Source organism: Wolbachia endosymbiont (group B) of Pilophorus perplexus (genome assembly GCF_964028155.1).
Classification (GTDB): Bacteria; Pseudomonadota; Alphaproteobacteria; order Rickettsiales; family Anaplasmataceae; genus Wolbachia.
This window is the reverse complement of record NZ_OZ034754.1, coordinates 57,672-115,342: the sequence shown is the minus strand read 5'-3', so window position 1 is coordinate 115,342 and position 57,671 is coordinate 57,672. Positions and strand designations below refer to the sequence as shown.

61 protein-coding genes and 2 tRNA genes (1 of these 63 only partly in view) are annotated in these 57,671 nt (G+C 35.3%); 43 read left to right on the top strand and 20 right to left on the bottom strand.

Translation table 11 applies throughout. The annotated features are described in order from the left end of the window. The 7 genes from ABWU28_RS00610 to lpdA form a co-directional block, all read left to right on the top strand. Positions 1-422, top strand: partial view of a disulfide bond formation protein B gene (locus ABWU28_RS00610; RefSeq protein WP_012481943.1) — the 3' portion only. Its footprint begins 70 nt before the window's first position; 422 of the gene's 492 nt are visible here — the last part of the coding sequence; its start codon lies beyond the left edge, outside the window; it ends in the stop codon at positions 420-422. A gap of 125 nt (positions 423-547) precedes the next feature. Further along, positions 548-724 (top strand): phosphotransferase, encoded by a 177-nt coding sequence (locus ABWU28_RS00605; protein ID WP_353275742.1) that lies wholly within the window; start codon positions 548-550, stop codon positions 722-724. Between the two features lie 47 nt (positions 725-771). Continuing rightward, positions 772-1,158, top strand: coding sequence for a hypothetical protein (locus ABWU28_RS00600; protein WP_353274937.1), 387 nt, complete (start codon positions 772-774; stop codon positions 1,156-1,158). 26 nt (positions 1,159-1,184) lie between these two features. Continuing rightward, positions 1,185-2,486 (top strand): group II intron reverse transcriptase/maturase, encoded by a 1,302-nt coding sequence (ltrA, locus tag ABWU28_RS00595; RefSeq protein ID WP_353274935.1) that lies wholly within the window; start codon positions 1,185-1,187, stop codon positions 2,484-2,486. Positions 2,487-2,497: 11 nt separating this feature from the next. Next, positions 2,498-2,638, top strand: a complete 141-nt coding sequence (locus ABWU28_RS00590; RefSeq protein ID WP_353275325.1) for a hypothetical protein — start codon at positions 2,498-2,500, stop codon at positions 2,636-2,638. A 19-nt stretch (positions 2,639-2,657) separates the two neighbouring features. After that, positions 2,658-3,209: a phosphotransferase gene (locus ABWU28_RS00585; RefSeq protein WP_353275323.1), complete on the top strand. Its 552-nt coding sequence runs from the start codon at positions 2,658-2,660 to the stop codon at positions 3,207-3,209. A gap of 639 nt (positions 3,210-3,848) precedes the next feature. After that, positions 3,849-5,234, top strand: a complete 1,386-nt coding sequence (lpdA, locus tag ABWU28_RS00580) for a dihydrolipoyl dehydrogenase (protein ID WP_353275321.1) — start codon at positions 3,849-3,851, stop codon at positions 5,232-5,234. A gap of 1 nt (position 5,235) precedes the next feature. On the opposite strand, the gene ABWU28_RS00575 is transcribed toward lpdA, so the two are convergent. Continuing rightward, a complete protein-coding gene (locus ABWU28_RS00575) occupies positions 5,236-5,595 on the bottom strand; it encodes a hypothetical protein (protein ID WP_012481944.1) in 360 nt (119 codons plus the stop codon). 73 nt (positions 5,596-5,668) lie between these two features. Between ABWU28_RS00575 and ABWU28_RS00570 the strand changes: the two genes are divergently transcribed. Continuing rightward, positions 5,669-6,691, top strand: coding sequence for a UDP-N-acetylglucosamine--N-acetylmuramyl-(pentapeptide) pyrophosphoryl-undecaprenol N-acetylglucosamine transferase (locus ABWU28_RS00570; RefSeq protein ID WP_214303141.1), 1,023 nt, complete (start codon positions 5,669-5,671; stop codon positions 6,689-6,691). Here ABWU28_RS00570 and gshB read toward each other — a convergent pair. Then, positions 6,676-7,602, bottom strand: a complete 927-nt coding sequence (gshB, locus tag ABWU28_RS00565) for a glutathione synthase (RefSeq protein ID WP_052264879.1) — start codon at positions 7,600-7,602, stop codon at positions 6,676-6,678. The two genes, ABWU28_RS00570 and gshB, sit on opposite strands and share 16 nt — an antisense overlap. A gap of 63 nt (positions 7,603-7,665) precedes the next feature. On the opposite strand from gshB, the gene bcp reads away from it, so the two are divergent. Both bcp and recF read left to right on the top strand, forming a co-directional pair. Continuing rightward, entirely contained in the window at positions 7,666-8,133 is a 468-nt protein-coding gene (gene bcp / locus ABWU28_RS00560) for a thioredoxin-dependent thiol peroxidase (protein ID WP_052264884.1), read from the top strand. 8 nt (positions 8,134-8,141) lie between these two features. Then, a complete protein-coding gene (recF, locus tag ABWU28_RS00555; RefSeq protein ID WP_007302298.1) occupies positions 8,142-9,221 on the top strand; it encodes a DNA replication/repair protein RecF in 1,080 nt (359 codons plus the stop codon). Positions 9,222-9,236: 15 nt separating this feature from the next. Here recF and ABWU28_RS00550 read toward each other — a convergent pair whose 3' ends face one another. The 3 genes from ABWU28_RS00550 to ABWU28_RS00540 form a co-directional block, all read right to left on the bottom strand. Further along, on the bottom strand, positions 9,237-10,397 hold the full coding sequence (locus ABWU28_RS00550; RefSeq protein ID WP_353275317.1) for an aspartate kinase: 1,161 nt from the start codon (positions 10,395-10,397) through the stop codon (positions 9,237-9,239). Positions 10,398-10,486: 89 nt separating this feature from the next. Next, complete coding sequence (locus ABWU28_RS00545; RefSeq protein WP_007302300.1) at positions 10,487-12,205, bottom strand: monovalent cation:proton antiporter-2 (CPA2) family protein; 1,719 nt, start codon at positions 12,203-12,205, stop codon at positions 10,487-10,489. A 5-nt stretch (positions 12,206-12,210) separates the two neighbouring features. Beyond that, positions 12,211-12,783: a thioredoxin family protein gene (locus tag ABWU28_RS00540; protein ID WP_052264880.1), complete on the bottom strand. Its 573-nt coding sequence runs from the start codon at positions 12,781-12,783 to the stop codon at positions 12,211-12,213. A gap of 106 nt (positions 12,784-12,889) precedes the next feature. On the opposite strand from ABWU28_RS00540, the gene tmk reads away from it, so the two are divergent. Then, complete coding sequence (gene tmk, locus ABWU28_RS00535) at positions 12,890-13,507, top strand: dTMP kinase (RefSeq protein ID WP_007302302.1); 618 nt, start codon at positions 12,890-12,892, stop codon at positions 13,505-13,507. Positions 13,508-13,638: 131 nt separating this feature from the next. On the opposite strand, the gene ABWU28_RS00530 is transcribed toward tmk, so the two are convergent. Next, positions 13,639-13,715: transfer RNA gene (locus ABWU28_RS00530), tRNA-Met, on the bottom strand. 96 nt (positions 13,716-13,811) lie between these two features. On the opposite strand from ABWU28_RS00530, the gene ABWU28_RS00525 reads away from it, so the two are divergent. From ABWU28_RS00525 to ABWU28_RS00510, 4 genes are read left to right on the top strand one after another with little or no spacing between them, the layout of a single operon-like run. Continuing rightward, positions 13,812-15,836 (top strand): ComEC/Rec2 family competence protein, encoded by a 2,025-nt coding sequence (locus tag ABWU28_RS00525; RefSeq protein WP_026097260.1) that lies wholly within the window; start codon positions 13,812-13,814, stop codon positions 15,834-15,836. A gap of 41 nt (positions 15,837-15,877) precedes the next feature. Next, positions 15,878-16,921 (top strand): hypothetical protein, encoded by a 1,044-nt coding sequence (locus tag ABWU28_RS00520; RefSeq protein ID WP_353275315.1) that lies wholly within the window; start codon positions 15,878-15,880, stop codon positions 16,919-16,921. Then, on the top strand, positions 16,851-17,684 hold the full coding sequence (locus ABWU28_RS00515) for a hypothetical protein (protein ID WP_353275313.1): 834 nt from the start codon (positions 16,851-16,853) through the stop codon (positions 17,682-17,684). The genes ABWU28_RS00520 and ABWU28_RS00515 overlap by 71 nt, the downstream gene beginning before the upstream one ends. 21 nt (positions 17,685-17,705) lie before the next feature. Continuing rightward, on the top strand, positions 17,706-18,638 hold the full coding sequence (locus ABWU28_RS00510) for an RluA family pseudouridine synthase (protein WP_353275311.1): 933 nt from the start codon (positions 17,706-17,708) through the stop codon (positions 18,636-18,638). A gap of 6 nt (positions 18,639-18,644) precedes the next feature. On the opposite strand, the gene ABWU28_RS00505 is transcribed toward ABWU28_RS00510, so the two are convergent. From ABWU28_RS00505 to ABWU28_RS00490, 4 genes are all read right to left on the bottom strand, one after another. Further along, complete coding sequence (locus ABWU28_RS00505) at positions 18,645-18,992, bottom strand: diacylglycerol kinase (RefSeq protein ID WP_353275309.1); 348 nt, start codon at positions 18,990-18,992, stop codon at positions 18,645-18,647. Between the two features lie 271 nt (positions 18,993-19,263). Then, positions 19,264-22,539 (bottom strand): carbamoyl-phosphate synthase large subunit, encoded by a 3,276-nt coding sequence (gene carB, locus ABWU28_RS00500; RefSeq protein ID WP_264684878.1) that lies wholly within the window; start codon positions 22,537-22,539, stop codon positions 19,264-19,266. A gap of 116 nt (positions 22,540-22,655) precedes the next feature. Further along, the gene (locus tag ABWU28_RS00495) at positions 22,656-23,420 is read right to left on the bottom strand and encodes an SDR family oxidoreductase (RefSeq protein ID WP_006013430.1); all 765 of its coding nucleotides are present in this window, start codon (positions 23,418-23,420) and stop codon (positions 22,656-22,658) included. Next, positions 23,407-24,222, bottom strand: coding sequence for a YihY/virulence factor BrkB family protein (locus tag ABWU28_RS00490; protein WP_254229992.1), 816 nt, complete (start codon positions 24,220-24,222; stop codon positions 23,407-23,409). Before ABWU28_RS00490 ends, ABWU28_RS00495 begins: the two co-directional genes overlap by 14 nt. 128 nt (positions 24,223-24,350) lie before the next feature. Here ABWU28_RS00490 and ABWU28_RS00485 point away from each other — a divergent pair, with 128 nt between their 5' ends. The 3 genes from ABWU28_RS00485 (at position 24,351) to ABWU28_RS00475 (ending at position 26,239) form a co-directional block, all read left to right on the top strand. Then, positions 24,351-24,671, top strand: a complete 321-nt coding sequence (locus tag ABWU28_RS00485) for a TrbC/VirB2 family protein (protein ID WP_264684879.1) — start codon at positions 24,351-24,353, stop codon at positions 24,669-24,671. Positions 24,672-24,691: 20 nt separating this feature from the next. Then, positions 24,692-25,045 (top strand): TrbC/VirB2 family protein, encoded by a 354-nt coding sequence (locus ABWU28_RS00480; protein ID WP_230608996.1) that lies wholly within the window; start codon positions 24,692-24,694, stop codon positions 25,043-25,045. A gap of 237 nt (positions 25,046-25,282) precedes the next feature. Further along, on the top strand, positions 25,283-26,239 hold the full coding sequence (locus tag ABWU28_RS00475; protein ID WP_213863789.1) for an IS5 family transposase: 957 nt from the start codon (positions 25,283-25,285) through the stop codon (positions 26,237-26,239). Positions 26,240-26,933: 694 nt separating this feature from the next. On the opposite strand, the gene ABWU28_RS00470 is transcribed toward ABWU28_RS00475, so the two are convergent. Then, positions 26,934-27,194: a hypothetical protein gene (locus ABWU28_RS00470; protein WP_353275305.1), complete on the bottom strand. Its 261-nt coding sequence runs from the start codon at positions 27,192-27,194 to the stop codon at positions 26,934-26,936. 265 nt (positions 27,195-27,459) lie between these two features. Here ABWU28_RS00470 and ABWU28_RS00465 point away from each other — a divergent pair, with 265 nt between their 5' ends. Both ABWU28_RS00465 and ABWU28_RS00460 read left to right on the top strand, forming a co-directional pair. After that, positions 27,460-28,494 carry an efflux RND transporter periplasmic adaptor subunit gene (locus tag ABWU28_RS00465; RefSeq protein ID WP_353275303.1) on the top strand — a complete coding sequence of 345 codons (1,035 nt, stop codon included), beginning with the start codon at positions 27,460-27,462 and terminating at the stop codon, positions 28,492-28,494. 148 nt (positions 28,495-28,642) lie between these two features. After that, positions 28,643-29,554 carry a hypothetical protein gene (locus tag ABWU28_RS00460; RefSeq protein WP_231834404.1) on the top strand — a complete coding sequence of 304 codons (912 nt, stop codon included), beginning with the start codon at positions 28,643-28,645 and terminating at the stop codon, positions 29,552-29,554. 57 nt (positions 29,555-29,611) lie between these two features. Here ABWU28_RS00460 and grxD read toward each other — a convergent pair whose 3' ends face one another. Both grxD and ABWU28_RS00450 read right to left on the bottom strand, forming a co-directional pair. After that, positions 29,612-29,929 (bottom strand): Grx4 family monothiol glutaredoxin, encoded by a 318-nt coding sequence (gene grxD, locus ABWU28_RS00455; protein WP_007302570.1) that lies wholly within the window; start codon positions 29,927-29,929, stop codon positions 29,612-29,614. 16 nt (positions 29,930-29,945) lie between these two features. Continuing rightward, positions 29,946-30,164 (bottom strand): BolA/IbaG family iron-sulfur metabolism protein, encoded by a 219-nt coding sequence (locus ABWU28_RS00450; protein ID WP_007302571.1) that lies wholly within the window; start codon positions 30,162-30,164, stop codon positions 29,946-29,948. Positions 30,165-30,283: 119 nt separating this feature from the next. On the opposite strand from ABWU28_RS00450, the gene ABWU28_RS00445 reads away from it, so the two are divergent. The 17 genes from ABWU28_RS00445 (at position 30,284) to ltrA (ABWU28_RS00365) (ending at position 41,332) form a co-directional block, all read left to right on the top strand. Beyond that, the gene (locus tag ABWU28_RS00445) at positions 30,284-30,688 is read left to right on the top strand and encodes a P44/Msp2 family outer membrane protein (protein ID WP_353275300.1); all 405 of its coding nucleotides are present in this window, start codon (positions 30,284-30,286) and stop codon (positions 30,686-30,688) included. Further along, positions 30,678-30,875, top strand: coding sequence for a hypothetical protein (locus ABWU28_RS00440; protein WP_230609272.1), 198 nt, complete (start codon positions 30,678-30,680; stop codon positions 30,873-30,875). Before ABWU28_RS00445 ends, ABWU28_RS00440 begins: the two co-directional genes overlap by 11 nt. A gap of 254 nt (positions 30,876-31,129) precedes the next feature. After that, entirely contained in the window at positions 31,130-31,273 is a 144-nt protein-coding gene (locus ABWU28_RS00435; protein ID WP_019236827.1) for a hypothetical protein, read from the top strand. Between the two features lie 37 nt (positions 31,274-31,310). Continuing rightward, positions 31,311-32,858: a group II intron reverse transcriptase/maturase gene (gene ltrA, locus ABWU28_RS00430; RefSeq protein WP_019236826.1), complete on the top strand. Its 1,548-nt coding sequence runs from the start codon at positions 31,311-31,313 to the stop codon at positions 32,856-32,858. Continuing rightward, positions 32,855-33,010, top strand: coding sequence for a hypothetical protein (locus tag ABWU28_RS00425; protein WP_353275745.1), 156 nt, complete (start codon positions 32,855-32,857; stop codon positions 33,008-33,010). Before ltrA (ABWU28_RS00430) ends, ABWU28_RS00425 begins: the two co-directional genes overlap by 4 nt. Beyond that, positions 32,958-33,419, top strand: coding sequence for a P44/Msp2 family outer membrane protein (locus ABWU28_RS00420; RefSeq protein ID WP_353275740.1), 462 nt, complete (start codon positions 32,958-32,960; stop codon positions 33,417-33,419). The genes ABWU28_RS00425 and ABWU28_RS00420 overlap by 53 nt, the downstream gene beginning before the upstream one ends. Positions 33,420-33,653: 234 nt before the next feature. Further along, entirely contained in the window at positions 33,654-34,133 is a 480-nt protein-coding gene (locus ABWU28_RS00415; protein ID WP_353275298.1) for an outer membrane protein, read from the top strand. Positions 34,134-34,351: 218 nt separating this feature from the next. Continuing rightward, positions 34,352-34,654, top strand: a complete 303-nt coding sequence (gene rplU, locus ABWU28_RS00410; protein ID WP_353275296.1) for a 50S ribosomal protein L21 — start codon at positions 34,352-34,354, stop codon at positions 34,652-34,654. 10 nt (positions 34,655-34,664) lie between these two features. Then, on the top strand, positions 34,665-34,934 hold the full coding sequence (gene rpmA / locus ABWU28_RS00405) for a 50S ribosomal protein L27 (RefSeq protein WP_006012184.1): 270 nt from the start codon (positions 34,665-34,667) through the stop codon (positions 34,932-34,934). An 8-nt stretch (positions 34,935-34,942) separates the two neighbouring features. Further along, positions 34,943-35,019, top strand: a tRNA-Ile gene (locus ABWU28_RS00400). 31 nt (positions 35,020-35,050) lie between these two features. After that, positions 35,051-36,241 (top strand): methionine adenosyltransferase, encoded by a 1,191-nt coding sequence (gene metK / locus ABWU28_RS00395; RefSeq protein ID WP_353275294.1) that lies wholly within the window; start codon positions 35,051-35,053, stop codon positions 36,239-36,241. A gap of 86 nt (positions 36,242-36,327) precedes the next feature. Continuing rightward, complete coding sequence (locus tag ABWU28_RS00390; RefSeq protein ID WP_353275292.1) at positions 36,328-36,879, top strand: hypothetical protein; 552 nt, start codon at positions 36,328-36,330, stop codon at positions 36,877-36,879. Beyond that, positions 36,869-37,255: a hypothetical protein gene (locus ABWU28_RS00385; protein ID WP_353274937.1), complete on the top strand. Its 387-nt coding sequence runs from the start codon at positions 36,869-36,871 to the stop codon at positions 37,253-37,255. The genes ABWU28_RS00390 and ABWU28_RS00385 overlap by 11 nt, the downstream gene beginning before the upstream one ends. 26 nt (positions 37,256-37,281) lie before the next feature. Then, complete coding sequence (gene ltrA / locus ABWU28_RS00380; protein ID WP_353274935.1) at positions 37,282-38,583, top strand: group II intron reverse transcriptase/maturase; 1,302 nt, start codon at positions 37,282-37,284, stop codon at positions 38,581-38,583. A gap of 164 nt (positions 38,584-38,747) precedes the next feature. Next, positions 38,748-39,401, top strand: coding sequence for an ankyrin repeat domain-containing protein (locus tag ABWU28_RS00375; protein ID WP_353275738.1), 654 nt, complete (start codon positions 38,748-38,750; stop codon positions 39,399-39,401). Positions 39,402-39,426: 25 nt separating this feature from the next. After that, positions 39,427-39,549 (top strand): hypothetical protein, encoded by a 123-nt coding sequence (locus ABWU28_RS00370; RefSeq protein WP_353275290.1) that lies wholly within the window; start codon positions 39,427-39,429, stop codon positions 39,547-39,549. A gap of 532 nt (positions 39,550-40,081) precedes the next feature. Then, positions 40,082-41,332, top strand: a complete 1,251-nt coding sequence (gene ltrA, locus ABWU28_RS00365) for a group II intron reverse transcriptase/maturase (RefSeq protein WP_353275288.1) — start codon at positions 40,082-40,084, stop codon at positions 41,330-41,332. 95 nt (positions 41,333-41,427) lie between these two features. On the opposite strand, the gene ABWU28_RS00360 is transcribed toward ltrA (ABWU28_RS00365), so the two are convergent. Beyond that, complete coding sequence (locus ABWU28_RS00360; RefSeq protein ID WP_353275143.1) at positions 41,428-42,885, bottom strand: IS4 family transposase; 1,458 nt, start codon at positions 42,883-42,885, stop codon at positions 41,428-41,430. A gap of 68 nt (positions 42,886-42,953) precedes the next feature. On the opposite strand from ABWU28_RS00360, the gene ABWU28_RS00355 reads away from it, so the two are divergent. Next, on the top strand, positions 42,954-44,669 hold the full coding sequence (locus tag ABWU28_RS00355; protein ID WP_353275286.1) for a hypothetical protein: 1,716 nt from the start codon (positions 42,954-42,956) through the stop codon (positions 44,667-44,669). A gap of 24 nt (positions 44,670-44,693) precedes the next feature. Here ABWU28_RS00355 and ABWU28_RS00350 read toward each other — a convergent pair whose 3' ends face one another. The 5 genes from ABWU28_RS00350 to ABWU28_RS00330 are packed head-to-tail and all read right to left on the bottom strand — an operon-like array spanning position 44,694 to position 47,865. After that, on the bottom strand, positions 44,694-45,251 hold the full coding sequence (locus ABWU28_RS00350; RefSeq protein ID WP_353275284.1) for a group II intron maturase-specific domain-containing protein: 558 nt from the start codon (positions 45,249-45,251) through the stop codon (positions 44,694-44,696). Then, complete coding sequence (locus tag ABWU28_RS00345; RefSeq protein ID WP_353275282.1) at positions 45,251-45,373, bottom strand: hypothetical protein; 123 nt, start codon at positions 45,371-45,373, stop codon at positions 45,251-45,253. Before ABWU28_RS00345 ends, ABWU28_RS00350 begins: the two co-directional genes overlap by 1 nt. A gap of 11 nt (positions 45,374-45,384) precedes the next feature. Continuing rightward, on the bottom strand, positions 45,385-46,686 hold the full coding sequence (gene ltrA, locus ABWU28_RS00340; RefSeq protein WP_353274935.1) for a group II intron reverse transcriptase/maturase: 1,302 nt from the start codon (positions 46,684-46,686) through the stop codon (positions 45,385-45,387). Positions 46,687-46,712: 26 nt separating this feature from the next. Further along, on the bottom strand, positions 46,713-47,099 hold the full coding sequence (locus tag ABWU28_RS00335; protein WP_353274937.1) for a hypothetical protein: 387 nt from the start codon (positions 47,097-47,099) through the stop codon (positions 46,713-46,715). After that, the gene (locus tag ABWU28_RS00330; protein ID WP_353275280.1) at positions 47,089-47,865 is read right to left on the bottom strand and encodes a reverse transcriptase domain-containing protein; all 777 of its coding nucleotides are present in this window, start codon (positions 47,863-47,865) and stop codon (positions 47,089-47,091) included. Before ABWU28_RS00330 ends, ABWU28_RS00335 begins: the two co-directional genes overlap by 11 nt. Before the next feature lie 464 nt (positions 47,866-48,329). Between ABWU28_RS00330 and ABWU28_RS00325 the strand changes: the two genes are divergently transcribed. After that, positions 48,330-49,007: a hypothetical protein gene (locus ABWU28_RS00325; RefSeq protein ID WP_353275278.1), complete on the top strand. Its 678-nt coding sequence runs from the start codon at positions 48,330-48,332 to the stop codon at positions 49,005-49,007. Here ABWU28_RS00325 and ABWU28_RS00320 read toward each other — a convergent pair. Further along, entirely contained in the window at positions 49,004-50,173 is a 1,170-nt protein-coding gene (locus tag ABWU28_RS00320; RefSeq protein ID WP_353275276.1) for an aspartate aminotransferase family protein, read from the bottom strand. The genes ABWU28_RS00325 and ABWU28_RS00320 overlap by 4 nt on opposite strands. Positions 50,174-50,237: 64 nt before the next feature. Here ABWU28_RS00320 and ABWU28_RS00315 point away from each other — a divergent pair, with 64 nt between their 5' ends. From ABWU28_RS00315 to ABWU28_RS00300, 4 genes are all read left to right on the top strand, one after another. Continuing rightward, positions 50,238-51,665 (top strand): sensor histidine kinase, encoded by a 1,428-nt coding sequence (locus ABWU28_RS00315; protein ID WP_010403276.1) that lies wholly within the window; start codon positions 50,238-50,240, stop codon positions 51,663-51,665. Positions 51,666-51,841: 176 nt separating this feature from the next. After that, positions 51,842-52,579, top strand: a complete 738-nt coding sequence (locus ABWU28_RS00310; RefSeq protein ID WP_353275274.1) for a hypothetical protein — start codon at positions 51,842-51,844, stop codon at positions 52,577-52,579. A gap of 72 nt (positions 52,580-52,651) precedes the next feature. Then, complete coding sequence (tsaD, locus tag ABWU28_RS00305) at positions 52,652-53,662, top strand: tRNA (adenosine(37)-N6)-threonylcarbamoyltransferase complex transferase subunit TsaD (protein WP_007302199.1); 1,011 nt, start codon at positions 52,652-52,654, stop codon at positions 53,660-53,662. Between the two features lie 111 nt (positions 53,663-53,773). Then, positions 53,774-57,400, top strand: a complete 3,627-nt coding sequence (locus tag ABWU28_RS00300) for an ankyrin repeat domain-containing protein (RefSeq protein WP_264376655.1) — start codon at positions 53,774-53,776, stop codon at positions 57,398-57,400. Positions 57,401-57,671 lie beyond the last annotated feature (271 nt).

Sequence of the window (57,671 nt, the reverse complement as noted above, 5' to 3'; positions counted from 1 at the left end):
TGCTAGAGTATTTCTTCAATATGCTACCATGCAAGTTATGCATATACGAGCGAGTAGTTTACTATGTTACAGGGCTACTTGCAGTTGCGTACATGTTCAAAGACAACAAAATCCTAATCTATGCGATGTTTTGCAGCTATCTCATTGGTGCAATAATATCTTTTTATCATGTAGGTCTTGAACTCCACTTATTTCATGATGTTTTAGGCTGTACAGAGCAAGCAAGTGGTAACGTTAGCATAGAAGAGTTGAGAAATAATCTATTAAACCCCAATTACTCTCCGTCTTGTGACAGGCCTCATTATATTTTTGGTGTTTCATTAGCAACATGGAATCTTATTTATCTTATAGTAGCCCTGTTTGTATCAGGTAGGATATATTGTAAAGAAAGAAATTTAAGGCACAATTGGTGCAAAAAGTAGCAAGAGTAGATGCTGCATTTGTACACCGCTTAGTTGTCACCCAGTTTCCGCAATTTAAAGATCTGTCTATCTGCCAAATCGTGCCCGGTGGATGGGACAATAGAACATTTCGTCTGGGTGATCACATGCTTGTGCGTATGCCAAGCGCTGCAAAGTATGCAATGCAGGTGGAAAAGGAACAAAAGTGGTTACCCAGGTTGGCACCTTTACTGCCACTTTCAATTCCAAAGCCTTTGGCAATGGGAGAGTCGTGTGAGGGTTACCCATGGTGCGCCAAGAAGTGCTTGGAGAACAGTTGGTGAAAATCCAACACAAACAAAGTCTAGCCAACAGTTTGGAACAGACCACTATGTTGCATGAGGTAACGAGTGTAATAGAGCTAGTGGGATGGACAATGCAGGGTACAACGAAAGTGAAGGGATTGAGTTCCGAAATACCTGAAGACATAGAGGTCGACATTTTCATGGCCATGGAAGACAGCATGAAGGATAGCGTAAAGGCAAGTTATCACTCACTCTATCGGGATCTGAGACCGTGCCATGTATTGAAATGGACTTCAAGTGAACTTGGGAGATCCTATGCATTCCTACAAAGGTACGCTGGAACAAGTCAACAAAGGCAAGAACTAGCGGAAGATGCAGGGGAAGTCGGACTGATTGATAGTACTCAGAATGTGGGAAAGCCACGTACAAGGGGAAGCGATCAGCAATATAGTAACTGGAATAGGGATTGCTAGGCCAATACAACGGAGGTTGGAATAACATGCAAAATAAACTAAACCAGATAGCAGTAAGAGCAAAGCAAGATAAGCGACTAAAATTCACATCGTTAGTCCATCTGATAAATACAGAGAATCTTGCGAGATGTTATAAAGAACTGAAGCGTAACAAGGCTTGTGGAGTAGACCAGATAACAGTGGAATCATACGGAGAAAATCTGAATGAGAAACTCGAAGTGCTAGTAGAAAGTATGAAGAGGAAGCAATATCAACCACAACCAGTAAAGAGGGTATATATACCGAAAGCTGGAAGTAAAGAGAAACGCGGACTCGGAATACCATCGACCGAGGATAAATTAGTACAGATTATGCTGAAGAAGATACTAGAAAATATTTACGAGGCAAACTTTCTGGACAGCTCATATGGATTTCGACCTGGAAGAAACTGTCATCAAGCGGTAAATGCACTAGATAAAGCAGTTATGTACAAGCCAATAAACTACATTGTAGAAGTGGATATCAAGAAGTTCTACGATAATATACAGCATAAATGGCTAATGAGATGTCTAAGGGAACGAATAACTGACCCAAATTTGCGGTGGTTAGTAAAGCGGTTTCTCAAGGCAGGGATAGTCGAAGCTGGAAATTATGAAGCAACAAAACAAGGTACACCCCAAGGTGGTATAGTAAGTCCTGTATTAGCAAATATATACTTACATTATGTGTTGGATTTATGGATAGAAAAGAAATTTAAACCAAGATCCAGAGGATATATACAACTAATAAGGTTTTGCGACGATTTTGTGGTTTGTTGCGAAAGTAAGGTAGACGCGGAAGAATTTCTGGAATTACTGAAACAAAGGCTAAATAAATTTGGGTTGGAAGTATCTGAAAACAAGACCAGAGTAGTAAAGTTTGGCAAGAGGGAGTGGCAACAAGCGATAAGAGAGAAACGAAGGACGGAAAGTTTCAATTTTCTGGGGTTTACGCACTATGGTGCAAAAAGTCGTCGTGGTAGATTAATAATGGGACATAAAACCTCAAAGTTAAATCTAGCCAGAAAACTAAAAGAAATCAAGGAGTGGTTGAAAATAGTCCGCGGAAGTATTCGACTTAAAGCTTGGTGGCAAGTACTGAAGGCTAAATTAACAGGACACTATAACTACTTTGGTATTAGCGGAAATTATTGGTGTTTGAAACAATTTTACACATCAGTAAGAAAGCTAGCATTTAAATGGATAAATCGGCGTAGTCAGAAAAAGAGTATGACCTGGGAACAGTTTGTACACTACGTAGAAGTAAATCCATTACCAAAGCCAAAAATACATTTTTCTTTATATGCATAAGAGGGACGACTGTGAAAACTAATATTGATGAGCCGTGTGCGGGAAATCTGCAAGCACGGTTCTTTAGGGGGAGTTGTAGTAATAAAACTCAAACGAGAGGAGTAAAGCTACAGCTTCTACCGAACGCAATGGTCTATTTACCAATGGATTGATGGCAACACCGCTGCATCTGTGCACATAGCAGATCTGAATAACTTTGCAACCAGCCTTGCTCAATTTCTCGCTGCTTTACAACGCATAGATACTACAGATGGGCCTCTTCCCGGACCACATAATTTCTATCGTGGAGGGGTACTAACAACCTATAATGCTGAGACAAAGCAAGCAATTGCCGTTCTAAAAGATAGAATAGATGCCAATGCTGCAATCGAGCTCTGGGAAGCAGCGCTAGCAAGCGCTTGGAAAGGTTTGCCAGTGTGGGTCCATGGTGACGTTAGCGCTGGCAACCTATTGGTGCAAGAAGGAAAATTGAGTGCCGTCATTGATTTTGGAGGATTGGGGATCGGCGATCCCGCTTGCGATCTAATGATTGCTTGGACGCTGCTTAGAGGAGAAAGCCGAAAAATCTTCCGTGCAATGCTTCCGTTGGATGCTAGCACTTGGACTCGTGGCCGTGCCTGGGCTTTATGGAAGGCTCTTGCTGATATTACCACAAACACGAACGCTGTCGAAGCTTGGCACACTATTAATGAAGTGTTTAGAGATTATAAACGCAATTCATAAAGTATATTTGTATGAACATTGTGATTTGAGAGCAATCTCCACTAGAAAGGATGTAATCTCAGTATTGAAATCCAGTTTTTTTATCAAAAAATTTTTTGTATAAGGAAGGTGTCATACTAGTCACAGCTGTACGAACATTGTGATTTGGGCTAAAAAGATGCGAGTAGCCCCTTCGGTGTCATCTTATGTTTTTGTCATCCCAGTGCCCAGATACTGGGATCCAGAACAGGTAATAAGAAGTGCTGGAATGACATCCTGAAATTTTAGCTACAAATATTAAGAAATTTACCAAATAGAAAAAAGGCAAAAGAATCCCCCAGTAGTGAGTTTTGACCCTATAATAATGTAAATTGGCGTTGTAATAATGTGCTAACGCTTATTTAAAGCGCGTTTTGGCTGAATGTAGAAAAAATAAAAAAAGACATGCAGCCGCTATAATTTTTTGTAATTTGCCAATAAATATCTGAGTTTTTTACTGAATTTTGTTGTTAAATCTGCAGAGATTAAAAACAAGGATAAATACTCTTATTGATATGATAAGGAACGTGGGAAGGTTTGTCAAGTCGCTTCTATACACCTGAGCATTGATCATACGGGTTCCATCTGTTATATATAGTCTTTTGCACACGAAAAAAACTGATGAATGAGTATGATATTACAGTTATAGGCAGCGGTCCTGGTGGTTATATAGCAGCAATTAGAGCGGCGCAGCTTGGACTTAAAACTGCAATTGTTGAAAAGGAGGAAAATTTGGGTGGTATATGCTTAAATTGGGGATGTATACCAACAAAATCGCTACTTAGAGCATCTGAAATTTATAGATTAATAAGAAGATCAGAAGAATTTGGCATAAAAGTAAAGGATGCAAGTTTTAATATACAATCAATGGTGAAATATTCAAGGAACGTTGTTGGCAAGCTATCAAGTGGTGTTGAGTATTTGATGAAAAAAAATAACATCAAAGTCCATCAAGGCTTCGGTAAACTTGCAGGTAATCGTACTATAAAAATTCTTAATGACAAAAAGGAGGAGGAAATTTCTTCCAAGCATATCATTTTAGCAACAGGTGTAAGGGCAAGAAATCTTCCTGGAATCGAAGTAGATGGAGATTTAATATGGAATGCGCAGCACGCTATGACTCCAAAGAAGTTACCAAAATCTCTACTAATCATAGGTTCTGGTGCGATAGGAATAGAGTTTGCAAGTTTTTATAGTACTTTGGGAGTTGATGTAACAATTATAGAAGTAAAAGACACTATTTTGCCGCTGGAAGATAAAGATATTTCAAATTTAGCACAAGAAATATTCACAAAACAAAGGATAAAAATATATACAAACAGTAGCGTAAAAGCTTTGACTAAAAATAAAGACTTTGCTCAAGTGTTACTAAGTAGTGGTGAGAGCAAAGAATTTGATAGGGTGATTGTTGCAGTTGGCGTGCAAGCAAACACTGAAAATATAGGTTTAGAAAATACAAAAATTAAGTTGAGTCCTTCTGGTTTCATTGAAACGAATGAGTGGTATGAAACAAGTGAATCAAGTGTGTATGCAATAGGTGATGTAGCTGGTCCCCCATGTTTAGCGCATAAAGCAAGTCATGAAGCTGTAATCTGTGTTGAGAAAATTGCCGGTAAAAATGCTCATAAGTTAAAAAAAGAGTGCATACCAAATTGCACTTACTCTCATCCGCAAGTAGCAAGCGTTGGCCTTACTGAGGAACAGGCAATAAAAAGTGGATACGATATAAAAGTAGGAAAATTTCACTCCAACTTTAATGGTAAATCTATTGCACTAAGTGAAACTGAAGGTTTAGTGAAAACAATTATAGACAAAAAAACAGGCGAACTTCTGGGTAGCCACATGATAGGTGCGGAAGTAACAGAGTTAATTAGCAATTTTGCTCTTGCAAAGCAACTAGAAGGAACAGACTTCGACATAAAATCTACGATTTTTCCTCATCCAACCATTTCAGAGATGATACATGAGTCAGTACTTGCTGCAGATGGTGAATCGCTGAATAGTTGAACTAACGTTCTATCGTTTTGGAGCTACAAGTATCCTGATTAGGCGATTCAATTCTAATAGATTGATTACCAATATCAGATTTTTCTAACTTTTCTTTTAACCCTTCAGCTGCTTCTTTCACTTCAAGCTTTTTTTCCCGATTAAGATCCTCTGGGCTTTTTCTTTTACTGTCTAAACCTTGTTGTCTATCAATATTTTTATTGAGTTGTTCTTGCTGAGGTAGATCAACAACTGAGTTAAAAAGAGCTTTTATTATGTTTTTTAATAAACCTCCGCTTCTGCTTTGCTCTTGAGGCTTATTTTTTACGTTAGATTCTTTTTTACTGTCACTACTTTTAGGCATTTTTAACTCAACTATCATAAAGCTTGATAAAATTTTACATGCAAAGTATTAAAAAATAATTAACAATCTATTATCAAATTACTACTTACAGATGACTATTATTCTAGCAACAGGCGGTACAGGTGGGCATGTTTTTCCAGCTATAACCTTAGCAAAAGCACTAAAGGTACAAGGGCACAATTGTATATTATTCACTGATCAAAAAACCATCAATATAGAAAGTTATATTTTACCATTGTGCAAGCCAAGTGGCAACAAATTGAAGTTTCTCTTTTTGTTAATGTATAGTTGTGTATTAGCACTGTATCAAACAAGAAAATTAAAACCAAAGCTAATCATTGGTTTTGGTAGCTACGCCTCTTTTCCAACTCTTTTTGCAGCAAAGATTTTTTCTATACCTATAATTTTACATGAACAAAATATAGTTTTAGGGAGAGTAAATAGATTCTTTTTCAAGAGTGCAAAATTAATTGCAACTAGCTTTCCAGAGACTAAGTATGCAGAAGGTAGTAAATGCGTTTTTACAGGAAATTTTGTCGATATAGAAGCACAAGGCTATTCTAGAGCTGAAACAGTTTTAAACGTGTTAATAATAGCAGGCAGTCAGGGTGCAAATTTTTTTGATGATGTAGTGAGCAGCGTAATTTGTGATCTACCTGTTGAAGTAAAAGAGAGGATTAGAGTAACGCAGCAATGTACGAAGAAAAATATAAACAAGGTCAAGAGTCTATACAAAAGTGAAGGAATTGATTGTGAGTTAAGTGAGTTTTTCGATGATATGGAAAATAAGCTGGCCAATGCTCATTTGGTAATTAGCAGAGCGGGGGCAACTTCAATAGCAGAGATTACTCTTGCTGAGCGTCCTGCTGTATATATTCCTTATCCTCACTCAAAAGATAACCATCAATTTTATAATGCAAAACATATTGAAGATTCGGGAGCAGCTGTAATAGTTGAGCAAAATAGTAACGCGAAAAAGAATCTAGGAGAGTTGCTAGTTGATTTATTGCAAAATTGTCAAAAATTGCGTGATATGGCTAATAATACTAAGAAAACAAGAATAAGGAATGGAGTTACTGAATTTATTAAGGCAATAGCTCAAGAACTTAGTTGACGAATTGCTTTTTCTTCAAATGCATCCCATAGTTCTTTTTCTAGTGATTTACTATACAACTTATTGATATAAACTACTCCCGTAGGCGAAGTTGTGTTAATTTCAAGAAGGAAGTCATCTATAATATCAATACCAACAAATATTAGCCCTCTTTTCTTTAGCTCAGGACCGATTTTATTACATATTTCAGTGTCTCTATCATTCATTTCAATAGATTCAAAACTTGCTCCAAGCCTCATATTTGTTCTGATTTCTCCGCTAGACTTTGGAACTCGCTTCATTACTCCTATTGGCTTTCCATCCAGTAGCAGTATTCTTTTATCTGTATTTATCTTTTTACAAAATGCTTGTGCAATTACAGGACATTCATATTTTGCAATCATGAGATCGACTACCACTTGAATGCTATTTTGGTCTTGTATTCTTATTACGTCATTTCCTCCATAGCTATATAGTGGTTTCAAGATGATATCTTGATAGTCGTGACAAAAATTTCTAATCATCGATATATTTTCAGTGATCAAAGTTGGAGGAATTAGCTCTAGAAATAGTGAAGTAATTAATTTTTCAGGACAGTTTCTTATTTCTGTTGGATTATTTATTACTAACGCAGTAGTCTTTTCTAAGATATAGGTTGTTGTAATGTACCGCATATCAAATGGTGGATTCTGTCTGATAAATATGATATCCATTTCATTTAGGTTGATTACTACATCCTCTTTTGAAATGAAGCTACAATCATCAACGCTGACTTTCTGAGCAAGGGCAATTGGCTGATTTAACTTGAGTGCTAAATTATTAGGTACATAAACAAAAATTTCGTACCTTCTTCTTTGCGCTTCTTTTATTAATGAAAATGTAGTATCAGCTTCAAAATTTATACTTTCATCCATCTGAAAAGCTACTTTCATTTATCCTCCCTTCCTATTACAATATAATATAGTACCATAAAAGTGTTAATAATGGAGCAAAGTATGGAATTAACAATAAGAAATAATGCACCTGATTTTAGCTTGCCAACAGATTCTGGTGAGATTTTATCACTGAGTGAATTTTTTGATAAAAAAAATGTAGTTCTTTATTTTTATCCTAAAGACGATACTCCGGGCTGCACAATGGAGGCAAAAGGCTTTAGAGACAATATAGAAAATTTCTCTTCTTTTGACACAGTGATAATTGGTGTATCAAAAGATAGCGTTAAGTGCCACGCTAACTTCAAAGCAAAATATTCTCTGCCATTTTCTTTAGTTTCTGATGAAAATGCTGAAATGTTGGAAAAGTATGGTGTTTGGGTAGAGAAAAGTATGTTTGGCAAAAAGTATATGGGAATAGAGCGCACTACTTTTTTAATAGATAAAAAAGGTAAAGTAGTGAAGATCTGGAAAAACGTAAAAGTTAGTGGACATGTTGATGAGGTTCTAGAAGAAGTAAGGAGAATATAAATTAAAGAATGACTACCCATTGCTATATAAAAAAACTGAAATTATATAACTTTCGTAGTCATTCAAACTTTGAACTGGATTTAGATGATAGACCAGTTGTAGTAACTGGCAAAAATGGTATTGGAAAAACTAATATACTTGAAGCAATCTCATTGCTTGCTAAAAGCAACGGAATGAAAAAAGCAAAAATCAATGAGATGCAAAATAGGCGCAGTAATGAAAGTTGGGTAGTGTATTATGATTTTTTCAATGGAGCAGAGCTTAACTCAATTGGTATAGGAAAGAATCTTAATAAGAAATTAATACAAATTGATGGGAAAACGCAGTCAAGCTACTCATCTTTGTATAGAATATCTAATGTAATATGGCTAATTCCACAAATGGACTATATTCTTCTTAATTCTCCAAGTGACAGGTTAAAATTTTTAGACCGTATAGTTTCACTATTTGAAGAAAATTACACCTATTGCTACATGAAATATAGAAAAGCTAAGCATGAGCGAAGTAAATTGCTTAGAGAGAATATTTTGGACGAAAGTTGGCTCTCTAGTCTTGAAAACGTCATGGCTACCAATGCAATTGATATTTTACGTATGCGATCATCTGTTTTAAAGATATTACAAGACACAATTGATAACCATTCTTGTGAGTTTTTTCCAAAGGCAAGTTTGAAATTTAGCAGTCAGCTAACTTTGAACGATACTGCAGAATATTTTCAGAATCGTCTAAAGGAAAACAGAGAAAAAGACTCATTAACTGGTAGAGTAACCTTTTCTGTACATAATGATAATTTTTGGGTTTTTTGCCAAAAAGGGGACATGCCAATAAATCTTTGTTCTACTGGAGAGCAAAAGCTATTACTGCTTTCTATCATCTTATCTAGTGTAAAAGCAAGGTGTATTCATTACAATAAAGCACCTCTTCTTCTGCTTGACGATATAATGTCGCATCTGGATAAAGATTACAGAAAGGTGTTAATGGAGGAGGTGTTAAGCATTCAATGTCAAACTTGGATAACCGATGTAAATCAAGATAATTTCAATAACTATCTTTGCTCTTTCAAGTTTTTTGAATTATCAAGTAAATAAATTTCAAGCGTGCTGTCATACATCAAGCTCATATTCGGTATGTAAATCTCTAATTAAAGCCTCAGCGTGTTTTTTTTGAACAACTATACTGATCTTGATTTCGGACATTGTGACAGCAAGTATTTCTATCTTTTTTTCGCTTAAAACCTTGAGTGTGCGATACATCACTTCAGTGTTAGACATAACACCAATACCAATTATTGAAATTTTAGCTATATTATTGTTTACGACATAATTTTCATTTTTGTTCAATAACTTTGTCATTAAATCAACATCAAATTTAGAAATCAAAAAGCTTGACCCATGTATCATGTCAACTTTAACGTTTGCTCCTGCTATATCTCTTAAAGTATCCAGAGTATTTGCAAAGTTAGTAAAAGTTACAAAAGCTTCGTGAGTGCTATAAGTTATTCCAGTAATTAAGTATCTTTCCAGTACATCTTTTTCGTGTAGTACTGTAGTGCCTTCTACTTCCTCAAAAGTGGATAACACTTGCACCTTAATATTATGCTTCATTGCAAGTTGTACTGAACGATTATGCAATATTTTAGCACCAGATGACGACATCTCCAATATTTCATTGTAAGAGATAGATTTAAGCTTGCGTGCCCTTGGAACAATTTTTGGGTCTGCTGTATATATTCCGTCAATATCAGTAAAAATTTCACAAGTCCTAATACCAAAGACTACAGCAAAGGCAATTGCTGAGATATCAGATCCTCCTCTACCAAAAGTAGTGATTCTATCATCGTGTATACCCTGAAAACCAGCAATGATTGCAGCAGTATAACCCTCAGCAAAAGATCTTTTTACATGGTCAATTTTTATCTTTTTTATTTTAGACTCAGAATAAAAATTATCCGTTACAATTGGTAACTGCCAGGCGAGCCATGATTTAGCATTAACTCCAACAGACAGAAGAGTGATAGCTAATAACCCGCAAGAGATTTGTTCTCCTGCTGAAAGCAGGACATCATACTCTGATAACTCTTGTCTACAATTTAAATTTGAAATTTGCCTGGCTTGAAAAGCCATTTGGTCAGTGAATCCTGCAGCAGCAGATACAACAGCAATTACATTATAACCTTTTTCAATATCGTTTTTTATTAGATTTGCAACTCGATTTAAGTCAGTTAGCGAAGTACCACCAAATTTTTTTATTATTATTTTGTTCATAGTTACAATAAGGTCAATTTCACCTTTCTAGAGAGTATAGTTGCTTAATTAAATGTGTTTTTCTGATCACTAATTAAAGTGATAGAGGATTATTCATCTTTATCACTACCAAGGTCTTTTAACATACTGTAGTTGCCTTTTCTAAATTTACCTTTTAAAGATGTAACTCCGCTTTCGCTAATTCCACTTAAGCTTAATGCTGCTCCACCTAGCTGCAATCCAATCTCAGACGTCTCGGGAATAATTTTACTAGCCCCTAGATCTTTATAAACCTCCACATTATTCAAATCTGGTAAACGTATTATAATATTTACATGTGGGAAGTTTGTTGCAACTAGAGAAACTATTTTCTTTATAGTGACTTCGTTCTTTATTGAAACCACAAGAGCTTGAGCTCTTTCTATTCCTACTGATTTTAAAATTTCATATCTTGTAGCATCTCCAAGATATATAGGGAAACTGTCATTTTTTCCTTCTTTCACTATTTTTGATTGAATATCTACAACAACATAACTTAAATGCTCTGCAGTAAGCATTTTCGTTACCATATATCCCACTCTACCAAACCCGGCAACTATTACGTGGTTATAAAGATCTTGTGTGTCTGTTTCGATTGCTTCATCGTCTAGTATTATTTTTTCAGTGCTAAATGAATTTGCTATCCAGTCTCCAATTCCCGATAAAAGAGGAGTAAAAGCCATAGTTACTGTAGTTACCATCATAAGCACTTGAGCGATTTCACTTGATAGTACATCTAATTCATCTGCTAAACGGAATAAAATAAATGCAAATTCACCGCCTTGTGCAAGCAGTAATCCAGCTTGTATTGCAGGTGCACTTCTAAATCCAAAAAATCTACACAATGTATATATAATGGACGTCTTTAAAACGATAAGGATAATTGATAATAAAGTAACGAGTGGTAACTTATTGAGTAAAAGGTCAATATCAATAGACATGCCAACAGTCATAAAGAATAAACCAAGAAATAAGTCTTTAAATGGCAATACTGCATGTTCTACCGAATTCCTGTGTTCTGTTTCTGCAACTAGTAACCCAGCAACAAATGCGCCTAATGCCATTGATAAATGAAATTGTTCAGTAATAAATGCTGATCCTAATATTATCAGAAGTGTTGTTGATATAAAGATTTCATTACTCTCCATTTTGGCAATAACCGAAAACAATGGCCTCAGTAATAACCTACCAGTTACAAATATCAACACCAATGCAATAGCTGCTTGCACTAATGAGCCTGCCAACGAGCTTATTAAGCTGTGTTCAGAATTGCCAGTAAGCAGGGGCACTAGTACTATTAGAGGTACCACTGCAAAGTCCTGCATTAGTAGCACTGCTATTGACAATCTACCAACTTGGCTTGCTTGAGAACCCTTTTCTTGCAGAACCTGCAACACTATTGCTGTTGAGGATAGTGCAAGTCCACCACCAATAACTGCTGCCATGTTTGTATTTACTCCAAAGGCAAGAGCAATGCACCATATTGCTATCATGGTAACTATAACTTGAAGGGAACCAAACCCAAACACATGCCTACGCATAGCGATAAGGCGTTCAAATGTCAATTCAAGACCTATAATGAACAATAGGAAAACTACGCCAAACTCTGCAAAGTTATCCATTACTTCAACTGAATGTATCAGATTAAATCCATGAGAACCAATCAATGCACCTGCAACAAAGTAACCAAGCACTGGACTAATATTCATTTTCCAAAACGCTATGACTATAAACACAGCAGCGGAAAGTAAGATTATAATATCAAACAAATGCTGAGAGCCGCTGTGCATAATATTTAACCTGTAGAATTAGACCATTTTATTGAACAACCAATACTTGATTTTTGGTCAATTGGAGGATTGCTAGTTTTTGCAATAAATTTCATCGCTTGAAATAAATCACTACTTCCTATTTCATAATTTTGAACTTTCTCTTTTTTTGCATTGTTAAAACGTCCACGATAACGAAGTTTTAAATCAGCGTTAAACCCAAAGAAATCAGGGGTACAAACAGCACCATACTCTTTAGCTACTTCTTGGTTACTGTCAATTAAATATGGAAATGTAAACTTATTTTTCTCTGCAAAATTAATCATGTTTTCAAAGGAGTCTTCTGGGTACTTATTCACATCATTTGGCATGATTGCAACGGTGTTTACCTGATAATCTTTTTTCAACAAATTAACATCGCTTACTAGATTGCTAATAATTGATTGAACGTAAGGACAGTGATTGCATATAAACATTACAATAAGACCATTTTCCCCATAGCAGTCACTTAATGTATAATATTTGTTATCCACTCCCAAGAGATTGAAATTCTTTGCAGTAAAGTCTAAATCTATCTTAGGAGTGTCTAGCGTAACCATAGCTCATAGAGAATTGTATACCGTATATAATTTATGATCTTATTGCTTAAATGTCAAATGGTTTCTATGTACACTATTTGCATTTAGCATTGTAATTATAAAATTTATGTTCATAACCTTCGAAGGAATAGATGGTTCTGGTAAAACAACACAGTCTGAGTTACTTGCAAATTATTTCAAGCAAATTCACGGTGAAAATAATGTCGTATTGACTAGAGAACCAGGTGGTACTGATTTTGCAGAAAAAATAAGAGGATCACTACTTAAGGATAATATTGATCCCATCTCTGAACTTTTATTATTTACCTCAATGAGATATGAACATATGAAAGAATTAATACTACCAGCTCTTAAAGAGGGAAAGACAGTTATTTGTGATCGATTTATCGATTCAACTATTGCGTATCAAGGGTATGGACTAGGTGTTGACTTGAGTCTAATAAGAGACTTACACAAATTAGTGGAAATTAAATATCCAGATATCACATTTATTTTAGATATTGATGTTCAAGTTGGACTCAGCAGAGCAAAGGATAAAAATAAGTATGAAGAAATGAGCATTGATTTCTATCATAAAATTCGAAAAGGATTTCAAGAAATAGCTATAAAAGAATCTAATAGATGTAATGTTATTACTGGAATTGCAGATAAAGACAACAATAAAGTGTATAGTGAAATTATTGATGTAATAAGAAAAAAGAAAAAAGGCATGCAGCCGCTATAATTTTGTCAATAAATACCCTGAGTTTTTTACTGAATGTTACGATTGAGCCTACAGGTCAAAAACAAGCTTTGAGTTAGAAATAACATTGCTATTATAATAAAAGAAATCGCAATATTTGTACAATTGAAAGATGGTTGCGGGAGTAGGATTTGAACCTACGACCTTCAGGTTATGAGCCTGACGAGCTACCGAGCTGCTCCATCCCGCGTCGTTGCTTATTTATTATTATATGCGTAATAATAATAAATAAAAGAATAAAATCACACTATTACATATATTTATATATCTATTAACCTTTCTTAACATGATAGTAAATTATATACATAACAATCTGTGCAATGAAAAATATAACTTGATATTGTGGTTCCCTATTTTTCAGTGTGCAGGAATTTTAACCTATTTCTCATTAAATTTTGAACCAAGCTGTGCTTTCACTATATCTATTTTTCTCTTGCTTTCACCTATACTAATTCTGATTGCAATATTATACAGGAAATACGCAATATTATGCATTTCTTTAATTGCAGTGCTCATAGGATTTACAGCCAGCAAATTCAGAACAGATTCAGTTAATACTCATATTCTTGATAAGGAAAGGTATGTGAAAGATATTGTTGCTACAGTGAAGGATATTAACGATAGGGGCTCATATAAACAATTTTTGCTTTATGAAATAAAAAACACGAAGTTCAAGCTGGATAACATCAGAATATCAGTTAAAACAAAAGCGGAAGAAGGCATTAAAATAGGGGATCAAGTAAAATTATCAGCAAAACTCTTTCCTCCAAAAATTGCGCCTTCGGAATATGCATATGATTTTGCAAGAATAGCATATTATCAGAAAATAAGTGCAACAGGCTTTGCAACAAGCAAAATAGTCCTGTACAAAAAGGCTGAAGCAAGAAAATTTCAAGAGTATATAGAATCTTTCCGTCAATATATCTATGAAAACCTACAGCAAAATACCAAAAAGCCACACGCGGACATAATCTCTGCATTATTAATTGGCAAAAAAGACGGGATAGATCAAAAAACTATGAATGCGATACGAGATTCAGGTATAGCACATTTATTCGCTATATCTGGTTTACATTTATCGTTTGTTGCTGGTCTATTTTTTATAGTATTCCGTAATTTATTTGCAATATCTGAAACTTTGACTCTTAAATATAACACTAAAAAAATATCTGCATTCTTTACTATCTTGCCAACTACCTTTTATTTGTTGATTACCGGTATGCAAATTTCTGCTCAGCGTGCCTACATCATGGTGATCTTGGTACTTGTTGCAATAATCATAGAAAGGAAATATCGAGGATTAATAGCAATTGCGTTTGCTGCTTCGGTGATACTCATAGTGGAGCCAGAAGCAATCTTAAAGCCAGGTTTTCAAATGTCATTTTCTGCTGTTTTGGCACTAGTTGCCAGCTATCAGATCAATGCTAATAAGTTATTCAAAATAAAAATAATAAAATATTTTGTGTCGATAATGATCAGCTCAGTCATAGCAAGTTTAGCAACTGTTCCGTACACAATATACAATTTTAACTATTTTTCAATCAGTGGCATTATCACAAATTTGATTGCTATACCAATAGTTACACTCATTATTATTCCACTTGGAATAATTTATGTTTTATTGATTCCTTTAGGTATTGAATGGATTATAGCGCCATTTATAGAGCGCCCAATTGACAGTATCTTGTGTATAACAAATGCAATCGCTAGTCTTCAGTATTTGGTTATTCCCACTCGCACTTTTCCTGGCTCATCAATTATTATAATAACACTTGGGTTATTGTGGCTATGCTTGTGGGAAAGGAATTGGCGTTTTTTTGGAATTTTCTTTATTGTGCTGGGTATTTTCTCTAGCGCTATGTATAGAACCCCTGACATCCTGGTCAGTATTGATAATCTTGCTGTAAAAGAAGATGACAGTTTACTATATTCTCTTACTAGGAAAAATAGGAACTTTGTTGTCAAAACATGGGCTAAACAAAACGGGCAGAATCAAATTTTGAATCACACTAAATTCAGTAATTCAAACAAAAGGCTAAAATGTAATGATTATGACTGTACATATAATAAAGGAAATAATAAGTCAGTGTTGCTAGCTCATAAAAGAGAAGATATTTTAGAAAATTGTAACAATGTCGATCTAGTAATTCAGTTAAGCAAGTTTAACTATCCAGCTTGCAATACTAAAATCATCAAATACTCTGACTTAGAGGCATATGGCACACACTCTGTTTGGCTAGCAAATAGTGGCATAAAGGTTAGCAAAGTCCGTTCTAATCGTCCTTGGCATAAGCCAAAAAACTTGTTTTAAAAGTGTTATTAGTATATAATTAATTAGGTGCTAGGAAGTTTATGCCTTTAGATATAATAAATCCTTTAAGTGTTAAAGTAGATCATAATTTTGCCAAAATAGATGATGCTATTGGTTTTTTCCCTAGATTATGGCATGCAGCAAAGAAATATTCCGTAAGTAACACTCTACCTATAGCAGCTGTAAATACTTGGCTTCAATTTTCTTTGGCTTATGTAGCTGCAATAATAATAACTAGTAATAATTTAAGCTTTATTACAGATATTTTTAACCCAACATTCATGCCAATTTACACTTTGGTTTCTATTATTCTTTTAACAACTTTTGCAGCCTCTTCTGCTATGAGATATATGCATAAGCAGAAGATAAAAGAAGGAAAAAAGCCGATAGAGGAATTAATAAATGATAAAATTAGAGGTGGCAAAGACAACGAGATAAGTGAACTTGCTGAAAATGCTCTAAAAATAGAGATAAAACCAAATTTAAGTCTTATAGGTCGCAAAAAAGCAAACTTTTCAATAATTTTGCCAATTTCTGAAAATCAAAGAAAAACATTAGATGATCAAAGACAAGAGAATAAAAATAAGGCCATTTTTCTTACCATAACATATATAATTAGCACTGTAATTATAGTTGGCGCATTAATACAAAATAGATTTAGCTTTGCCAATGTTCAGGATTTGGAATGGGCCATAGTTGCACTGGCTAGTATCATTGCTATTGTTGGGATATGTATAACATTCAGCAAGCTAAAAAACAATGAGATAAACAATAATCATAATATTGTTAAAAAGTTTAACAATTTGGATATTCTCTTTCCATTCAGAAGAGGTGGGGTTGTATCGGTAATAGAAAAAAAGACAAAAGATGAGGAAGAAAATGATTCTATATCTCAATTGATAAAATTACTTGATAAGCACTTGACTGATTTTACAGATAAAATTGTTGCTTCATTTGATAAGCAGCTAGATGAAGTTAAAGATCTACTTGATAATAGCCTTCTAAAGCCTGCAAATGATGAAATTCAAGAAACACTTGTTCATCTACAAGGAATTAGAGGAGACATCAAAAAAAGATTTAGATAAGTTGCGTAAGGAAATGATGGTCATTTTAAGCGAAGCTAAAGGGTTGGCAAAAAGAACAAATTCACTAAACATTGAAAGCATTTTTTCTAGTTTAGAGAATACTATTAAAATCGCTGAAGATAAGGTTGAGCGATTTGAACCAAGCAGATTTGTTGGCTTTTTTCAATCTAGAGAAGAAATAATTAGCAACGACAACGATTTTTTTTGTATGTTGAAAAAGCAAGAAGAAGCGGAAAAGATAAAGAAGGAATTAGAAGAAGAACTAAAAAAAGTAAAAGATGAACTAGAGGAATTAAAGAATAAACAGACTCAATCAAATGAACCTAATAGCAGTGAAGGCAGTATTACTGCTACTCCTTTTGACAAACAACGGGATGAAGAGAAAAAAGCAAAAGAAAAAAATAGACTATTAAAATCAAAAAAAAGGATGAAAGAGCTGGAGCAAGAAAATGCAAAATTGGAAAAAGAATTATCTGAACAAGAAAAAATGGATGAATGGAGAAAAAAAGTTAACGGTAAAGCAAGTGACTTTCTATATTATTTATTAGAGTCTATTAAGCTAGAAGAAAAAGATAAAAAAGAAGAAAAGAGGGAGTTAACGCTACGGGATTTTGATAATAAAATAATAATTTACTGGAAAGATGGCTCTCAAATAATTTGCCATATTAAAAAACAAGACGGCCTTCAAATTCAACCTAGTACAAAAGTTGATTTTGTGAATCCAGATGTTCATGCAGCATTCAAAGTAGCTTGCGCAGGGTAGTGACCATAGATATAACCTTAAATGTTAATAGTGACGAAAAAAAAATTAAGGCTAGATACTTACATAGCTAAAAAGTGCAACATATCACGCAGTAAAGCGCAAAGATTGATACAAGATAAGCGGGTAACATTATTTGGCACGCCGATAATTAATAATGACCACATAGTAAAACCAGGTGAAGAGTATATAGTACATCTCGTTCAACCTGACATATCCACATCAATTGAACCTAACTATAATATAAAGCTTGATATCATCTACGAAGATGGGGACATTATAGTTCTGAGTAAACAAAGTAGATTAACAGTACACCCAGGTGCTGGAACAAACAATGATACACTCCTGAATGCGGTGATCGCTCACCTTGGCAAAATTCCATATACAAATACAAGACCAGGAATTGTTCACAGGCTTGATAAAGATACTAGTGGACTCATGGTAATTGCAAAAAATGAACAATCCCACAGCTTCTTGTCTGAACTGCTATCAAATCGTAAAATAAAAAGGGAATACTTAGCAGTAATTTGGGGAGCATTACCTAATCTGCAAGGAACAGTAAAAACCCATATTGCTCCAAAACGCAGTAATAAAGAAATGATGTGTGTCACAAAAACAGCAGGTAAATTAGCAATCACTCATTATTCAGTGAAGAAAATTATAGGGCAAGCAAGCCTGGTTAAATGTACTTTAGAGACAGGCAGAACACACCAAATTCGAGTACACATGAGCCACATAGGACATTCTGTAGTTGGTGATCAAGTTTACGGAAAAAATAGTAGTAAAAGTGAAAAACATGCTAAAAACTCTGACTTTATCCGTAATTTCAATAGACAGGCACTACATGCTCACACGCTAGGCTTATATCATCCAAAAAGTAAAGAATATATAGAATTTGTTTCTGATTTACCACAAGACATGCAAGTCTTAATCGGTGAATTTGAAAATATATCTTAACAACATTCATATCAATATTATCATCCATGTTATCAAGAGGTTAATTAATGAGAGAAAAACTGCTGCACTACCTAGATCTTTCACTTTTTTTGAAAGTATATGTTGTTCACTGGAAATACGCTCAATTGTTGTTTCAAAAGCAGTGTTAATAATTTCTACAATTAACACCAAAAATAGGCTACTTACCATTACTGCACGTTCTAAATTACTTACATCTAAAACAAACAAAGTTGAAACACATATTATAAAAAGCAGTAACTCCTGTCTAAACGCAACTTCTGATACAAAAGCTGATTTTATTCCTTCACAGGAGTATTGAATTGCTTTTATTAGACGAGTAATGCTTTTCTTCATTATCAATTTTGGAAACTCAATGAACTACACTTATTGCACTCAGGTAAAAAATGCATGAAAACACCTTTCAGTCGTGATCACTTACAAAGATTTTTAAGTTAAAGTCTAGCATATTGTTTGAATCAAGAAAATTAGTACAAAGCCTTTCAACAAACGCTCAAGGCAGTTATATATTGATACTGACACAAAAATCCTTTAATTAAATTTCTCTCGCCTTAGCTTACACGATCCTCATTTTGAAATAAGTAATAATTTATTATAGTCTTGATATTTAAACATTTTGTATCTGCTGTAATGATTTCACTTCCAATTTGCTATTCTTTACATATTGAATTGCAAGCGCTAACGCTTTACTCCCAGAAGCTGTGGTGCTATAAGCTATATTTTGCAAAATAGCAGTTCTCCTGATATCTTTGCTATCTGAAACTGATTTCACACCTTTTGAGGTATTGATTACTAGATTTATTTTTCCATCTTTGAGCATATCAACTATGTGGGGTCTGCCTTCTCTCACTTTATTTACAGCTTTTGCAGCAATGCCGTTATTGTTCAGATACGAAGCTGTGCCTTTGGTGGCATATATTTCAAAACTCAGTTCTTTCAACATTCGTGCAACAGTCAATATATACTCTTTATCATCATCTTTTACTGAAATCAGAGCTGTTCCTTCTGTTGGTAACTTGTATCCTGCAGCCATGTGCACTTTTGCAAGTGCAGCTTCGAAAGATGAGTCAATTCCCATCACTTCTCCTGTTGATTTCATTTCAGGACCAAGTAAAGTATCAACTCCTGCAAAGCGGGTAAATGGAAAAACAGCAGCTTTAACTGCAAAATGATTGAAAGGCTTGTTTTCCTGATTCAAAATTTTACCCAAAATAACCTGAGTGGCAAGCTTTGCAATAGGAATATTGATTACCTTGGAAATAAAAGGAACGGTTCGACTAGCTCGTAAATTTACTTCAAGTATGCATACATCACTCTCTTGAACAGCAAACTGAATGTTTATCAGACCTTTCGCTTCTAGTGCAAGAGCTATTCTTTCAGTTTGGAGCTCGATCTCTTTTATTACTTCGTCACTCAATGTGTTTGTCGGTATTGAGCATGTTGAATCGCCAGAGTGGATACCAGCTTCTTCAATATGCTCCATGACCGCTGCAATGAAAACTTTTTCCCCATCACACACAGCATCAACGTCAACCTCAACTGCATTGACTAAAAATTTATCAAGAAGAAGCGATCCGTGTTCAAAAATTTTGGTTTGATTCAAGACATACTCTTTAAAGCTCTGAGTATCATGTCTAATCGACATAGACTGACCGCCGAGGACATATGATGGCCTAACTACTAGTGGAAACCCCACCTTTTCTGCGTTGGTTAACGCTTCTTCTACTGAATGGCAGATAGAACTTTCAGGTTGTTTTAAATTAAGTTGCAAAGCAAGGTTTTTAAACCTCATGCGATCTTCTGCAAGGTCAATAGAATCAAACGAAGTTCCCAGAATTTTGAAACCTCTCTCGTTAAGCACTTTGGCTAACTTTAAAGGTGTTTGACCACCTATTTGAACTATTACACCAACCAGTGTGCCATTTTCTTGCTCTTTGCTTAGTATTTCAAGCACATCCTCTGCAATCAGTGGGGCGAAATATAAACGATCAGCGGTATCATAATCAGTTGAAACGGTTTCTGGATTACAGTTAATCATTATTGTTTCATACCCCATTTCTTTGGCGGCAGAAGCTGCATGTACGCATGCATAATCAAACTCAATACCTTGACCAATGCGATTTGGACCACTTCCTAAAATGACAACCTTTTCTCGGTCAGAAACATCTGCTTCGCACTCCATTCCCTCTGTCATCCGAGTAGCTGACACTGGGATCCATTCTTCCTTATCTCTAGTCACACGCTGGATTGTGTTACTCTCATAACAGCCATACATATAAGCAGTGCTCGATTCAAATTCAGCTGCACAGGTGTCTACACGCTTATAAACTGGATTAACATCAAATTTTTTCCTTATTGCTTCAATTTGTTCTACTTTCTTATTGCTTAATTTTGCCAATCTTGCATCTGAAAACCCCATTTTTTTCAGCTCTAACATTTCATATGCAGTTCCAGGAAGGCCGTTTTCCTTGATTTTTTGTTCAGCCAAGATGATTTGCTGTATATTTTGCAGAAACCATAAGTCATATCCTGTAATCGAATTTATTTCTTCTATGCTAATTCCGTGACGCATTGCGTCAGCAGCAATCAGTAATCTGTTTGGCAGCAATTTTGCTAATTGAGATTTAACATCTGTGTCTTCAGAAAACACTTCATCAAGTCCCGTGAGCCCTGTTTCAAGTGAGCGAAAAGCTTTCTGTAGTGACTCATTAAAAGTGCGGCCTATAGACATTACTTCTCCCACTGATTTCATGGAGGTTGATAGTTCACAATTCGTCCCCTTAAATTTCTCAAACTCAAATCGAGGAATTTTAGTGACGATATAATCAATCACTGGTTCGAATGCAGCAGGTATAACTGGAGCACAGTCGTTACATATTTCATCGAGCGAATAGCCAATAGCAAGTTTAGTTACAACTTTTGCAATAGGATAGCCTGTTGCTTTCGAAGCAAGTGCAGAGGAGCGAGAAACCCTTGGATTCATTTCAATTACAACGAGGCTTCCATCTTCTTTAGGATTCACTGCAAACTGAACATTTGCACCACCGGCGCTAACATCAATTTCTCTCAACACTGCTATAGATGCATTTCTCATTTGTTGATATTCAGCATCACGCAGAGTCAAAGCAGGAGCAACTGTGATACTATCTCCGGTGTGCACTCCCATTGGATCAATATTTTCTATTGAACACACTATTATACAGTTATCCTTGCAGTCACGGATAACTTCCATTTCATATTCCTTCCAGCCCATAATTGATTCATCTATCTGAACTTCATTTATTGGTGAAATTTTTAGAGCACTTTCTGCAATATTGAAAAACTCCTCTTTATTGTATGCTATGCCGCTACCTGCGCCACCAAGAGTGAATGATGAACGGATGATTGCTGGTAATCCAATGTAATCCAAAGCCTTTTTTATTTGTTCTTGATTTTTTATAATGATACTTTTGGGGTATTTTAGACCTATTTTATCCATGGATTGGCGAAATAATTCTCTATCTTCCGCTTTTTTTATTGCTTCTCTATTTACTCCTATTAATTCTACGTTGTATTTGTCTAACACTCCATCATCTGCAAGTTTTATTGCGCAATTGAGTGCTGTTTGCCCGCCCATTGTTGGCAATATTGCATCTGGCATCTCCTTAATTATAATTTTCTCTATGATTTCAGGTAGCACCGGCTCAATATAAGTTGCATCAGAGAATTCAGGATCTGTCATTATAGTTGCGGGGTTGGAGTTAACTAAAATGACTTTATAACCTTCACTTTTTAATACTTTACAGCTTTGCGTTCCAGAATAATCAAACTCGCATGCCTGACCTATAACTATTGGGCCTGCTCCTATTACTAATATAGATTCTATATCTGTGCGTTTTGGCATAATTACAATAATAGTCTCGACTCAAATAATGTTACCAATCTTTCCTGTGTATGTGAATTTTTATTAAACCTAACTACCTTTAGGCTTAACAGTATCTTTGCAGATACTATGGTAATTTACTCGGGAGATTTGCTAAGTGGTAAGATTTGTCCTGATATGCTACAATCTTCAGAAGCAAGTTCTACAAATTTGTCTGTCAGTTTATCAGGTGGCACCAATTCAGATATATCTTTTCCCGAAAATGCTTGCTTATACATTTCACTATCGATAGGCCCTTCCGAATACACGGCATTTATGCATAAGTTCGTATGTTTTGTCTCAGATGCATATATCTTCACCATTGCTTCTAGTGCAGCCTTACTTGCAGCATATGGTACCCAATATGGATAAGAGGAAGGAGAAAGTGTTATCTCTGAGGTCATGAATATCGCTCTTCCAGCATTAGACTTTTTTAGTATTGGACCCAAATTTTTTAGCAAGTACCAACTGGCAGTAAAATTTGTATTCATTACGTTCTGTAGATCTTCAAGCTCACAATCATGAACAGAGCTCAACTTACCTAAAATTTCAGTGCATGCAATCAGTATATCAAGTGTTCCAGATTCTGATAATTTTGGGCTTTCTATCATATTTGCCAGTTTTTCTACGTTTTCAAAGTCTAAAAGGTCAAGCTGAATTAGTTTCACAGAGCCTTCTTTCAGCTCTTCAATTTCGTTATACAATGGCTTGAGATTATCAAGAGATCTGGAAATCAGAATTACACATGCACCTTCTTTTACAAATCTTTTTGCAACAGAAGAGCCTATTCCACCTGAAGCTCCGGTAATTAAAGCTATTTTACCTTCTAAGTCACCCATTTCTTTCTCCTTAGCAAGATCCATTGAAATATTTTAGCTGAAAATTAAATTTTGCTCCATATATAAAAATCAAACTTAGCACATAAAAAAATAGTAACGATACTATCACACCACCTAAACTTCCATATATCAAATTCAGTTGGTCAAAGGAAGCTTTTAAGTATTGCTTGAAAGCTGAAGCAGAGATCGTCCAAAGAATAACAGCTACACAAGATCCGGGAAATACGTCTGATAAGTTTTGTTTTATGTTTGGCAATGTAAAATATAGCCAAGATACTATAGTAAAAAGCAAAAACTCAATAAGTAAATATCTAGTATAACTTAGCCCTTGGTAAGAAAAATCAATTAACATTGGCACTAATGTAAAAAATACTATAGTCAGAGTTGTAACAAGCGTAATTGCTAAAAATTGTAATATACTGAGCACCCTTCTCCATATATAAGGCGATGAAACCGGGACTTTATAGGCCTTATTCAATATCGTTCTGAATCCTTCAATTGTCGATGAGGCAGTCCAAACAGCGCCTACAATTGCCAAGGTTAATAAGCTTTGCGGAGGGCCTGATATTATCTCCCTAATACGTGGCATCAAAGATGATAAAATATCCTGTGGCATGTTATCAATAATAAATGCCCAGCCGACATTGTATTGATCTAAGAAATTTGCGAACGTTGATGCCATGGCTATTAAAACAATAAGAAAAGGAAATATTGATAACAGGATTAAAAATGATAGATACCCTGCGTGCTCCACTCCATCATTATAAATTGTGTCAATTAAAGCACGATAAAGGCAATAAACGATACTATAAAATTTCTGTAGCACTTGTAATATAAATAAACTAAGAAAAGTATTCTAAATGAAATAAAGCATACTTTTAAGCAAAAAATCCTCACCGTTTACTTAAATTTAATCAAAATGATAGATAATCCAGCGTTAAATACGGAGGCATAATGAAAAATTTTCTTCTACTTGTAGCTTTAATTCTTTCCTTTGCATTTGATGCAAATGCTAAAAATACTTTTGTTGATAAAAATGATACAACATCATCAGTGATATGCAAGATAATAGGCTATACTCACGGCATAGGTGGACCGATGATCACAATAGTGATAATTGGTGCAGCTTTGCTTGCGATATTCGGCAGAATGCCATGGCCAGCGCTTTTTGCACTCGGTGCGTTCACTGCTGTGTTTTTTGGCGCTCCTGTAGTCGTTTCAAAAATAACACCAGAAGGTGTGATTTGTAAAAACGGTGCAGTAGCGGATAAGTAATAGAAATTACTGGAGGCATAATGAAAAATTTTCTTCTACTTGTAGCTTTAATTCTTTCCTTTGCATTTGATAATGCTTTTGCTGCTGCTGTTACTGATGATGCAACAACCAATACAATATGCAAAATAGTAGGCTATACTCACGGTATAGGCGGGCCTATGATTACAATAGTGATAATAGGTGCAGCATTGCTGGCAATATTTGGCAGAATGCCATGGCCAGCGCTTTTTGCACTTGGTGCATTTACTGCTGTGTTTTTTGGTGCACCTGTAGTTGTTTCAAAAATAGTACCAGGTGGTGTGATTTGTAAAGATGGTGCAACTGCTTGCCCTGATGGTAAAACATGGAATGCAACAACAAATACATGCGCATAATAAGCATTAAAGCTTCAAAACATTAGCAAATGGTGCTTCTTAAAGAAGCACCATCATTGCACGAACTTGTGATTTAAGAGCAATTTTTGCCAGTTCATCCAAGTACTGGTTTACTTTATGACGGTGTCATCCCAGTGCTTGACACTGGGATGGCTTTGTTGCACCACTCAAGGAAAGAACAGGCAGTTACTGATGGAATTTGTTATAAAATAGATATTTAGCCGACAAAGGAAAAATATGCCAATAAGAATGAAAGTCAGTAACTGCAATGAATATAACAAATTTCTTCAAGAAAGGGGAAATGTTTTTCATTATATCAACGATGCCATTGAAAATTGGTACGAAAATAGTCCAAAAGTAGCAGGTGGCAACAATGTCTACAGCGACAAAGTAGTGATTCTAATTCACATAATAACCTATCTATTCAGGATTGGTCTTAGGCAAACAGTGGGATTTATAGAGAAATATCTTGAGCAAATAGGGAAAATTTTGCAAATTATCAGCTATTCGCAGGCTTCAAGAAGGTTTAAAAAGCTTAATATCAAAATCAACGACTGCAGAGTTGATAAGAACGATATGGAAGATATTGAAATTGCTATAGATAGTACAGGTATCAGCATCTACAATAATATTCCAGGCCATAGTAAGGCAAATGGTACAGATAGAAAGTATCGCCGCTATGAGCAAACAAGAAAGCTACATGTAATGCTAGAGATAGGTAGTAAAAAAGTTATAGCTGCAAAATACAGTAGTGGAGTTTATTCCGACCACTATGGAGCCTGTGATCTTATTGAAAGAGTGGATACCAAGTATAACATAAGCACGATATATGCAGATAGGGCATATAATCGAAAGAAGTTATACAAACTGTGCGATGAGCTTGACATAAAGACAAGGATTCCTCCGCAAAATAATGCAGTAGAGCATCCAAAGTTGGATTATATGAATGAGAGAAATTCTACAATCAAGCTCATAAAGTCATATGATGAAGATGGTATGAAGAGGTGGAAAAAAGAGATAAATTATTGGAAGAGATCTTATATAGAAAGTTTTTTCTCGCGACTGAAGCAAATATTTGGATTTAGTTTTAGGAATAAATCTGAGATTAATCGTGAGAAGGAACTGCTACTCAAGTGTTATTTGCTTAACAAATTTACTGAAATAGGCATGGCTAAGTTTGATATAGCTTCATGAATTTATTATACATTACCCACTATCCGAAGAGCTGTGCAACAAAGCCATTCCAGTTTCACGCACTGGAATGACAAGAAAGGGAGCACCGAAAAAATAGGTGTCATCCCAGGTGGGATCCAGGAATTCTGAGTTTTTGAAAAGATTATGGATTCCAGCGGGCTTTGTTGCATCGCTACCTATGAAAGGCTAACTATACAAGCAACTTATTGAAAATCTTATTTTTTTGCAGTCAATCTGATCAAATTTAAGAATAGTAATTTATTGTTTGTATTAGTAAATTTAATTCTACTTAAAATAGCTAAAGCATTGAAATTCTTGAATTTTAGCTAGATTAGTGAATGGTAGTAAAATTTCTTTTACTCAAATTTAGATATTCACTGACCGTCCTTACTATAAATGCTAGAATAATAAGCTACTGATATTCTTCATCTTTTTTATCTTTAATCCGCCGTAGATAGCGATGCAACAAAGCCATTCCAGCGTCACGCGCTGGAATGACACCCTTTTAGTTGCTGTACGAACATTGTGGTACAACAGACCAAGATAGAGTTAATAGGATCTCCTCTTCCTGAAAATACGGGAAGTCAGTAAAAAAAATCAGGCATTAGCACTTCAGCTCTGCAGTTGAGTCAATATGAGAGAGTAACTCTACAAAAGTAGACTTACTAATTGAACTTTGATCCTTTATTTTACTTCATAATAGCACTGAATCTGCGAGATCATAGAATTTATTTCCAATCTCTCTGAATGTACTACTTATATCAATAGGTGTCGACTCTTCTTGTGAATCAGATTTAAATAAGCCATGAGTATCTTTCAGACGACAGTACCACTTGCAATTATTTCGCTCTGCTGTTACCCACCAACTATTACCTGGGGACTTTTCTTCACATTCTCTATAGCAATCATGAAGTGCCTTCCATTGAAATGGAGGGTTTAGTATAGGGTTTGTCATAATATACTCCTTAATTATCAAACTAATAGCACGTTAGTACTTATATGCTAATATAATGTTAATTCTTATATTGACATAATAACTTTTCGGATAAGGTTTCTTAATTAAAAATTTCATTTTGGCAAACTTACTTATTGTAGGAAAATTTGCTTACGTAAAACTGTTTATAGAGTGACAATAGATGTATTATACTTATACTTCTGATATTTGAAAATTTATGCAGTTATTTCTAACAAGATTGGTCAATAAATTTTACTGTTTAAGGATGAGAAACAAAGTAATCATCGTTTCCGGTATGGCTCTTATTCTACTGTTTTTTATCAATAGTACATTTTTAAAAAAAGATCAGGCGGTTCATAGTGATAATCCAATTAGTAGTTTTTCAGTAAAAACTCAGGATTATACTCCACAAAATCGCGCTGTATATTTAAATTTTTCTGGTACGGTAAATCCCTTGCATAGGTTCAGCCTTGTCTCAAGAACAAGTGGTCAAGTTATTGCTATTTATTTGTCTGATGGTGAAAAAGTAAAAAGAGGCGATGTAATTTTAAAGATAGAAGATTATGACAGAGTTGAGCAAGTTGAAAAAGCCAAAGCTTTATTAAATCAGCGTGAAATTGAGTATGATTCCTCTCGAAAATTGAATACAAAGGGGTATGGAGCACAGATAAGAGTGGAATCAGCTTTTACTGCATTGCAGAGTGCAAAAGCTGACCTAAAAAGGCTAGAGTTGGATTTAGAAAATACTGCGATTAAATCCCCTATTGATGGTTATGTAGATAAGATCAACGTAAATGAAGGGGATTTTGTTAATCTTGGACATAAGATAACTGACATAGTTAATTTTGATCAGGTTCTTGTGGTGTTATATGTTTCAGAAAATGAAGTAAATAAAATAAAGCTAGGTAGCACAGCGCAAATTAATTTGCTAGACGGAAGGGAATTAGTAGGTGAAGTGAGTTTTATTAGTAAAATTGCTGAGCCTAAAACTGGATCTTATAGAGTGGAGGTAAAGGTAACTGATAATGAGATTATATCTTTGCAAGGACTGACTGCTAGTGTAAGCCTCCCTTCAGGTGAAAGATTTGCATATAAAATTCCTTCTTCGGCCTTAAGCTTAAATGACGATGGTATTCTTGGAATAAAGATTGTTGATGATAATAATTATGTAGTATTTACAGCAATAGAAATTGTTGATTATGAAGACGATGGAGTTTGGGTAGTCGCAAATAATGAAAGTAAGCCTATAAAGTTAATAACATTGGGTCATCTATTTGTTAAGCCTGGTGATAAGGTTTAGCTTGTATATACACTTTTAGTAAAAATCAGATAAAATTCCGTGTTAGCAATAATTATAAAAATACTTACTAATATACTTATCTAAGTATTGACAATTATTAACAAGAAAGCTAGTTATATAAATGTTTTATAAAAAAAGAGTGTATTATATGCCACGTATTAGTGAAGAAAAGTATAAGCGTTATCGTGAGTTGAATAACCTTGACTTAAATAAAAAGTTAAAAGAAGCTATAAATGAGCTAGATTATAATAAGATAAGGAGTATTATTTTTGACAATGAATTGGAGTCAATTGACGATGAAATATATGGTGCATTATTTTTGAATAAATATCCTAGATTTCCCGAGTTTTTACTTATGCTAGGAGACAGTAGTTCAAGTGATGTAGTTAACTTTTTTATACAACATGTTCCAAGTAAATTTTTGTGTGGAGAAGGCCCTAGAAATAGTTTGGGTAATATTCCATGCATAGAATTTATCTTTAGTTACAGACAAGACGCAATACCTACTCTATTAGAGGCTGTTTCAAAATCAGACAGAGACGATACTATCGTATTTGGAAAAGGTTTAGTTTCTAGTGTAAAGAAGAGAATAGAAAACATTGAGAGTAATGGGAGTCCTTATTATAGAAATGAATCTTGTGCAGCATATTCTTGTTCTGATAATCCACAAGATTACTACGATGCAAAAGAGGCTATTGAAGAATATTGCACACAAAATGTTAATGGTGATTACGAAATCGTTCCAGACTATCTTTTTACTATAAAAGATCAACCTCGAGAGCTAAAGCGATTGTTTATAGATATTGCTGCTGCCATAAGAAGTGATAGCCTTGATAAAGTGCAAAGTGGTCTGAAAGCAATTGAAGCAAGTGTTCCTAAAGCTGATCTGCGCATTATTGATAAAATCAGTACGTCATTAAGTTCTCTAATAAAAAAGGCTAAACAAAATGTAAATATGGCACGCGCTATTAGTGATGTACAGGCAAATATTACTTGGCCTGGTACATTTCTTAAAGAGAATGTCTTATGTACAAATAGTGTACAAAAGTCAAAAAACTAAAGTTTTTAATCAGGCTAGGTGTGAGGCACGCCTATTTTTTTCTTGCTTATTTCCTTACTAAACAATCTGTTTTTCTTTCAATAAACTCTGTAATTCACCTTTTTCATACATCTCGCGGATTATGTCACAGCCACCAATAAACTCTCCCTTTATATATATTTGTGGAATTGTTGGCCAATCAGAAAAACTTTTTATGGACTGACGTATTTCATCATTCTCAAGTACGTTGATGCATTTAAACTTTACATTCAAATTTTTGAGAATTGATACGACGAGCCCAGAGAATCCGCATTGAGGAAAGTCAGAGGTGCCTTTCATATACAGCACTACATCGTTTTCTGCTATGTCTTTTTTTATTTGTTCAAAGTTGTTCATAAATATCACCTTAATTTTAAGCTCCAGTTTCTAGTTGCAATGCATGTATAGATTGACCTTCAAGAGCCTTATATACCATTCTATGTTGTTCTATTTTTGTCCTTCCAGAAAAACACTGGGAAGTTATTTTTAAATGGTAGTGATCATCATCTCCAGCAAGATCCTTAATCTTTATATCGGCACCAGGGAATGACTGTTTGATAATTTTCTCTAATTCATGAACTGCAACAACCATTGATTCACTTTAAATTACAATACTCTTATTCTAAATCTAAAACAACTGAGCGCAATAAAAAATTGCTACATAAAAAATAGAAGTATGTTAGCATAAAAGTGAAATTATGTGAGGTTTATATGGCGAATAAAAGATTTAAATTTACATACCTACTAACTTTGCTCACTTTTTCATTTAGGTGCTTATCTTATGATAGTGAAATAAATAATTTAAAGAATTTTTATATTCAAGCTAACTATTTTGGAGCATTTTTCAATGCAATAGGTTCTCTAAAAGGAAAAGAAGATGCAGGTGAAAATGTAACGGAAGGTGTTTTTAGCTTTAATGAGGAGGAGAGGATTGAGGCTGGATATAGTCCTAAATACGTTCCAGGACTTGCAGGTGGTGCTTCAATAGGATATGTATTCAAAAATATGAGAGTTGATCTTGAAGTTCTATATTCTCAGACTAACTTAGATGATGAAGATTACTCAGATAAAGGAAAAGCAAGATATATTGAACTTCGTCGTAATGGTGCGACCTGAAAGTCTTCGGTCATATTGTTTAAAAGGAGAGGAATTCATTCAGAAAGAAACTGAAAGGATTCTAAAACTTATTAAACCAGATGTTTTGCCGTCTGAGTCTACGCATCAGTGCGAATCGGGCAACCGGTTGGTGCCAAGCGATGCGGACAATGAACCTCCTCTTGAAAAAGAAGATGCTCAATCGTGAGAGGGGCATAAACTGCAAGCATCATGTGGTTGGAGGGCTAGGCTAGTGGTATGGTGAACGTAAGTGAAGCTTTATAAGTACCGATACGATGAAAGAGCTAAAGATGCTGATAAGCTCTGACCAAAAGGTAATGTGGATAAGTTACATTTTTCATTTCTAGATGTACGCAAATAATAACTCCACCGGTATAGAGAAGCCACCTAACCCACTGTTGTATGACTGGAGAAACAGGGTAAGCCTGTATTTTCGCCTACATGGCAAGCAAACCGCAAGGAATGCTGATGGAAGTGCAGGTAAAGGAGAATGGAGAAAGCGAATGCCATTTTGTAACGAAATGGATAGAATTTGTAACATTAATTCGCGTGAAAACGAGCAGACTTCCATTTGGTCCCTCGTGACAAGAAACTTTGTTAACCACTTAAGGTAGGAAAGCAGATGATTACAAGTAAACCTGTAAGTGCATCTACCGAAAGCTTTGAAGCATGGAAGCAATTGCCATGGAAGAAATGCCAGAAAGTTATTGTGAGGCTACAAAGACGTATTGTTAAGGCTGTCCAAGAAGGAAGATGGGGTAAGGTAAAAGCTTTACAACATCTTCTCACACGCTCTTTTAGCGGAAAAGCTTTGGCTGTTAAGAGAGTAACTGAAAACCAAGGAAAAACCACAGCAGGTGTAGATCGTCAACTATGGTCAACTTGCAATGCTAAATTTCAAGGAATAAAGCTGTTAAAACAAAGAGGATATAAACCTTCTCCGCTCAAACGAATTTATATCAGTAAATCTAATGGCAAAAGAAGGCCTCTCGGTATACCCACGATAAAAGATAGAGCGATGCAAGCATTATATCTGTTTGCTCTGGAACCGATAGCTGAAACGATCAGTGATCGTCACTCCTATGGCTTTAGACCTAAAAGATCCTGCGCGGATGCTATTGCTGCTTGTCACTTATTACTGGCAAGACGCAATCGACCACAATGGATACTAGAAGGTGATATCAAAGGGTGCTTTGACAACATTAACCATGAATGGCTTATGAAGCATATTCCTATGGAAAAGAAAATTCTTCATAGATGGTTAAAAGCTGGTTTCCTAGAATCGAAAACTCTGTATCCCACAACTGCTGGCACTCCGCAAGGAAGTATAATTTCTCCAATACTAGCTAACTTTACCTTAGATGGTCTTGAACAGTTATTAGAAAGTCGCTTTGGTAAATTAGGTAGCAAAAGAAGAGGAAAAATCAGAAGTGGAGTGAATGTAATCAGGTACGCAGACGACTTTATTATTTCAGGTTTCACACATGAAGTACTGGAAAAGGAAGTTAAGCCTTTAGTATCATCTTTTCTTCATGAGCGAGGTTTAATTCTGTCAGAAGAGAAGACAAAGATTACATCTATTACAACAGGGTTTGACTTTCTTGGTTGTAATGTACGTAGATATAATAAGAAGTTAATTATTAAACCTTCGAAAGAAAGTATTAAAAGACTTCTTAATAAAGCACGTACATTGATAAAAGCAAATATAGCGAACACTCAGGCTATAGTAATTAAGTCACTCAACTCTCTACTGAGAGGATGGGGAAATTACTATCACCATGTGTGTGCTAAAAAAGCGTTTAGAAAGATCGACAATGAAATTTGGCATAGTTTATGGAAATGGGCAAAGAAAAGACATCCTCGTAAAGGATTACGTTGGATAAAGAATCGTTACTTCAAAGTAATGGGTCAACGCCAATGGGTTTTTGCTGCACCCATATGCAAGAACAAACCAAAAGAGATACGGTATTTAAGACTGCTTAAGCTGATTGATATACCTATCAGACGACATGTTAAAATCAGAGCGGATGCAAATCCCCTTGACTTAAAATGGAAAAAGTATTTTGATGAGAGAGTGAAACGAACAAGAATGTTAGCAAGCTCCTTTTCAAGAGAAGGTTCTCTACTGTTGGTGTCACCATTAAGAATGATGTTTCCTGAGGAATCATGAAGGACAAGCCGGTTCTAGAAAAGAAGAACTTAGATAAGGGGCTCAAGCGTAGTGTGGGGAAACCTGCATGCTGCGTTTCTAAGGGAGGGGGTAGTAGTAATACTGCTTCCTTACCTGACCTGTTCTTTGTCAGCACCGTCTTTTGGAGTTGATTGGGTTAAAGATAGAACCTACACCTCTTCGTCATATGGCATGCTTGGTGTTAATTATGATCTTGGCTATCATTGTACAGATAGCATTAAAATTTCATTTGGTCCTGCAGTTAAACTTGTTATGAGTGAAGGGATTTTAGACGCGGGACTTATGACAAAGCTTCATTATCATTATAAATTTGAAAATACAGATATTACTCCTTATGTTACTTTTGGTATAGGAGGAGTTGCTAAAATTCCTCTTTCAGAAAATCAAGGGCCAGACGTAGAAGAATTTTTTTCTTATCAAATAGGTTCTGGTATTAATCTTCCACTTTCTGAGAGAACAAGTGTTTTTGCTGGCTACAAGCTGCAGAAGTTTCATGAACTTTCGCATGGGGTTGAATTTGGAATGAGTTTTAATTTGTAAGCTCCGATTGAATGTTTTTAGTGAAGTCTGGTTTGAATTTTTGTTGAAAAAAAGCAAGTGATATAGGCTAAAATGATGATTGCAGTAGGTAATAAAATGTGACAAAGAGAAGTTTGGCAATTGCAAGAGAAAGGCAAGTAGCTAAGAAAGTGATTCCGATTTTATTATGTAAGTTATGTAATTTTTAACTTTTCTGTGAGTATATATGCGTATATTCATGGTTAGAGGGTAAAAATGAAAAAATTACTTACTTTAGTAGTCTGCTGTTCTCTGTCAGCACCGTCTTTTGGAGTTGATTGGATTAGAGATAGAATCTATACTTCGTCGTCATATGACAATCTTGGTATTAATTATGAGCTTGGCTATCATTATACAGATAGCATAAAAATTTCAGCTGGTTCTGTATTGAAATCTGTTTTGTTTGGAGGATCTTTGGCAGAGTTAGGATTCATGGCAAAGCTTCATTATCATCATCAATTTGAAAGTACGGATATTACCCCTTATGTTACTTTTGGTGTAGTAGGTGGAGCTAAAGTATCTCAACCAGCACAGCAAGGTCAACAGCCAGACGTAAAAAAGTTTTTTTCCTACCAGATAGGTGCTGGTATTAATCTTCCACTTTCTGAGAGAACGAATGTTTTCGCTGGCTATAAACTTCACAAGTTCAGTAATTTTTCTCATGGGTTTGAACTTGGAATGAGTTTTAATTTATAAGCTCCGATTGAATGTTTTTAGTGAAAGCTTGAGTTTTTGTTAACGTCGTAAAGTTTTCATGAGACTAAGAGAATTTGAGAGTAGTCAAGTTTTAAAACTTGACTACTCTCCACGAGGAAAAGCAGATAAAGGTAGAAGTATTTCATGTTTTTATTTATATTGACAGTATGTGTAACATCATTTACGATTAGTGTTAATAACAATAATTGATATTTGTCATGTTTGCAGTAATCGAAACTGGTGGAAAGCAGTATTTAGTAAAAAAAGGCAGCATAATTAAAGTAGAAAGATTACAAGCTGAAGAAAAAGAGGAAGTGGAAATCAATAAAGTGATTTGTGTTTCAAACAATGGCTTATCTTGTTCATCTAATGCTGTTGTTAAAGCTGAAGTACTGGAGCAGTGTAGAGATAAAAAAATTATAATCTTTAAGAAAAAGAGAAGAAAAAATTACCGTAGGAAAAATGGTCATAGGAAGTATATTACTGTTCTTCGTATCAATGAAATTAGTCTTCAAAAGTAAGAGGTAAGATATGGCAACTAAAAAATCAGGTGGTAGTTCCTGTAATGGTAGAGATTCGGCAGGGCGTCGGCTCGGGATAAAGAAGAATGGTGAGGTTATTCCAGGTAACATAATTGTACGTCAAAGAGGTACAAAATTTCATCCTGGAAAGAATGTTGGTATGGGTAAAGATCATACGATTTTTGCTAAAACGAAAGGCTGGGTGAGTTTTAGAAAATCAGCAAATAAAAAGACGTTTATTGATGTTGTGCCTACAGATGATATGCAAGCCTTGGCTTGAATAGATACGGGTCTGTAGCTCAGGTGGTTAGAGCGCACGCCTGATAAGCGTGAGGTCGGAGGTTCAACTCTTCCCAGACCCACCATTTAAATTTGCAATAGTTTTGTAACTAAACGATGGTTTTACATAAGAATTCAGTAACCAGTGAATCAGTAGCAGCCGGTCATCCAGACAAAGTAGCAGACCAGATTTCAGATGCAATACTTGACGAATACCTTTTTAATGACTCTTCCTCTCGTACTGCAATAGAGACTTTAGTTACTAAAGATAATGTTATTATAGCTGGGGAAGTATTTGGGCCGAACATTGAAAATAGCAAGATTGAAAGTATTGTACGGAATACAATAAAAGATATTGGTTATGAGCATGATGGTTTCCACTGGGAAACAGTGAAAGTAAATATATTACTACATGAACAATCAAATGACATTGCAATAGGTGTGGATCAAGGTGCTGGGGATCAGGGCATAATGTATGGCTATGCAACAATAGAGACGGAAAGCCTCATGCCAGCACCCATTTTTTATGCACACTCGATTCTGAGAAATATCATGAGTATGGTCAAAGGGGTAAAGCTTGGTCCGGATGCAAAATCGCAAATCACTTTGGCGTATGAGAATAACCTTCCAGTGCGTGCTGAAAGTATTGTTGTTTCAATACAGCATCTTGAGGATCTGAGTCAATCGAAAGTGAAGGAAATAATTTATCCTTACATAGCTTCATCTTTACCTGAAGGGTGGATGTGCCCTAAAGAAAATCTCTTAGTCAATCCAACAGGTAGATTTGTTATTGGTGGACCAGTTGGTGATTGTGGATTAACCGGACGAAAAGTTATGGTTGATACTTATGGAGGCTATATTCCACACGGTGGAGGAGCGTTTTCTGGAAAAGATGCAACAAAAGTTGATAGATCCGCAGCTTATATGGCGAGATACCTTGCTAAAAATATTGTCTTTGCAGGTTTAGCTGAACGTTGTCTTGTGCAGCTTTCTTATGCAATTGGTGTCTCAAAACCTACTTCATTTTACATTGATACATTTGGCACGAATACAATAGATGAAGAGAGGATTAAAGGGTTTATTGAAGGTAACATAGATTTATCAACTAAAGGCATAATAAGACATTTATCACTTAACCATCCTATATATAAACGTACAGCCTGCTATGGGCATTTTGGTAAAGAATCGGAAAGTGATGGTGGATTTTCTTGGGAAGGTGTGGACTTATCTACTGATTTTTGTAAAGAATTTAATATAGAAGAAAAAAAGAGAGAATTTCTTAAAACTATTAAACTCTTTTATTTCTAGCTTGATACTGATATAATAACTTATTATTAAATTGTAAGTAACTTTTTAGTAATTATACCAGTTTTAATATTTATGAGGCTTACAAGATGTCCGACAAACCAAAAGAAGAATTTTACGATATTGCTGTAAGAGAGTCATCTGGCCTTATTGAAAAAATAATAAAACATCCTTTCAATGTTGAATTGATGAACAATACGCTAGATTATGAAAAGTTTAAATTTTATCTTCAGCAGGATTTTTTATATTTAGTGGACTGTACTCGTGCTTTATTGATTATTGCAGCTAAAGTTCATGACATTGAAATAATGAGCAGCTTAATAAATGTGGCAAGAGGAACATTTGATGTTCGGAGGCAATATAAAGAACATTTTGGAGATTGTGATTTATCTGATAATCACAAAAAATCAAGAGCCTGTTCTGCCTTTACTGACTTTTTCATGCGCGCTGCATATCACAGTTCTGTTGCTGAAGCTTTATCAGCATCTTACCCTTGCTTTAACATATACCAAATCATTCTACATAATATGATGAGTGAGGTAACACCTGGTGCGCCAAGAAGTGCTTGGAGAACAGTTGGTGAAAATCCAACACAAACAAAGTCTAGCCAACAGTTTGGAACAGACCACTATGTTGCATGAGGTAACGAGTGTAATAGAGCTAGTGGGATGGACAATGCAGGGTACAACGAAAGTGAAGGGATTGAGTTCCGAAATACCTGAAGACATAGAGGTCGACATTTTCATGGCCATGGAAGACAGCATGAAGGATAGCGTAAAGGCAAGTTATCACTCACTCTATCGGGATCTGAGACCGTGCCATGTATTGAAATGGACTTCAAGTGAACTTGGGAGATCCTATGCATTCCTACAAAGGTACGCTGGAACAAGTCAACAAAGGCAAGAACTAGCGGAAGATGCAGGGGAAGTCGGACTGATTGATAGTACTCAGAATGTGGGAAAGCCACGTACAAGGGGAAGCGATCAGCAATATAGTAACTGGAATAGGGATTGCTAGGCCAATACAACGGAGGTTGGAATAACATGCAAAATAAACTAAACCAGATAGCAGTAAGAGCAAAGCAAGATAAGCGACTAAAATTCACATCGTTAGTCCATCTGATAAATACAGAGAATCTTGCGAGATGTTATAAAGAACTGAAGCGTAACAAGGCTTGTGGAGTAGACCAGATAACAGTGGAATCATACGGAGAAAATCTGAATGAGAAACTCGAAGTGCTAGTAGAAAGTATGAAGAGGAAGCAATATCAACCACAACCAGTAAAGAGGGTATATATACCGAAAGCTGGAAGTAAAGAGAAACGCGGACTCGGAATACCATCGACCGAGGATAAATTAGTACAGATTATGCTGAAGAAGATACTAGAAAATATTTACGAGGCAAACTTTCTGGACAGCTCATATGGATTTCGACCTGGAAGAAACTGTCATCAAGCGGTAAATGCACTAGATAAAGCAGTTATGTACAAGCCAATAAACTACATTGTAGAAGTGGATATCAAGAAGTTCTACGATAATATACAGCATAAATGGCTAATGAGATGTCTAAGGGAACGAATAACTGACCCAAATTTGCGGTGGTTAGTAAAGCGGTTTCTCAAGGCAGGGATAGTCGAAGCTGGAAATTATGAAGCAACAAAACAAGGTACACCCCAAGGTGGTATAGTAAGTCCTGTATTAGCAAATATATACTTACATTATGTGTTGGATTTATGGATAGAAAAGAAATTTAAACCAAGATCCAGAGGATATATACAACTAATAAGGTTTTGCGACGATTTTGTGGTTTGTTGCGAAAGTAAGGTAGACGCGGAAGAATTTCTGGAATTACTGAAACAAAGGCTAAATAAATTTGGGTTGGAAGTATCTGAAAACAAGACCAGAGTAGTAAAGTTTGGCAAGAGGGAGTGGCAACAAGCGATAAGAGAGAAACGAAGGACGGAAAGTTTCAATTTTCTGGGGTTTACGCACTATGGTGCAAAAAGTCGTCGTGGTAGATTAATAATGGGACATAAAACCTCAAAGTTAAATCTAGCCAGAAAACTAAAAGAAATCAAGGAGTGGTTGAAAATAGTCCGCGGAAGTATTCGACTTAAAGCTTGGTGGCAAGTACTGAAGGCTAAATTAACAGGACACTATAACTACTTTGGTATTAGCGGAAATTATTGGTGTTTGAAACAATTTTACACATCAGTAAGAAAGCTAGCATTTAAATGGATAAATCGGCGTAGTCAGAAAAAGAGTATGACCTGGGAACAGTTTGTACACTACGTAGAAGTAAATCCATTACCAAAGCCAAAAATACATTTTTCTTTATATGCATAAGAGGGACGACTGTGAAAACTAATATTGATGAGCCGTGTGCGGGAAATCTGCAAGCACGGTTCTTTAGGGGGAGTTGTAGTAATAAAACTCAAACGAGAGGAGTAAAGCTACAGCTTCTACCGAACAGTTTTAGCAAGTTTTTTAAAGAAGTATCAAGTAACGATATTAATAAAAGAAATGAAGAAGGAGAGACGATCTTGCATCAAGCAGTAGAAATCTCTGATTACAAAACAGTGAGATTATTAATAAAAAAAGGGGCAGAGGTTAATGCAAGAGATAAAAATGGTTATACGCCACTACACTGTGCAGTATTTGCGAAAAGCTTAGAAAATGTAAAAGTGCTGCTAAGAGAAGGAGCAGAAGTAAATGCCACTCAATATGTTACTGGATGTACGCCACTGCACTCTGCGTGCAAAATAGGAGGAGCAGGAGTTGAAATAATAAAAGAGCTAGTAAAGGCAGGAGCTGAAGTTAATCAACTGAATAAGTATGGTGCAACACCAATGTATTACATCTGGGAAAGTGAAAAGTATTGCCTATGTGATAGCAAAGAGAGTGAAAAGGCAAGTAAATTTTTGAGAGAAAAAGGAGGAATAACAAAAAGTAGAGAACTGACGTGCTATGGAATAGAGGGGCTAGTGGGAGAAATAGCAGACATGTTGAATGGGAGTTATTTACCAGAGTTAAAAATAATAGAGATAGAAGAAATAAGGAAGAGAGACAAATCGTTAATAAAGAAAGAATGTCAAAATTTAGCAAGCAAGATAATCAGCCAAGTAAATGAGATGATAGATGAGGTGGTGAAAAGGAAGGCTTAGGTTTAAAGAAAGGTAGGGGTAGATTATGATAAAGCTTGGTAAGAAAGAGAAATCTCTATTAGAGAGCTCATTTAAAAAGAAAGAGACGAAAAGGGAACTACATTATGCAGTAGACGCAAAAACAGTGAGATTATGTGTGCCGCAGTGACACAGGGAATGTTCAAAGATGAACACACGAGTGTTAAGCTGTGCAATAGATGAAGGTAGGTCCTTCAAAGCCGGTTTGTAAGAGCAGGCTTTAAACTACCATAAGCTGCTTTGGTAAAGAGCTAAGGTGGTGAGCGTTATGGAAAAGTCGTAATTATACGGCATGTGTGAAATAGAGAGATGAACGAAAGTGAACCACTGATGAAGTGTCGAAAACTGTAAATAGATGACGTTAAAACCAGGGGCAATAGCCTCTCCTGGGACAAATCTACCAGAAACTTGCTTACTGGGTAGGTAGCGTTCGGCATAAAGGTGGCATGAATCTATTTTAGGCTATTGTATGGAACTGCGGGAACCTGTCGTTTCGATGATAAGGGAGAAATCCAAGGAGCTAAACTCCAAGGATGAGAGTACCGATGCGAAGAACAGGGGCGGATCAGCTTGTAGTAGTGAAGAAGTTTCTGTAATGGAAATGGAGCGAAGGAGCTGAGTTATTCAGTTTTAATTATGTATCAACCGAAAGGGAGGAGTTAATGAATAAAACAAAGTCTTTTGATATACCAAAGCAACTTATTTGGAGGGCTTATAAACAAGTATCGAAAAATAAAGGTGCGGCTGGTGTGGATGAGGTATCGATAACAAAGTTTGAAGAGAACCTGAAGGATAATCTGTACAAACTATGGAATCGGATGTCATCAGGAAGTTATTTTCCAGAGCCTGTAAAAGCTGTAGCAATACCGAAAGATACGGTAGGGGGACAAAGAATTTTAGGTGTTCCTTCAGTATTCGACAGGATAGGGCAAACGGCTGCGTCTATGTATCTTGAGCCGCTAGTAGAGCCAAAATTCCATGAAGATTCATATGGTTATAGACCGAATAAATCAGCACTGGATGCGGTAGATACGGCAAGGAAAAGATGCTGGAGGTATGATTGGACGATAGATCTAGATATATCCGGGTTTTTCGACAATTTGGATCACGAGTTGGCATTGCAAGCTATCAAGAAGCATACAAATTGCAAATGGGTCATACTGTATGTTGAAAGGTGGATGAAAGCCGCTATTCAGCTAGAAGATGGCAGTAAGGTAGTTAGGGATAAAGGAGTTCCGCAAGGAGGTTCAGTTAGCCCAATCATCTCTAATATATTCATGCATCATGTGTTTGATATATGGATGAAAAAGAACTACCCGACGGTACCATTTGAGAGGTATGTGGATGATGCGATAGTGCACTGCAGAACAGAGAAACAGGCAGAGTTTGTGAAAGTAATGATCGAAGAAAGATTGGCTGAGTATAAGTTGAAATTACATCCTGAAAAGACACAGATAGTGTACTGTAAGGATGACAATAGGAGTGGTGGATTTCCTAAACAAAGTTTTGATTTTCTGGGTTACACATTCAGACCCAGGTTAGCAAGAAATAAAATAGGGAAATATTTTGTCTCATTTCTCCCAGCAATTAGCAACAAGGCCAAGAAAAAGATTACTACAACCATAAGGTCATGGAAAATGCTACGAAATACGCATATAACATTAGAGGAGATATCAGGAAAAGTAAATCCAATAGTCAGAGGCTGGTATCAGTACTATGGTAAATTTTACAGAACTGAGGTATACAAATCTCTAAAGAATATAGAGCGGCATCTAGAGAAGTGGGTGAAAAGGAAATATAAGAGACTCAGGGGTCACGGAAGACTAGCAAGACAATTTCTAGGAAAGGTGAGAAAGAGGTCTCCGGATATTTTCTATCACTGGACACTAGGGTTAGGCCAAAAGGCTGAATAATGGAAGCTGTATAAATCGAGAGGTTTACGTACAGTTTTGCGAGAGACTGGTGGGGAAGTTCCACTGGTCTACTCTCCTAGTTGAAAAACTCACTTTTACCCACAATTTTGAGAGGTCATGATGTGAAGCATAACTATGCTCTCCTTAAGATTTTCATAGCCCCGCCATAGAGTCATAGCCCCTGGTAAATTATCACTTTTTCTATTCATAAATCCACCTAATTTTCCTAACCAAATAATAGCTTGTTTTATGTTTGGAGGTTCTTCTGGTAATGTAGCTACTTTATGCTCACGTATGAAAAGGGCCTTCCACTCTTCATTGCTTAAAATTTTAGTACAGGTTTCCATGGGATTTGATAAAGCGACTTTTGTTAAATATAAAATTTTAAATGCAATAATGCTCTTTATAGCAATTAATTTCTGTAGCCTTTCCTTTGTAGTTAAACGAGAGCTTTCTATTTTACATCCTGATTTTAAAACCCTGAAATACTCCTCAATTTTCCATCTTAGCTTATACCAATTTATCCTTTCTATAGCATCTAAAGTGCTATTAACTGGTACATTAGTCAACAAAGTCCAATCAATAGCTTCCAATCCTTCAGGAGGATTTGTTTCTTTTGCACTTACCACATATACAGGGATTTTATCACTTATTTTATGCACTCTGTCTTTTGATCCATAAATTGAAGAAGATCTGATAGGTATATAGCCTTTCATATACTTAACTTCAATATTAGCTTTCCTTGATCTTTGGTTTCTACCTTTATTAACTTCTAGAGAAATTTTCTTCTTTACTGGCAGTTGAGTGATGCGTGTTTGCAAATCTGTTTTTCCAATTTCAGTGCAGATAAATCTTCTATTAGTTCGATTACGGATTACATAAAAACTACCTAATGTCTCAGTGATCCATAAAAATTTGAAGATATCTGCCTCTCTATCACCAAGGGTAACAAGTTGTACATTTGCAGGAAGGTTGTTTATGCTTTCTTTGAGAGCTGTTATCCACTTATAACTTTCTTTTTCTTCTATGGAGGTACGGTATTTCCTGTTTGCTTTTTCTTGTGACGTTTCTTTTTCCCTAATAGAACGTGCCCAACATTGTTGAGAAGATAGACCTAAAGGTAATCCGTCTTTGCTGACTATTAAGGCACTGTGCAACAGTAAACCCATTTTATGCTTCGTATAAGCTTTAGAAATACTACCTAGCCTCTTGGTTTTTATATGAGAGTCAAAATCCAAATAACTTGTATCTTGAACTGAAAAAACAAACTGATTTCCTTTCATTCTCTCCATAGTTTCTTTGTAATGGGAAGAATAAATTTCCTTATCCTTAAGCTTTTCATTGCTAAATAATCTGTATGCACCCTTAGCTTCTTTCCATCCACTACAGCTTTGATTAATTGATCCAGACGCCTTACCCTCTATACAATAGCCTGTTTTAATAAGTCTCTTATTAAGTCTTGTATCTCCTAAATTAACGTGTTTTAACTCTCTTTCCAGCCATTTATCCCCTAAGCCATCAGTATATTGCACATTTGTACTTACTTCACTCATTTTAATCCCAAATTTATTTGGTATCCATTTTACTCGCTTTTTTATTTGTGGGTAAAAGTGAGTATTTAATGAAGTGTGATAATATTACTTTAGATAAAAAAAGAAGAGAAGGTTTGAGTGAATTGATAGAAGATGTTAAAAAGAATGTTAGCACCACTAATGATAACAATATTATAAGCTACCTAGAGAGAAAAGGCTTTAGTGAGCAATTTGCTAGAGATGAGCTCTTACTGCAAATAAAGACAGTAATTGAAGCACTGAGTAAAAGTGATAATGAGCAATGCAGCTTAATAGTTGATAATTGGCGCTTAAGCAAAGAGCTCCATGACCTCATGGAAAGAGAGAAAGGTATACTACATAGTCTCATTGATTTCTGCAAACAAAATAAATGTATCTTTGCAGGAATTGGGAAAAATGATCTTGATATTGGAGAAAACAGACTCTTTTCAGCGATAATACGTAATCAGATAGGTGGATATCGAACTCTTTATTGTGATTATGAAAAAAGAGATTTTGATTCATTGGCTAAATATGCGTTGACAACGGTTATAGATGGATCGAAAGGTCGTGGATTTGATAGTGAATATAATCATGTTGCATCAATATTTGCAGATTCGGTTAGTCAATTCAATAATCCATCTGAAGCCCTACAGAATCTTGGAAGAAATAGAGAACGTAATGAGAGCAGACAATCATGGTTTTTCGCTGCTGCAGGTGAAGAAGTTGAGCTATTTGTGAATAAGATCTTAGCAAATTTTAAAAAGGAACCACAGAAATTTTGTCAGAAAGTTTTGTTTCCAGCTACTAATAAATACAATAAGTTGCTAAAAAATAGAATGGGAGAAGAACTTGGAAGAAAAATAGAAATCTATATTAGTAAAAATATTGATGCATTAGGAAATATTGATGATTCAGCTCTGAAGAAGTTTTCTAGTGATTTGATAAAAGAAACGTATGAAAAAGTTCATGATATAAATGATTTTGATGTCAAAAAGACAGAACAAGATTTACATAGGATTTTAAAAAGTACAGAGGCATACCTTCGTTCATATGAGAACAGAATTAAAAACAACGGTAAATTATCTTGCACACGCTCAGCTTTATTTTCTGTGGGGAGTGCTATAACAAAGGTAATGTATTATCTTTGGGCAGGGTTTGACTATTTAGTCTTTTTGGCTAAAGCGTACAATATAGATAAATCTGGAGATACCAGTGCAAGAGCGTATGTACACATAATCAGAAACTGTCACTGTGAAAGTAGTGTGAAGGCCCAAAATGTATTGGTTCATGCATTAGAAATTGCCAAAGAACATGACAGCAGTTTCAAAAGAAATAGTTTGTACGAAGGCAATGAGAGTAGATGTAAGGAAAAAATCATCTCATATTTTCAATCCAAGCAATATATATGTGCATTAGATAGAACAATTGCTCAAATTGAAAATGAACACTTAGCAGCAATTTTGAAAGCTGTAGGCTACAGAGGTGATACTGATAAAATGGCACAAGAAATTAAAGATTTTTTATCTGATTTAAAGAAATTAGACTGTGTGAAATTTAGAGAAAAGTATTATCAAGGAGATTTATATCAAGAAAGCAAATTATGCAAGATCAATGATCGAATTAGTATGGTAATTAATGAAATTGTAAGGTGCCATAAGTGGCGTCATGGAGTAAAGCGCTATGATCCAACTCCCTTGCTTACAAAGGTGAAGTCGGTACCACAGTTAGAAAGGAGAGTAGACCAGTGGAACTTCCCCACCAGTCTCTCGCAAAACTGTACGTAAACCTCTCGATTTATACAGCTTCCATTATTCAGCCTTTTGGCCTAACCCTAGTGTCCAGTGATAGAAAATATCCGGAGACCTCTTTCTCACCTTTCCTAGAAATTGTCTTGCTAGTCTTCCGTGACCCCTGAGTCTCTTATATTTCCTTTTCACCCACTTCTCTAGATGCCGCTCTATATTCTTTAGAGATTTGTATACCTCAGTTCTGTAAAATTTACCATAGTACTGATACCAGCCTCTGACTATTGGATTTACTTTTCCTGATATCTCCTCTAATGTTATATGCGTATTTCGTAGCATTTTCCATGACCTTATGGTTGTAGTAATCTTTTTCTTGGCCTTGTTGCTAATTGCTGGGAGAAATGAGACAAAATATTTCCCTATTTTATTTCTTGCTAACCTGGGTCTGAATGTGTAACCCAGAAAATCAAAACTTTGTTTAGGAAATCCACCACTCCTATTGTCATCCTTACAGTACACTATCTGTGTCTTTTCAGGATGTAATTTCAACTTATACTCAGCCAATCTTTCTTCGATCATTACTTTCACAAACTCTGCCTGTTTCTCTGTTCTGCAGTGCACTATCGCATGTTCGGTAGAAGCTGTAGCTTTACTCCTCTCGTTTGAGTTTTATTACTACAACTCCCCCTAAAGAACCGTGCTTGCAGATTTCCCGCACACGGCTCATCAATATTAGTTTTCACAGTCGTCCCTCTTATGCATATAAAGAAAAATGTATTTTTGGCTTTGGTAATGGATTTACTTCTACGTAGTGTACAAACTGTTCCCAGGTCATACTCTTTTTCTGACTACGCCGATTTATCCATTTAAATGCTAGCTTTCTTACTGATGTGTAAAATTGTTTCAAACACCAATAATTTCCGCTAATACCAAAGTAGTTATAGTGTCCTGTTAATTTAGCCTTCAGTACTTGCCACCAAGCTTTAAGTCGAATACTTCCGCGGACTATTTTCAACCACTCCTTGATTTCTTTTAGTTTTCTGGCTAGATTTAACTTTGAGGTTTTATGTCCCATTATTAATCTACCACGACGACTTTTTGCACCATAGTGCGTAAACCCCAGAAAATTGAAACTTTCCGTCCTTCGTTTCTCTCTTATCGCTTGTTGCCACTCCCTCTTGCCAAACTTTACTACTCTGGTCTTGTTTTCAGATACTTCCAACCCAAATTTATTTAGCCTTTGTTTCAGTAATTCCAGAAATTCTTCCGCGTCTACCTTACTTTCGCAACAAACCACAAAATCGTCGCAAAACCTTATTAGTTGTATATATCCTCTGGATCTTGGTTTAAATTTCTTTTCTATCCATAAATCCAACACATAATGTAAGTATATATTTGCTAATACAGGACTTACTATACCACCTTGGGGTGTACCTTGTTTTGTTGCTTCATAATTTCCAGCTTCGACTATCCCTGCCTTGAGAAACCGCTTTACTAACCACCGCAAATTTGGGTCAGTTATTCGTTCCCTTAGACATCTCATTAGCCATTTATGCTGTATATTATCGTAGAACTTCTTGATATCCACTTCTACAATGTAGTTTATTGGCTTGTACATAACTGCTTTATCTAGTGCATTTACCGCTTGATGACAGTTTCTTCCAGGTCGAAATCCATATGAGCTGTCCAGAAAGTTTGCCTCGTAAATATTTTCTAGTATCTTCTTCAGCATAATCTGTACTAATTTATCCTCGGTCGATGGTATTCCGAGTCCGCGTTTCTCTTTACTTCCAGCTTTCGGTATATATACCCTCTTTACTGGTTGTGGTTGATATTGCTTCCTCTTCATACTTTCTACTAGCACTTCGAGTTTCTCATTCAGATTTTCTCCGTATGATTCCACTGTTATCTGGTCTACTCCACAAGCCTTGTTACGCTTCAGTTCTTTATAACATCTCGCAAGATTCTCTGTATTTATCAGATGGACTAACGATGTGAATTTTAGTCGCTTATCTTGCTTTGCTCTTACTGCTATCTGGTTTAGTTTATTTTGCATGTTATTCCAACCTCCGTTGTATTGGCCTAGCAATCCCTATTCCAGTTACTATATTGCTGATCGCTTCCCCTTGTACGTGGCTTTCCCACATTCTGAGTACTATCAATCAGTCCGACTTCCCCTGCATCTTCCGCTAGTTCTTGCCTTTGTTGACTTGTTCCAGCGTACCTTTGTAGGAATGCATAGGATCTCCCAAGTTCACTTGAAGTCCATTTCAATACATGGCACGGTCTCAGATCCCGATAGAGTGAGTGATAACTTGCCTTTACGCTATCCTTCATGCTGTCTTCCATGGCCATGAAAATGTCGACCTCTATGTCTTCAGGTATTTCGGAACTCAATCCCTTCACTTTCGTTGTACCCTGCATTGTCCATCCCACTAGCTCTATTACACTCGTTACCTCATGCAACATAGTGGTCTGTTCCAAACTGTTGGCTAGACTTTGTTTGTGTTGGATTTTCACCAACTGTTCTCCAAGCACTTCTTGGCGCACCATCCACATACCTCTCAAATGGTACCGTCGGGTAGTTCTTTTTCATCCATATATCAAACACATGATGCATGAATATATTAGAGATGATTGGGCTAACTGAACCTCCTTGCGGAACTCCTTTATCCCTAACTACCTTACTGCCATCTTCTAGCTGAATAGCGGCTTTCATCCACCTTTCAACATACAGTATGACCCATTTGCAATTTGTATGCTTCTTGATAGCTTGCAATGCCAACTCGTGATCCAAATTGTCGAAAAACCCGGATATATCTAGATCTATCGTCCAATCATACCTCCAGCATCTTTTCCTTGCCGTATCTACCGCATCCAGTGCTGATTTATTCGGTCTATAACCATATGAATCTTCATGGAATTTTGGCTCTACTAGCGGCTCAAGATACATAGACGCAGCCGTTTGCCCTATCCTGTCGAATACTGAAGGAACACCTAAAATTCTTTGTCCCCCTACCGTATCTTTCGGTATTGCTACAGCTTTTACAGGCTCTGGAAAATAACTTCCTGATGACATCCGATTCCATAGTTTGTACAGATTATCCTTCAGGTTCTCTTCAAACTTTGTTATCGATACCTCATCCACACCAGCCGCACCTTTATTTTTCGATACTTGTTTATAAGCCCTCCAAATAAGTTGCTTTGGTATATCAAAAGACTTTGTTTTATTCATTAACTCCTCCCTTTCGGTTGATACATAATTAAAACTGAATAACTCAGCTCCTTCGCTCCATTTCCATTACAGAAACTTCTTCACTACTACAAGCTGATCCGCCCCTGTTCTTCGCATCGGTACTCTCATCCTTGGAGTTTAGCTCCTTGGATTTCTCCCTTATCATCGAAACGACAGGTTCCCGCAGTTCCATACAATAGCCTAAAATAGATTCATGCCACCTTTATGCCGAACGCTACCTACCCAGTAAGCAAGTTTCTGGTAGATTTGTCCCAGGAGAGGCTATTGCCCCTGGTTTTAACGTCATCTATTTACAGTTTTCGACACTTCATCAGTGGTTCACTTTCGTTCATCTCTCTATTTCACACATGCCGTATAATTACGACTTTTCCATAACGCTCACCACCTTAGCTCTTTACCAAAGCAGCTTATGGTAGTTTAAAGCCTGCTCTTACAAACCGGCTTTGAAGGACCTACCTTCATCTATTGCACAGCTTAACACTCGTGTGTTCATCTTTGAACATTCCCTGTGTCACTGCGGCACACATAGCCATACTATTTTTAGAGCAAGGGTTAATAATGATCTTCGTAAGTTATGTAATGAAAACTTTAGCAAACGCTCTAAAGAAAGGATATACTTAGGTGGAGCTATGCTATTCGTTGGGTTTTGGGCTTCTATGATCCTTATAGGTAAAATATCATTAGGCGAGAACATGCCATTGCCTTTACTTTGTGGTTTTATAGTATTTGGACCACTAGCACTTTTGTGTGGTGCATTGTTATGTGAAATAACGACCTATTTAGTGAGAGGAGCATTTTTTATTTTTGGAGTGCCAATTCTTTTAGGAGAACTGTCTAAATGTGTTTTGAGAAACGGCTCAATGAAAAGTTTGTTAGATATGACATTATCGCTTGGTAACTCGGCTTTTCTCAATATTCCGAAAGACATCGTGCAATCGTTTATATTTGAGGATATAACAAAATTTGACTCACTAAGTGATATAAATGAGCTTACACTGATAAGAGAACAGGAAAAGGCAAAGTGTACAAATGAAGTAGCTGATAAAGTTGTAGCTACTGCTTTATCTGCAATTTTGATACAGCCAACAACTAGTGAGCAGGAAGGTTTAGTTTTTAACTAGAACTTTTCAGATAAATACTGAGTGAGGATTTCAATGCCTTCATCAATCTCTTTTTCAGTGATAATGAGTGGAGGCAAGATTCTTACAACGTTATCTGATGTTACTCCAACAGTGAGTAAACCACGGTGACTTAGCTCTTCTGCAAATTTTTGGTTATTCATTTTTACTTTTATTCCTAGCATCAACCCTTTTCCTCTCACTTCTTCTATCATTGGAAACTTGCTTGCTAAGTCCTCTAGTTTGTTTTTTAAAGACTTACCTCTAACTTCAACATTTGCTAAGAAGCCAGGGCTGAGCAATTCATCCAATACAGCATTACCTACTGAAGTTGCAAGTGGATTACCACCAAAAGTAGAACCATGCATACCGACCGCCATATACTTAGCAACCTTTTCAGTTGCAAGACAAGCCCCTAGAGGGAAACCTCCTCCTATTCCTTTTGCAAGAGCACATATGTCAGGCTTAATTCCTATGTGTTCATATGCAAATAACTTTCCTGTCCTGCCAGCACCGCACTGAACGCAATCAAAAAATAGCAGTATGTCGTTTTCGTTACATAGTTCTCTTAGCTCTTTCATGAAGACTTCACTCATTACTTTAATACCACCTTGTCCCTGTATTGGTTCTATTAATATAACACCTATGCCATTAGAAATTGCCTTCTTTACACTCTCAATATTGGGCTCTATGTTATCACACCAGTCAATATAAGGATTCAGTAATTCAGAAAATTTCTGTCTATCGTTTGTTGCACAAGTTAAAAATGTCCTTCCATGAAATGCACCATGAAATGTTAGAATTCTATAGCGATTTTTATTACCTTTTCCATTTTGATAGGCCCTAGCGATTTTAAGTCCACATTCCACTGCTTCTGATCCAGAATTTGCAAAAAATACAGTATTAGCAAAGCTGTTGTTTATTAAATTTTCTGCAAATTTGTTGGTAGTAGATATATTATAGGTATTTGATATATGCCATAGTTTTTCTCCTTGTAATTTTAGGACATCAGTTAATCGTGGGTTGGCATGACCTAAACTGCTAACAGCTATTCCAGAGTGAAAATCTATATAGCGCTTATTATCGATATCATACAAGTAAATACCTTTGCCATAAGAAAAATTTATGTTAACAGGAGAATAAACTGGCAAGATAGGAGAAATTGTCATAAAAGTATGATATGCTAATTTTTTATTAATACCATAAAAGACGTTATTTCACAATGAGAAGAATATGTATAAATTAAGTAAATTAATTTTTACTACACTAAAAACAAATAGATATACAAAAATTATCTCGCTATTCTTATTAATTTTTGTGGTTTTATTGGGCACAATATACCGCAGTTATTCATTAAAGAATAATTTTCTTTCTTTTTACCGTAATTCAAATGCAAACTTAAAAGATCTATTGGAAAATAGTATAATAAAAAAATATCATTATTTACTAATAGAAAAACATCATATTAAATATAACAGTTTTGATTACATAAACCAGTTGGTAAAATTGCGTGCTGAATTGTTACAATCAGTAAGCAAAGTAAGAAATTTTAGCTTAATACTGTATGATCAAAATGCCAGAGTAATTTTCAGTAATTTTAATACTCAAGGTCATGACTATGAGCAGTTGCTTACAAATGATGAAATTGATAAATTGCTAAGCAATCAAGAAATATTTTACGCTACAGGAAATACATTAACTTCTACTTTCCCTATATTTCATGAAGATGACATTAAGCCTTCATTTTTTTTGAAGATCATTCAAAGCTATAATGACTCTTATATTATGGTATATAGTCTATTTTCAATATTAATGGGCTTATTACTGGTTATCTTAATACTAATAATGCTTTATTTGCACTTTTCCAATACCCAAATGCTAGCCAAGCAGCATAAAACTAATATTGAATTACAAAGGGTTAAAGAGGCATTAGAGCAAGAAAATGCAAATAAGATAAAATTTTTTGCAAGTGTTACACATGAGTTGCGTACACCTCTTAATGCTATTATTGGATTTGCAAAGTTGATCAAAAATGAAACTTTAGGTTCGGTAGATCACTCTAAATACAAGGAATACGTAGACGATATATATAATGCTGGTACACATTTACTTGCTTTGATTAATGATGTGCTCGATTTTTCTAAAGCTGAATCAAGTAGTTTAACAGTAGAGAAAGTGAAGTTTAATCTGAATAAGATAATAGATTCGTGCTTAAAAATGTTATCACCTAAACTAAAAGAAACAGGGATTAGTTTAAAGAAAGAGATATCTGATAAACAATTATTAGTTATCGCCGATCCCAAAAGAATGAAGCAAGTTATAATAAATTTGTTATCAAATGCAATCAAGTTCACTCCTCAAGGTGGTTTAATAAGAATGATTATTAAAGAGAATATAGAAAAAAATTTATTAACTATTGAGTTTCATGATAATGGAATAGGGATAATGCAGCAGGACATATATAAAGTTATGTCCGTTTTTGGCCAAGCAGATTCGGGATATAGAAACGAAGGCACAGGTATCGGATTACCTCTAAGCAAGAAATTAGTAGAGTTAATGGGTGGGACTTTCAACATTCAAAGTGAAGCAAAACTTGGTACTACGATAACATTGAGCTTCTTTTATGAAGAGCAAACATGTGAAAAGTTGATTGATTTTTAGTAAAATATATTTGATATTGCACTTTTATATCTAGTACATTCCTAAGTCATACTGACGTGATACCTCTTGGCTAATAATAAGTAGCGGAATGTAAGTAAATTAAACTTTTTTAGCTATACTTCCTGAAAACACTTTATAATTCTTGAGCATAAAGAAAATTCCTTTAATAATGAAGCATGCTAATCAGGAACTTAATAAAACAAGCAACTCAAGTAGGAAATAGTGAAAACGTAATACAATATGTCAAATATCTCTATCAATTTGAGAAGTTTAGAAATACATTAAACCTCACTTTGTCAATAATAAAGCAAACTAGACTCTCGTTTGAAATATATCAAGAAGGATTAGTGGATATGGAAGAGGGAGTGTGTAAGACAATTCGTTCTTCTGGTTTAAATAAGTATGTTATTGTGCTAAGAAGGTCAAATCCTTACATCATAGTACATGAACTTTCACATATGGTTGAAAATGAACTGAACTTAAGCTTAGAGCAAGAATTTCTCTATAAAGTTTATCAGGATATTGAGCAGAACTTAAAGCAGTCAAATATTCTGGTACAAAAAATTATTGGTCAAATTATATTTAAGGAGATACAAGTTTACCAAACTCCAAAATCACGTGCGTCTGAGTTATTCGCACGCTATTTTGAGCTGTTTGCTTGGGCTCAGGAAGTTTATCCTAAAGATAAAGAATATCTAATTCGCACTCAAGATTTAAACAGAGTATTTCTTGCTACTAACCAATGGAAAAAGAGCTACCTGAATCTACAAATAATGGAGAGAATAGATAAAGAAGTAAAGGAATATAGCGATAAAACTGCTTTTAAAGATATAAACAAAGTACAAAGCAGTTGGACTAATAAATTTTCTCCTGGAAGCAAAAAAATTGGTTCTATATTTGAAGATGATAATTAGCTCAGCAGAACAAAGTTCACTTCTTCAACATTTCAAGTTATAGTTCTCGCAATTTAAAGAGTTCAAATATATATGAAAACCATTTTAGCGATTGAAACAAGTTGCGATGAAACTGCAGTTGCGATTGTAAATAGTGATAAGCAAGTGCTTGCTAACGAAATTCTTTCTCAGGTAGAGCACAAAAAGTGCGGTGGAGTGATTCCTGAAATAGCATCACGTGCTCATATGAAGCATTTAAGTGGTTTAATAAAAAGTGCTATGGAAAAATCTAACCTTAACTTTTGTGATCTAGATGCAATTGCAGCAACATCAGGACCAGGACTCATAGGTGGATTAATAATTGGTACAATGATGGCTAAAGCAATTGCACACGTAACACAAAAACCGTTTATTGCAGTTAATCACTTAGAAGCACATGCGTTAGTTGTTAGGCTACTATATGAGGTTGAATTTCCGTTTTTAGTCCTGCTGATATCAGGTGGTCACTGCCAATTTTTAATTGCACAGGATGTAGGTAAATACATCAAACTTGGAGAAACGCTTGATGACTCATTAGGAGAAGCATTTGACAAAGTCGCTAAAACGCTGGGTCTAAGCTATCCGGGAGGTCCATTAATTGAAGAGTTAGCTAAAAAAGGTGATGGTATGAGATTTAAGCTGCCAAGAGCAATGATAAAACGTTCTGGATGTGACCTTTCATTTTCTGGAATTAAAACAGCGGTAAAAAACTTAGCACGAGAATTTGTAATGAGTGAACAGGATGTGTGTGATATGTGTGCTTCGTTTCAAGAGTGTATTAGCGACATATTACTCGATAGAGTCAGAAATGCTATTGGTATCGCTGTATCTTTAAATATTAAAATCAATGATTTTGTAATTACTGGTGGAGTTGCAGCAAATAATTTCCTGAAAGAGAGATTAAAAAAGCACATAGACTTGAACGTGCTTTCTCCTCCAAGCAATTTATGTACAGACAATGCAGTGATGGTTGGATGGACAGGAATTGAAAGGTTACAGAGAAGCTATGTAGACTCTCTTGACTTTGCACCAAGGCCAAAGTGGGAATTAGAAAAATATTACTAGCACAAAAAATTATCTACTATATAATGCGGCCGCTGGTGAATTTTTGTAGGCTTAAAAATTACAGTGGTATCTACTAAAGCCTTACCGGCATTATTATTTATGAGGTACAGTATGTTCAAAAATAAATTTGACACAGTTATTAGTGTTTTCAAAGCTAAATCTAGTACAAGCGCAAAGACACTCAGTTCAGGTTTATTTGTTGCGGGAAACGTTGTTATGGCCAGAGCAATTAGTGAGATAGACCTCTCTTCATTACAAGGCAATTCAGAAGATAAAGTCAATAAGCAAGACCTAATAATCATATATGATTATATTAATAAAGTAACTCAAGAAGAAAACTATAATATATGTACTAATAATCTTGATTGTATAAAAAGCAGGATTTTAGCAGAAAATATAAGTGATTCATTAGCTGAAAAATTTCGTCAAGATGGATGGAATATAATAAGTAATGATGGTTCTTCGCTATTAACAGTGGCTATTGAAAGAATTAGGAAAGAACAAAAGAAAAATAGGAATTATGATATTCATGTTGAAATAGCTGTATCTCTAATTCTTAGTATGGGCAGAGAATTGATTATAAAATTGGAGAATTTTGCAGATAGTAATGATAAAACACTTCTACATTATTTAGCTGAGTCGGGTAAAGAAGATATTTTATGTTTTGTGATAGAAAATTCTAATTTTGACATTAAAGAAGCAGTAAGGAATAAAGATAGAGATGGTAAAACACCACTACACTATGCGGCTAAATCTGGCAATAAAGAATGCTTGAAAATTCTCATAGAAAATGAAGCAGATTTTAGTTGCACTACCAATAATAAAACCGAGTTACACTATGCTGCCAGAAGCGGAAGTCCTAACCTCCTAGAATATTTAAAAGAAATATTGACAGCAAAAGGAATTTTTGATAGGGAGAAAATTAAAACAGATAAATATGGAAATAACGCATTACACTATGCTGTGCAATCTGGAAATGCTGAGTGCATAAAATTCTTCATTGATAATCAAGTACAATTTTTAAAAAATAAATATAATGAGAATCCTTTTCATAAGATTGTAGGTAACTCAGAAACTCAAGAAAATGCCATAAATTTTCTTATAGAGCATCTAAAATTTTTAGGTAGACGAAAAAGTGAAATTAATCAAGAAAATGTAGATGGTAACACCCCATTGCATATAGCTGCAAAACATGGAAATAACCAGCTAATGAAATTGTTTACTCAATCAGGTGCAAAAATTGTTCAGAATAAACAAGGTAACACCCCCTTACATATTGCTATTATACATGGTAATTCATATTGTATAGACCTATTTTATGAAAATATAGGAAATAGCATACTTCAATCCAAAGGTGATTATGGAAGAGATCTTGTACATTTAGCTGCAATGTACGGGAAGTATGATTGTCTAACATCTTTACTCAAGAAATTTCCTGATTACGATTTAAGCACAGAAACACACAAAGGAAATATGGCCCTACACTTAGCTCTATCGAGTAATACAGAAACAGAACTAAGAAAAAAATGTGTGAGTCTATTAATAGACAGAAGCATGCAAGTAAATAAGAGTAATAATGAAGGAAACACCCCTTTACATTTTGCTGCCCAACTTGATTTATCGTTTTTAAGCATGATAGAAAAAAAGTTGGAAGAGAAGAAATTTGACGTTTATCAAGAGGTTTTGCGTGAGAATAGCAACGGTGACACCGTCTTTCATATGGCAGCACGTGTTGGTAATAAATCATGCCTTGAGCACCTTTTTAAAAAAGAGAGAGTGGGAGAAATATTAAGTAAGAAAAATAAGGATGGACAAACTTTACTACACTTATCTATCCTCAGTGGAAGAGTAGAATGCGTTAAGTATTTGGTAAAAAAAAGCCCAAAGGGTATTTTTTTAGAACAAAATACACAAAAAAAGTTGTTATTTGCAGCTATTTTGAGCGGCAATAAGGAATGTCTTGAATTTGTGTCAAAAGAACTTGTAGGTAAAAAGGTGGCTGCTAGCATCAAAGTGTTATATGATGAAAATGACAATACACCGTTACACATGGCTGCTCTTGCCAACGACATAGAATTCCCTCAGTATGTTATTGAAAGTATTGCTAAGTCAACTATTAGGAACACAGTACCACTTTTTAACACAAACAGTCAAGGGCTTATACCTCTACATTTAGCTGCCATGAGCCTTAATGCTGAGTTAATAGAATATTTTATGAAAGATAATCATTACCCCTATAATAAGAAAATGTTAAATGTTGTATCTAAATCTGGAAGAACAGCATTACACTATCTTGTAATGAGTGATAATGATTTTGAAAAAACTATAAATGAGGATTTTAAGCAAGGTCAATTTTTGAAAAAGTTAGTTTTAGAAAAGCGTAAACAAAATGAGCACTTAAGGGAAAAAGCTATTAAAGCCTTATTCTACCTAACAATCAGCACCGGAGAGAAAACTTTAAATGAAAAGATAAATTTTGATATAAAGGATAATGCAAAAAAAACAGCTTTAGATTATGCTTTTAAACATGGTGACACAAATATCTTGAGGTTATTTTTAGATTTCTTTTATGAAATAAGGGAAAACAAAAAAAGGAAATATGATAAACTTAACATGGAAGATCAAGAAAGAAGCAAAAAGCTTCTAGACTACTATAATCTGGCCATGTCAATATCAAGTGTGATTATTTCTGTTTGCATTAAGTATAATAATGCAGAATCTGAAAAGGAAGAAATTCCTACCTGGATTTCCATTGCATTTTCTTCGATATCATTTTTACTTATCTTATACAACTTAGTGATTGGCCTTCAAAAAGAACCTGTTAAACGTAAGATAGAAAACTATACTGAAAAAATGAACAGAATTGAAGAGGCTACAGGAAAGTTAGCTAAGACAAAAGTAGGGGATCATGATTTGGAGGAATACAACTCAATATTGGAACTATTAATAAAGAATGCAGAAGATATTTCACGATTGGAAAATGAACTTTACAAGTTTACGCATGAAACTAGATTAGAGAGTAAAGACAAACTCAATATTTCTCCTCAGAAAATGAGTAGGGGTGGTAGTGCACTACTATGTTCGAATAAGTCTTTAGAAGGTAGAAAAAGTTCACCTGTTTTGAATGATTTAACAGCAAAACTTAGTCTGTGTTCAAGACGCAACAGTAGAGTACAAAATACAATGGACAAGTTAGATAATCCATCATGTGTAATTACTATAAATGAGAATTCAGAAATTAAACCAAAAGCTCCGAAAAACAAATTCAAGAATGTTGCAACTAAGCTAAAAATAGGCAATATCTTTAGTAAGAAAAAAGAAGATCTTATCGCTTCATCAAGCTTATCAGAAGGTGCTAATCACGAGAATATTACAAAAATGAATGAAGAAAACTGTGGGTTGATAAAACGATTTGGTGATACCAATGGGTATTCAATATTTTCGACTCCTTTTAATCCAAGCAGTTCAACCTCAAGAGAAGAGTGTGGTAACAATCATAGTGCAGCGCGTCATGTGAGTTATGGTAGTGCAAATAATCCTGTGAGTGATAAGGAAGTTAGTAAATCTCCATCTCTAATACTTTCTAACTTTGAGGAGGGGATTACTGTTGACTGTTTTAAATTCGAAAGATATAGACCAAGGGTATATTCAAGTCCATCTTGTGTGAGAAAAAGAGCAATTACAGCTAGATCATTGGAATATGTAATACTTCCTGATCATATAGAAAGAGGAAAATAGATGCAGATTGTAGTCACTGACTCTGATAGCATCAACTTTCAGAGGAGTGATAGTAAGAACTGTCATTGAGTAGTAGATAAGAAAAACGTAGAACAATTGGCAAGGCTATCGTATAAGGTTATAGTAGAGAAGAAATTAGATAGCCTTGCTAAATTTCCATGAAAAAGTTTATATTCGCATATCATTAATATTTTATTACATTAATGATATGGTAAGGCAATAACTGTTAATACTTTTGAAATAAAAACTATATATGGTACATATAATTAAA

What these genes read in the sequence shown, in the direction of transcription:
- bcp (WP_052264884.1), top strand. Translation starts at nt 7,666, where the DNA reads ATGGAATTAACAATAAGAAATAATGCACCTGATTTTAGCTTGCCAACA.
- ltrA (WP_353274935.1), bottom strand. Translation starts at nt 46,686, where the DNA reads ATGCAAAATAAACTAAACCAGATAGCAGTAAGAGCAAAGCAAGATAAG.
- ABWU28_RS00335 (WP_353274937.1), bottom strand. Translation starts at nt 47,099, where the DNA reads ATGTTGCATGAGGTAACGAGTGTAATAGAGCTAGTGGGATGGACAATG.
- rplU (WP_353275296.1), top strand. Translation starts at nt 34,352, where the DNA reads ATGTTTGCAGTAATCGAAACTGGTGGAAAGCAGTATTTAGTAAAAAAA.
- ltrA (WP_353274935.1), top strand. Translation starts at nt 1,185, where the DNA reads ATGCAAAATAAACTAAACCAGATAGCAGTAAGAGCAAAGCAAGATAAG.
- ABWU28_RS00415 (WP_353275298.1), top strand. Translation starts at nt 33,654, where the DNA reads ATGAAAAAATTACTTACTTTAGTAGTCTGCTGTTCTCTGTCAGCACCG.
- tsaD (WP_007302199.1), top strand. Translation starts at nt 52,652, where the DNA reads ATGAAAACCATTTTAGCGATTGAAACAAGTTGCGATGAAACTGCAGTT.
- ABWU28_RS00475 (WP_213863789.1), top strand. Translation starts at nt 25,283, where the DNA reads ATGCCAATAAGAATGAAAGTCAGTAACTGCAATGAATATAACAAATTT.
- ABWU28_RS00515 (WP_353275313.1), top strand. Translation starts at nt 16,851, where the DNA reads ATGATGAAATTCAAGAAACACTTGTTCATCTACAAGGAATTAGAGGAG.
- ABWU28_RS00485 (WP_264684879.1), top strand. Translation starts at nt 24,351, where the DNA reads ATGAAAAATTTTCTTCTACTTGTAGCTTTAATTCTTTCCTTTGCATTT.
- ABWU28_RS00370 (WP_353275290.1), top strand. Translation starts at nt 39,427, where the DNA reads ATGATAAAGCTTGGTAAGAAAGAGAAATCTCTATTAGAGAGCTCATTT.
- ABWU28_RS00460 (WP_231834404.1), top strand. Translation starts at nt 28,643, where the DNA reads ATGCCACGTATTAGTGAAGAAAAGTATAAGCGTTATCGTGAGTTGAAT.
- ABWU28_RS00390 (WP_353275292.1), top strand. Translation starts at nt 36,328, where the DNA reads ATGTCCGACAAACCAAAAGAAGAATTTTACGATATTGCTGTAAGAGAG.
- ABWU28_RS00525 (WP_026097260.1), top strand. Translation starts at nt 13,812, where the DNA reads ATGATAGTAAATTATATACATAACAATCTGTGCAATGAAAAATATAAC.
- grxD (WP_007302570.1), bottom strand. Translation starts at nt 29,929, where the DNA reads ATGAACAACTTTGAACAAATAAAAAAAGACATAGCAGAAAACGATGTA.
- ltrA (WP_353274935.1), top strand. Translation starts at nt 37,282, where the DNA reads ATGCAAAATAAACTAAACCAGATAGCAGTAAGAGCAAAGCAAGATAAG.
- ABWU28_RS00465 (WP_353275303.1), top strand. Translation starts at nt 27,460, where the DNA reads ATGAGAAACAAAGTAATCATCGTTTCCGGTATGGCTCTTATTCTACTG.
- ABWU28_RS00470 (WP_353275305.1), bottom strand. Translation starts at nt 27,194, where the DNA reads ATGACAAACCCTATACTAAACCCTCCATTTCAATGGAAGGCACTTCAT.
- ABWU28_RS00480 (WP_230608996.1), top strand. Translation starts at nt 24,692, where the DNA reads ATGAAAAATTTTCTTCTACTTGTAGCTTTAATTCTTTCCTTTGCATTT.
- lpdA (WP_353275321.1), top strand. Translation starts at nt 3,849, where the DNA reads ATGAATGAGTATGATATTACAGTTATAGGCAGCGGTCCTGGTGGTTAT.
- ABWU28_RS00550 (WP_353275317.1), bottom strand. Translation starts at nt 10,397, where the DNA reads ATGAACAAAATAATAATAAAAAAATTTGGTGGTACTTCGCTAACTGAC.
- ABWU28_RS00425 (WP_353275745.1), top strand. Translation starts at nt 32,855, where the DNA reads ATGAAGGACAAGCCGGTTCTAGAAAAGAAGAACTTAGATAAGGGGCTC.
- ABWU28_RS00605 (WP_353275742.1), top strand. Translation starts at nt 548, where the DNA reads ATGCTTGTGCGTATGCCAAGCGCTGCAAAGTATGCAATGCAGGTGGAA.
- ABWU28_RS00330 (WP_353275280.1), bottom strand. Translation starts at nt 47,865, where the DNA reads ATGAATAAAACAAAGTCTTTTGATATACCAAAGCAACTTATTTGGAGG.
- ABWU28_RS00355 (WP_353275286.1), top strand. Translation starts at nt 42,954, where the DNA reads ATGAAGTGTGATAATATTACTTTAGATAAAAAAAGAAGAGAAGGTTTG.
- ABWU28_RS00570 (WP_214303141.1), top strand. Translation starts at nt 5,669, where the DNA reads ATGACTATTATTCTAGCAACAGGCGGTACAGGTGGGCATGTTTTTCCA.
- ABWU28_RS00510 (WP_353275311.1), top strand. Translation starts at nt 17,706, where the DNA reads ATGTTAATAGTGACGAAAAAAAAATTAAGGCTAGATACTTACATAGCT.
- ABWU28_RS00435 (WP_019236827.1), top strand. Translation starts at nt 31,130, where the DNA reads ATGGCAAGCAAACCGCAAGGAATGCTGATGGAAGTGCAGGTAAAGGAG.
- rpmA (WP_006012184.1), top strand. Translation starts at nt 34,665, where the DNA reads ATGGCAACTAAAAAATCAGGTGGTAGTTCCTGTAATGGTAGAGATTCG.
- metK (WP_353275294.1), top strand. Translation starts at nt 35,051, where the DNA reads ATGGTTTTACATAAGAATTCAGTAACCAGTGAATCAGTAGCAGCCGGT.
- ABWU28_RS00315 (WP_010403276.1), top strand. Translation starts at nt 50,238, where the DNA reads ATGTATAAATTAAGTAAATTAATTTTTACTACACTAAAAACAAATAGA.
- ltrA (WP_019236826.1), top strand. Translation starts at nt 31,311, where the DNA reads ATGATTACAAGTAAACCTGTAAGTGCATCTACCGAAAGCTTTGAAGCA.
- ABWU28_RS00495 (WP_006013430.1), bottom strand. Translation starts at nt 23,420, where the DNA reads ATGGATCTTGCTAAGGAGAAAGAAATGGGTGACTTAGAAGGTAAAATA.
- ABWU28_RS00320 (WP_353275276.1), bottom strand. Translation starts at nt 50,173, where the DNA reads ATGACAATTTCTCCTATCTTGCCAGTTTATTCTCCTGTTAACATAAAT.
- ltrA (WP_353275288.1), top strand. Translation starts at nt 40,082, where the DNA reads ATGAATAAAACAAAGTCTTTTGATATACCAAAGCAACTTATTTGGAGG.
- ABWU28_RS00385 (WP_353274937.1), top strand. Translation starts at nt 36,869, where the DNA reads ATGTTGCATGAGGTAACGAGTGTAATAGAGCTAGTGGGATGGACAATG.
- ABWU28_RS00450 (WP_007302571.1), bottom strand. Translation starts at nt 30,164, where the DNA reads ATGGTTGTTGCAGTTCATGAATTAGAGAAAATTATCAAACAGTCATTC.
- ABWU28_RS00545 (WP_007302300.1), bottom strand. Translation starts at nt 12,205, where the DNA reads ATGCACAGCGGCTCTCAGCATTTGTTTGATATTATAATCTTACTTTCC.
- tmk (WP_007302302.1), top strand. Translation starts at nt 12,890, where the DNA reads ATGTTCATAACCTTCGAAGGAATAGATGGTTCTGGTAAAACAACACAG.
- recF (WP_007302298.1), top strand. Translation starts at nt 8,142, where the DNA reads ATGACTACCCATTGCTATATAAAAAAACTGAAATTATATAACTTTCGT.
- ABWU28_RS00505 (WP_353275309.1), bottom strand. Translation starts at nt 18,992, where the DNA reads ATGAAGAAAAGCATTACTCGTCTAATAAAAGCAATTCAATACTCCTGT.
- gshB (WP_052264879.1), bottom strand. Translation starts at nt 7,602, where the DNA reads ATGAAAGTAGCTTTTCAGATGGATGAAAGTATAAATTTTGAAGCTGAT.
- ABWU28_RS00520 (WP_353275315.1), top strand. Translation starts at nt 15,878, where the DNA reads ATGCCTTTAGATATAATAAATCCTTTAAGTGTTAAAGTAGATCATAAT.
- ABWU28_RS00600 (WP_353274937.1), top strand. Translation starts at nt 772, where the DNA reads ATGTTGCATGAGGTAACGAGTGTAATAGAGCTAGTGGGATGGACAATG.
- ABWU28_RS00540 (WP_052264880.1), bottom strand. Translation starts at nt 12,783, where the DNA reads ATGGTTACGCTAGACACTCCTAAGATAGATTTAGACTTTACTGCAAAG.
- ABWU28_RS00445 (WP_353275300.1), top strand. Translation starts at nt 30,284, where the DNA reads ATGGCGAATAAAAGATTTAAATTTACATACCTACTAACTTTGCTCACT.
- ABWU28_RS00300 (WP_264376655.1), top strand. Translation starts at nt 53,774, where the DNA reads ATGTTCAAAAATAAATTTGACACAGTTATTAGTGTTTTCAAAGCTAAA.
- ABWU28_RS00360 (WP_353275143.1), bottom strand. Translation starts at nt 42,885, where the DNA reads ATGAGTGAAGTAAGTACAAATGTGCAATATACTGATGGCTTAGGGGAT.
- carB (WP_264684878.1), bottom strand. Translation starts at nt 22,539, where the DNA reads ATGCCAAAACGCACAGATATAGAATCTATATTAGTAATAGGAGCAGGC.
- ABWU28_RS00310 (WP_353275274.1), top strand. Translation starts at nt 51,842, where the DNA reads ATGCTAATCAGGAACTTAATAAAACAAGCAACTCAAGTAGGAAATAGT.
- ABWU28_RS00575 (WP_012481944.1), bottom strand. Translation starts at nt 5,595, where the DNA reads ATGATAGTTGAGTTAAAAATGCCTAAAAGTAGTGACAGTAAAAAAGAA.